A 54,876-nucleotide genomic window follows, 5' to 3' on the forward strand; every position below is an offset into this window, starting at 1 on the left:
AACTTGTGCAGGATGCGTGGCCCGTTATTGCTTTGCACCAGGCTCCAGAAGTCATCCAGGACCGTCTCGCTGGGGCGAGTATGGGAACCGAAGATCTGCCGGAAGCTTTTCGCCAGCCCCTGGCGGCTGAACGCGCGCCCGAGCATCCAGCCCAGAGGACTGAGCAACAGCTTCTGGGTCAGTACCGGGCGATGGGTTTCCGGAAACAGGCCACCATTGAGGAACACGCAACTGGCAATCTCGATCCGCTCCTCGTAGTGCCGGGCGAGCAGTTCCTGGGCGACACTGTCGCCATAGTCATGGGCCAACAGGTGCACGGGCTCGGCAATGCCCAGGTGGGCCAGCAGTGCCTGCTGCAAGTCTGCCTGCTCCAACAGGCTGTAGTCGTGCTCCAGGGGCTTGGCCGAGTCGCCGAAACCGAGCATGTCGCAGGCGATCACCTGATAACGCCGCGCCAGAGGTTGCCACAGGTAATGCCAGTCCCAACTGGCCGTGGGGAAACCGTGGATCAACAGCAGCGGTTCTCCCTGCCCCGCCACCCAGTAACGAATGGGCTGGCCGTGGAACACGAAATCCTGCCCGCGCTTGCGCCACACACTCAGAGGAATCTCGGCGATAGGCATCAGAGTTTATAACCCGGGTCGAGTTGATCGAGTTTGCGCAGCAGGGCCGGCCAAGCCAATACGCCGCCCATACCCTGGGCACTGCGGGTGACTCCGGCAATCATCGCCTTGGCCCCGGCCAGGATCGGCGTGGGAATGGCAATCAGCTCGGCACCGCCGTTCTGCGCCAGTACCTGGATCTCACAGGTGCGCTGGAAGATGAACATCATCAGAAAGGTATCGGCGATGCTCGCGCCACACGTGAGCAAGCCGTGGTTGTGCAACATCAGAAAGCTGTTGGCCCCCAGGTCGGCCTGTAGCCGCAGCTTTTCCTCGGGGTTCAGGGCCACGCCTTCATAGGGGTGATAGCCCAGGCTCGAAAGCACGAACAGCGACTGCTGACTGATGGGCAACACGCCTTGCTTCTGTGCCGATACCGCGACCCCGGCGGCGGTGTGGGTGTGCAGCACACAGGACACATCGTGACGCACCGCGTGCACGGCACTGTGAATCGTGTAGCCGGCCGGGTTGATCTCGTAGGGGCTGTCCATCAACTTGTTACCGGCCTGATCGACCTTCACCAGGCTGGAGGCGGTGATCTCGTGAAACATCATGCCGAACGGGTTGATCAGGAAATCTTCGGTGCCTGGCACCTTGGCGGAAATATGGGTGAAGATCAGATCGTCCCAGCCATGCATCGCCACCAGGCGATAACAGGCAGCCAGGTCCAGGCGGGTTTGCCACTCAGTGGCGCTGACCTGGTTTTTTAAACTCGGTGTCGGTTGAACGGGGGCTAGGCTCACGACAAAGACCTCGGTGATGGTTCTTATTGGCTAAGAGGACCTTCAGAGTCTAGACAGACTGCGCCCCGGGTGACGTTGCATTGGCAGCCAGCTTGATGACCGAACGGGTCAGCCCGGAACCGGGCTCTGGCGCGCGGGTTTACGTCAAAGTACCGACGCCAGCAAAGGCGCGGCAAACAGGTTCAGGAGCCCGGTGAGGACCATCACCAGGCCCGCCACCGAGCCTTCTTCACCGCCCACTTCATGGGCCCGGCTGACCCCGGCGCCATGGGCACCGACGCCGAACAACGCCCCCCGCGCCAGGGCACTGCGCAAAGGCAGCCAGCGCAGCAGCACGCCACCGAGCATCGCGCCGAACACCCCGGTGAACATCACGAACACCGCAGTCAACTCGGGAACACCCCCCAGGTCATGGGCCAGCGGCATGGCGAAAGGCGTGGTGATGGAGCGCGGCACCAGCGACAGGGCCACCGAGCTGTCCAGGGCCAGGGCCTTGGCCAGGCCGAAGGAGCTGCCGATGGACGCTGCGCTACCCGCCAGCATGCCCAGCAACAATGCCGACCAGTGGCGCATCAACAACTGCCGCTGCTGCCAGATGGGAATGGCGAAGGCCACGGTTACCGGCCCCAGAACCAGCATTAGCCAGTGGGTATTGGCGGCGTACTCGGCATAGGCGGTGTGCAACGGCACGGCAATCGCCAACAACAGGGCCGGCACCAGGATCAGCGGCGATAGCAGGTAACGTCCGGTGCGCCGGTAGATCCAGCGGCTGAACAGGTACGCAGCCAGGGTCAGGGCCAGCCAGAACATCGGCATCAGTTCAAGCTTCATGGCGCATCCTCCAGCGGCACACCCACTCCACGGTCAGCGCGGTCACCAGCATCACCAACAAGGTGCTGATACCGATCACCAGCAAAATCCGCCCGCCTTCCTGGCGTAACAAGCCGCCGTAGTCCAGCAGGCTCATCAACGCCGGGATGAAGAACAGCAGCATCTCCGCCATCAGCAGGCCGGCGCCCAGTTGCAGCGCCGCCGGCTTGACCCAGCCCAGGGCAAAGGCCAGCAGCAACAGCGCCAGGCCGACGACCCCACCGGGAATCGGCCAGGGCAACCAGGCGGCCAGTTGGCAGCCGAGAAAATAGATCGCCAGCAGTACCGCCAGTTCAAGGATCAGGCGGCCCAGGCGTTTGCAGGTGGCAATGTTCATGATGATTCAGTCCTCTCAGGGACCTATTTTATGAAAAGCCCCATCATCACCAAAGCGAATTGTTAGACTTGGAACCATTCCAATCTGGAATTCCAATCATGGATTTCAAACAACTGCGCAGCTTCGTCGAGGTGATCCGCCAGGGCGGCTTCACCCAGGCGGCCAAAACCCTGCACATCAGCCAGTCGGCAGTCAGCAAACAGATCGCCCAGCTGGAACAGAGCCTCGGCACGCCCCTGCTGGAGCGCCAGGGCTCGCACATCCACCTCACTGCCACCGGCAGCGTGGTGCTGCAACGGGCCGAGGGCATGCTGCGCCTGCGCAACGAACTGCTCAGCGAACTGGATGACTTGAGCCAATTGGCCCGGGGTGAGCTGCGCCTGGGCCTGCCGCTGCTGGGCAGTGACGCGCTGTTCGCCAGCCGCTTTGCCGAATACCGACGACGCTATCCGAACATCCAGGTGCAATTGCTCGAAGGCGGTAGCCTGAATATCGAGCAGGCGGTACGTAGTGGCGAACTGGAACTGGGGGGCAGCCTGACCCCCAAGGACCCGGCGTTTGCCTATCAGTCTTTCTGTGATGAACCGCTGGATGCCTTGCTGCCCGCCGATCATCCCCTGGCGATGAACGCCCAGGTGCGCCTGGAGGAACTGGCGGATACGCCCTTCCTCTTGTATCAACGCAGTTTTGTGCTCAATGACCGTCTGCTCCAGGCCTGCCAGCAGGCGGGCTTTACCCCCAAGGAAAGCGGACGCAGCGGTCAGGCGGACTTTCTCGCGGCACTGGTGGCCGCCGGCCAGGGCGTGGTGTTGCTGCCCAGTGTGGTGGCCCGCGGCCTGGTGCGGCCAGGGGTGGTGCGCCTGACGCTGAAGGCGCCGGACTACCTGCGCTGGGACATCGCCTTCATCTGGCGCCAGGGCGCCTATCTGTCCAAGGCAGCGCAAGCCTGGCTCGCGCTGCTACGGGAACAGCCGGTCAGCCCCGCAGGGCGCTGATCAGCTCGGCCAGCCAAGGCTCGGCGTCGGTTTCCGGGGTCACGCTTTCGCTGGCGTCCAGGCGCAGCATCGGCAGCACTTCCTGCACCCCCAGCTCGGCGAACAGTTCACGCAGCTGCTCGCCACCGCCGCAGAAGGTATCGCCGTAACTGGAATCCCCAAGACCGATCACTGCCCCCGGCAAACCGCGCCAGGCGGCCGGCAATTGATCGCGAATGGTCGAATACAAAGGCAGCAGGTTATCCGGAAGCTCGCCCATGCCGGTGGTCGAGGTCACCGCCAGCAGCGCCTGCGGAGCAAAGTCCTGGACGTCGACCAGGGTTGCCCGCGGGTTGTGCCAGGCCTCGAAACCTGCGGCGTTGAGGAGCTTGGCGGCGTGCCGGGCGACGTCTTCAGCCGTGCCGTATACCGAGCCGGAAAGGATGGCGACTTTCATCAATCTGTTCCTGAAGCTGACTAAAAGACTGGGATATTAACAGCTACGGAGTAAAATCCCGTTTCTGCTGCTGCGGGCCCTGAAAAGCGCCGGTGGACAGCGTGCCAACATGCCTTAGAATCCAGCACTTGCTGATCGATAGCGGAACTTCAGGATGATCAACGCTCATCTGCTGCAACGGATGATCAACGCCTCCAACGACGGGATTGTGGTCGCCGAACAGGAAGGCGAAGACAACATCGTGATTTACGTCAACCCGGCTTTCGAGCGATTGACCGGCTACAGCGCCGACGACGTGCTGTACCAGGACTGCCGCTTCCTGCAGTCCGGGGACCGTGACCAGCCGGGGCTGGAAAGAATTCGCCTGGCCCTGAGCCAAGGCCAGCCGTGCCGTGAAGTGCTGCGCAACTACCGCAAGGATGGCAGCCACTTCTGGAACGAGCTGTCGATCACCCCAGTGTTCAACGACAGTGATCAACTGACCTATTTCATTGGTGTGCAAAAAGACGTCAGCATCCAGATCAAGGCCCAGCAACGTCTGCTCCAGATCGAACAACAGCTGGCCGACGTGCAGGCCGAACTGGCCGCTCTCAAGGCGACCAACGGCTCTAACAAGTCACAGGTTTAATGGTCTGTAGGGATACTCCCCGCCGATTTGTCTTCCCACCCCTCGAGCAACATCATGCAGCGTGACTCCCTCCTCACTCAGGATGAACTGGACTTCATCCAGACCATGCAGCACAACCCGCAGCTCAATGTGCGCGATGCCACATCGAGCCTGCTGGTCAATGGCGGCTCGCAGATCCGTGATCTGTTGACCCGGCTGGCGGCCAGCGAGAAGGTCACGCTCCAGGCGCATTTCGACAATCAGCAGATGACGTTCCCGCTGCAGCTGGTGGAAGATGAGTTCCATGCCCTGCATCTGCGCCTGGGGGTGCCGAGCATCTTCGAGGACGGGCCCATGGTCCGGCCCTGGCGCCTGGCGCTGGAGGAACCAGTGGCGCTGGAGAACGTCAAGGGCCAGCCCGGGCGCCTGTGGGTACGTGAAGTATCGTTCAAAGGGGTGTTGCTGGAGATCCGCAACCGTACCCGGCCACCGAAGCAGTTCGGCCTCTGGTTCAGCCCTTCGGGGTATGAGCGGATTGCCCTGCATGGGCGCTTCGAACGTCAGACCGAAGCGGGTTTCTACGCCTATCGCCTGGATCAGAGTGATGAGGAGGAAACTGAGCGCCTGCGCCAGTTCATCCTCCAGCAGCACCGCCACACGCACCCCGCCTTGCACACTTGAAGCCACGTTCCAGTGGCTTCAGGTATCCAGGCCACCGCTGAGAAACTGCCGCAGGCGTTGCTGCATCAAACGCCCCTCGTTACCCAGGCAGGCCACCGGCGAACCGACAAGACTGTCCTGAGCCAAATCCGCCGCACTGCCGGCGAGCATCAACGGACAATCCAGGGTCAGCGCCAGACGCTTGAGACGCTTGGGCAATTCAGCCGTCGGGGCGTGATTAGAAAACACCACGAGGGCGACCGGCTTGAGCTTTTCACAGACCAGGGTCAGCTCATCCAGCGGCGCTCCCGGCCCCAGCAGGCGCACACCGAGTTGGTCATGCCCGAGCATCAGCGCCGTCACCAGCAATTCCAGCTCGCGACACTGCTGGTTGAGCGCCGTCAGCAGTAACTGCCGGCTCTGGGTGGTCCGCTGCAACAACAGCCGCTGGGTGATCCGCGCCCTTAGAAAACTGTCCAGGAACAACCATTCGCTGGTCTGGCCAAAGGCGTTCTGATCCTGCAGCAGTTGCCTCCAGAACGGCAGGAAGATGTCCTGGAACACCACAGGCAAGGCATAGCTGGAAAAGATCTGCCCATAGAGGCGCTCCAGCTGCTGCTCATCGAAAGCGCTCACCGCCAGTTTCAACTGATCACGCCACTGGCCGTATTCACCTTGCAGGCCATCATCCACCGGGGCCCTGGCCTGAGCCTGGGCGGCCCGACTCTTGGCCATGATCTTGCCGACCTTGCTCACCGCCACACCGCGCTCGATCCAGCCGAGGATCTCCCGCACTGCCTCAACATCGTGCATGGAGTACAGGCGATGCCCGCTTTCGGTGCGTGTCGGTTGAATCAGACCATAGCGTCGTTCCCAGGCCCGCAGGGTCACTGGGTTGATACCGGTCAGGCGCGCCACCTCACGGATCGGAAACAACTCATCCTGACGGGCGGGGTCAGGGGCCTGAGCGACAGGGGCAAGTTCAGTAATGACGGGCATCTGGGGAGAAAACACCGAGAAACAAAGTGGCGACCATTCTACTCCCCCCAGGTGCCGATGCTTCAAGCGCGAGAAAAACCGACCGCTGTCATTGGTACGTACGCGCCAATCAGGAATAATCCTTGCTTGCATCAGACGCGGCGCCACTACCCCGGTGCCACGTCAAGCGACGGTCTTACCCAGGCCGCGCATTGGTTTTACGGAGATACATAATGTCTACCTCACCCGTCACCCTGATGGTTGCCCGGCGCGTTGCCGACGGCCGTTACCAGGACCTGATCGCCTGGCTGCGCGAAGGCGAACAACTGGCCACCGACTTTCCCGGCTACCTGGGTTCTGGTGTCCTTGCGCCACCGCCCGACGATGACGAATTCCAGATCATCTTCCGCTTCGCCGACGAACACACCCTGCACACCTGGGAACACTCCGCCTCGCGTACCGCCTGGCTGGCCCGGGGCAGCGACCTGTTTGCCCACCCGTCGGAACACCGGGTCAGTGGCATCGACGGCTGGTTCGGTGCCGCCGGACAGCGGCCACCGCGCTGGAAGCAGGCCGTGGCCATCTGGCTGGCATTCTTCCCGGTGTCGCTTCTGTTCAACTTCGTCCTCGGCCCTTTGCTCAGCGACCTGAGCCTGCTACCCAGGGTGTTCGTCAGCACCTTGGCGCTGACCCCACTGATGGTCTATCTCTTCATTCCACTGTCCACCCGGCTGCTGGCCAACTGGCTGAACAACACCCCGGCTCGCCCGCTACCCGCAGCGCCCTCGACGCAGAATCGGTGATTCTCCGGCAAGCCGGCTCCGGCACACCCCGTGCAGGAACTGACTTGCCAGCGAAGCCCTGACCAGCAGGCACAGGGCCTCACCCACTGGTATAGTTTTGCTCTATCCGCGACGCGAGCACTCCATGAACACCTCTACCGCCCCGATCCTGATCACGGGTGCCAGCCAGCGTATCGGCCTGCACTGCGCCCTGCGCCTGCTGGAAGACGGGCAGTCGGTGATCGTCACCTACCGCAGCGAACGCCCCGGCCTGCAAACCCTGCGTGACAAAGGCGCGACGCTGCTGTTCGCCGACCTCTCCAGCGAAGGTGCAATCCTGGCCCTGATCAACGAGGTGAAAAACCACACCGACTGTTTGCGGGCCATCGTCCACAACGCCTCGGAGTGGCTGGAGGAAAGCCCCGACCAGGAAAGCGCCGCCTTCACCCGGATGTTCAGCGTGCACATGCTCGCGCCCTACCTGATCAACCTGCACTGCGCCGAACTGCTGCAACGTTCGAGCCCGGCAGACATCATCCACATTAGCGACGACGTGACCCGCAAAGGCAGCAGCAAGCACATCGCCTACTGCGCCAGCAAAGCCGGGCTGGACAGCCTGACCTTGTCCTTCGCGGCAAAATACGCCCCGACAATCAAGGTCAACGGCATCGCTCCGGCCCTGCTATTGTTCAACCCCGACGACGACGCGGCATACCGCGCCAAGGCCCTGGCCAAATCCGCGCTGGGCATCGAACCCGGCAGCGAAGTGATCTACCAGAGCCTGCGCTATCTGCTGGACAACCCCTATGTCACCGGCACCACCCTGACCGTTAACGGCGGGCGGCACCTCAAGTAAGCCGCCCCCCGCGAGGACCCTGCATGAGCCTTTCCCTGCCCCAGCACTACCGCGAGATCCTCAAGGGCCTCGGCGAAGACCCCGAGCGCGAAGGTTTGCTCGACACGCCCAAGCGCGCGGCCAAGGCCATGCAGTACCTGTGTCATGGCTACAGCCAATCGGTGGAGGACATCGTCAACGGTGCACTGTTCGCCTCCGACAGCGATGAAATGGTGATCGTCGCCGACATCGAGCTGTATTCCCTGTGCGAACATCACCTGCTGCCCTTCATCGGCAAGGCCCATGTGGCTTATATTCCTACCGGCAAGGTGCTCGGGCTGTCGAAGATCGCGCGGATTGTCGATATGTTCGCCAGACGCCTGCAGATCCAGGAAAATCTCACCCGGGATATCGCCGACGCGGTACAGGCCGTAACCCAGGCCGCAGGCGTCGCGGTGGTGATCGAGGCCAAGCACATGTGCATGATGATGCGCGGCGTCGAGAAACAGAATTCCACCATGCATACCTCGGTGATGCTCGGCGCCTTTCGCGAGTCGAGCACCACACGCCAGGAATTCCTGCAATTGATTGGACGGAGCAAGTAGTAATGCCACAACTTCAGCCAGGAATGGCTCGCATCCGAGTCAAGGACCTGCTCCTGCGGACCTACATCGGAATCAACGAGGAAGAGATCCTCAACAAGCAGGATGTGCTGATCAACCTGACCATCCTGTATGCCGCCCAGGATGCGGTGCGCGACAACGACATAGATCACGCGCTGAACTACCGCACCATTACCAAGGCGATCATCGCCCACGTCGAAGGCAACCGCTTCGCCCTGCTGGAGCGCCTGACCCAGGAGCTGCTGGACCTGGTGATGAGCAACGCTTCGGTGCAATACGCCGAAGTCGAAGTCGATAAACCCCACGCCCTGCGCTTTGCCGAATCGGTGTCGATCACCCTAGCGGCCAGCCGGGATAAAGCATAAAGAACAGCCAAAAACAGCCAGCAACACGCTTCAAGCGCATCTTTTTGCGGCTTGCAGCTGGCCGCTGTCTCGGAGAGACCCCATGACCGAACAACAACGCCTGGAACTCGAAGCCGCGGCCTTTCGCCGCCTGGTGGCACATCTGGACAGCCGCAAGGACGTGCAGAACATCGACCTGATGAACCTTGCCGGGTTCTGCCGTAACTGCCTGTCCAAGTGGTACAAGGCCGAGGCCGATGAGCGTCAGATCGAAGTCACCCTCGATGACGCCCGTGAAGTGGTGTACGGCATGCCCTACGCCGAATGGAAAAATCTCTACCAGAAAGAAGCCAGCGCCGAGCAGCAAGCGGCGTTCGCCAAAGGAAAGCCTCATGATTAGGCGCTTGCTAAGTGTTAACTACAGGCTCGCTTTACAAACAAGGAGTTAAATAGCCTCAGACGCTATGGCTTACGCCTCTGACTCTGAGTCCTTTCGATAGGATTTTCGATTCATCAGAGTAGGGGCGAGTTGCGCGTGTCATGTTGGGTACTGGGCTGAAAAGCCCGACGACGCAGGACGGGCCTTTCTACGCTAAGTAATGTCGAAAGTCGTTGTCGTTTCGACTGACAGAACGCTCGCCGTGGGTTGATCGGAGCTTCCCTAGTTTGAAACATATCAATGATGCTGATTCAAAAGAGAAAGCATATTCATTACGTGATAGTGATTTTTAGGCATGTATGGCGGGTAGTCATCAGACTTCTTGTCTGATACGTCGCAAGCATTGCCAAACATGTCAACTTTTTTTCGTCCACCTGAGGTGCCGCAAACAAAATATATGCCTTCGAAGTTATTGGGTGGCATATCGATTTGATGACCAATAATTCTCCACTCGCCAGAGATTTTTTTGTCGAACAAACTATACGAATCCAACACTAAAGGAAAAGTGGCTTTGCTTGAGATAAATGGAAATATGTCGTGCAAGCATGGCCTGGGCGAAAAGCAATCAAATATTTCTGCGGAGTGACCGATGCTTACCTTCGATATGATTCGACCAAATCCAAATTTATCATTTGATATTTGAAAGCAAAATATATCACCTGGCTTAATGAATCTAAGCATTGTTCGTTTCTTACTATCCCAACCCCAATGTTTAAAATTGCTCAGCAACATCCTCTTACCCCTGCTTTTGAAATACCTTTTTTGCTATCGCAAGCGTCTTTAAACGCAGCGACTCTTGGCTCAGTTCGCCATCATCAAATAAAGCGTGCTTATCTCCTCGGTTTATTGGCGACACTTCCTTGCCAATAGATCCTGCTCTGGTCTTGAACTTATCCATAGAAATCTATTCACAACCTCTAGCCTGGCCATATTTGATACTTCCACCTAAGTGGATTAAGCCAGTACTGCCACCTAGCCGACCAGTTTCTAAGTGCTCCCCAGTTCTTCTAGGTACTGGGCCTCCGAAATAAGTTTCTAACCTGAGCCATGCTTCTATGGTCAGTCGCATAGACCTCATCCTCGAGCAATATCGTACCTTCAGCGTTGCAGTTGATGGCTTGTCCAATGTGCTGGTAGCCGCGTCTGGCTGGCCAGTTCCTCGGCGCTAGGTAAAAATATTCCATTAGATGCTTTATCACCATGAAACCCCTCCCCACCGCAGGGTCGTAGTACCGGAACGTGTTGTAGTACAGCCCGGTTTCGCGGTCGTGGTATTGCCCCTTGAACCGCAGGTTCTGTTCCACCACGTTCGGTGACAATGCCTCCAAACCGCCCCACGCTTTGTAGTACGCACGCGACACCACATGGCCGTCGGCGTCGGTCATTTCTTGGGGGGGTGCCGATCTGGTCAGTGTGGAAGTAGTAGTGGCGGGCTTCCTGTTCCGGTTGTTTGGGGTCGCTGTCAATACGGGCCATCGGAGCGTAGCTGCCGGGTTCGTAGAGGTACAGGCTGTGTAATCGCGGCTGCTGTTCCTGTAGCAGGCGCAATCCTTGCCAGGTTTCCGCTCTGATCAGGCGGTTTTCACTGTCGTAGTGAAAGCGTTGCATGCCCCCGGCAACACTGCTTTTTTCACTGAGATTGGCCCAGGTGTCGTAACCAGGATGCGGTTGTCCGGGCGGTTGTCGAACTGCCATTTGCCGCTGCCGCTGAGGTTGCCTTGGAGGCTCTCCTTGCTTACATAAATGAGGGTCGCCAATGGGCAAAATCACCCGGCGGGTGCTCTCACCGCACCCAGGAACCATGCCATGAGTGACTTAAGCTGTATGGGGTGGGGCTTTCAGGGCTGTTCTTCGAGGATTTGGCCATTTTACTCATCAGGAACCGGCGGAAAGTGCGCATAAAAGGCAAAAAGCCACGACCCGATCAAATCTCAAATCCGTGCGAAAAATTAAGAACGGTCAATCTCTCCCTACCAAACCTGCTTCGCAAGAGCGGTCAGTGAATCGAAATGCCCTTAAAAAAAGGTAAAAAAGTTACTATCTCTAAGTGCTTGAATAATTTTGTGAATATCACATGTAACTGTTAAGAAGGCCCCGTAACCCATGACTGATCTGAACACCCTGCGCGCCAGCCTGAAAAGTGGCGAACACGTCTTTGCCGATACCCTGGCCTTTATCGCCGCTGGTTACGATTACCAGCCCCAGGCGTTCAACAACGGGGGCGTGGAAAACGCTGCCGGGCAAAACGAAGGTTCGTGCCAGACCCTGGGCCTGGCCCTGCTGGAAGGCCTGAGCGACGAAGAGGCGCTGCTGGCCTTCGGCGAGCACTATCGCTCGGTGCTGGCCACCCCTGAAGGCACTGACCACGGCAACATCCGCGCGCTGATCGCCCACGGCCTCGCCGGGGTGACATTCGCCGCCCAGCCGCTGACCCGACGCTGATCGCGACTGGACGTTGTAGGAGCTGGCTTGCCAGCGAAGGCGTCAGCATAGGCGGCGCAAGGCTTGAGGGCCTCTTCGCCGGCAAGCCGGCTCCTACAGTGCAACACCCATAAAAAAACCGGCTTGCGCCGGTTTTTTATTGCCTGGGAATCAGTGTGCAGCGTTCTGCAGACCGTCCAGGTAACGCTCGGTGTCCAGTGCCGCCATGCAGCCGGCGCCGGCCGAGGTGATGGCCTGACGGTAAATGTGGTCGGCCACGTCACCGGCGGCAAAGATGCCCTCGACGCTGGTGGCAGTGGCGTTGCCGTCACGGCCGCCCTGCACCACCAGGTAACCGTCCTTGAGGGTCAACTGGCCTTCGAACAGCGAAGTGTTCGGGGTGTGGCCGATGGCTATGAACACGCCGTCGACTTTCAGCTCGTCGAAGCTGCCGTCGTTGTTCTTCAGGCGGGCACCGGTCACGCCCATGTTGTCGCCCAGGACTTCGTCCAGGTTGGCATTGAGCTTGAGGATGATCTTGCCTTCGGCCACGCGGGCATTGAGCTTGTCGATCAGGATCTTCTCGGCGCGGAAGGTTTCGCGACGGTGAATCAGGGTCACGGTGCTGGCGATGTTGGCCAGGTACAGGGCCTCTTCAACAGCAGTGTTACCGCCACCAACTACCGCCACTGGCTTGTTGCGATAGAAGAAGCCGTCGCAGGTCGCACAGGCCGATACGCCCTTGCCCATGAATGCTTCTTCCGAAGGCAGGCCCAGGTAACGGGCGCTGGCGCCGGTGGCGATGATCAGTGCGTCACAGGTGTAGGTCGCGCTGTCGCCGGTCAGGGTGTAAGGCTTGGCGGCGAAGTCCACGGCATTGATGTGATCGAAGACGATTTCGGTTTCGAAACGCTCGGCGTGTTCACGCATCCGCTCCATCAGCGCCGGACCGGTCAGGCCGTGCACGTCACCGGGCCAGTTGTCGACTTCGGTGGTGGTGGTCAGCTGGCCGCCGGCCTGCATGCCGGTGATCAGCAGCGGCTTCAGGTTGGCACGAGCGGCATACACCGCAGCGCTGTAACCGGCAGGGCCGGAACCGAGAATAATCACACGCGAATGACGTACATCAGACATGACTCACTCCTATCGACCGGCCCGGGTGACCTGGCGCGGAACGCCGGATTGCCGGCTGCAATAAAAAAGGACGGCGAAACCTTGGGGAAGGCTTGAACTCGCCCGTCCAAAAAATAATGGGTGAAGCGTATAGAGGGGGCGAAGATTAAGGAAATACGGTTTAACAATCCAGCTCATAGGCGGTCTCTATCCTCAGAAGGCCTATTTGAAAGGGTCTTTGTTACCGTTGATGTCGACCTGTTCGCCGTGCTTTCGCCCCCAGAGCAAAGCCGGTAAGGTCGGCGCGTTTTCCTTCTGCTCGGAGCGCTCTATGCCCGCCCCCGTCCTATCCGGCCCGCAATACCTGCGTGAAGGCCTGAAGCTGATCCTCAGTCCCGGCCTGCGCCTGTTCGTGCTCTTGCCCCTGGTCATCAACCTGGTGCTGTTCGTCGGATTGATCTATTTCGCCAGCCACCAGTTCAGTCTCTGGGTCGACGCCCTGATGCCGTCCCTGCCGGACTGGCTGAGTTTCCTCAGCTACATCCTCTGGCCGCTGTTCGTGATACTGGTCGGGTTGATGGTGTTTTTCACCTTCACCATGCTGGCCAATATCATCGCCGCACCGTTCAACGGGTTTCTATCGGAAAAAGTCGAAACCGTGGTCCGTGGCACCGATGATTTCCCGCCCTTCAGCTGGGGCGAACTGATTGCCATGATTCCGCGCACCCTGGCCCGGGAAATGCGCAAGCTCGGCTACTTCCTGCCCCGGGCCATTGGCCTGTTCATCCTGTCGCTGATCCCGATGGTCAACCTGGTGGCCGCACCGCTGTGGTTGCTGTTCGGGGTCTGGATGATGGCCATCCAGTACATCGACTACCCGGCTGACAACCACAAGATGAGCTGGCAGGACATGCTCGCCTGGCTGCGGCAGAAGCGCTGGCAGAGCCTGGGCTTTGGCGGCATCGTCTACCTGGCGCTGATGGTTCCGTTCGTCAACATCCTGATGATGCCGGCGGCCGTGGCTGGCGCGACGCTGTTCTGGGTGCGTGAGCGCGGAGTGGAAAACCTGCCGCGCCAGTAAGGCCGGAGCGTCATAAATCCATCACCCGACCGTCACAATGACGACATGGCCTCGGTCGACACTGAGGTCATGACGACAGCTCTGCATATCACCCTGATCACCGAAACCTACCCACCGGAAATCAATGGCGTGGCCAATACCCTTGGCCGCCTCTGCGATGGCCTGCGCGCCCGTGGGCATCAGGTAGAGCTGGTACGCCCGCGCCAGGGCTGTGATCAGAGCCGTATCAGCGACGAGGCTCTGCTGCTCTGCCGGGGCTGGCCGCTGCCGGGCTACCCCGGGCTGCAATGGGGCCAGTCGTCGATGCACAAACTGTTGCGGCGCTGGAAGCGCCAGCGCCCGGACGTGCTCTACATCGCCACCGAGGGGCCGCTGGGGCTGTCCGCACTGCGAGCGGCAAAGCGTCTGGGGATCTCGGTGGTCAGTGGTTTCCACACCAACTTCCAGCAGTACTCCAGCCAATACGGCCTGGGTTTGCTGACCCGCTTGCTGACCCACTACCTGCGCTGGTTCCACAACCGCTCGAAAGTGACCCTGGTGCCCAGCGCCAGCCAACGCCTGGAGCTGGAGCGCCGCCATTTCGAGCGCCTGGCCCTATTGTCCCGAGGCGTCGACAGCCAGTTGTTCCACCCGGCCAAGCGGCCCAACGAATTGCGCGCCAGCTGGGGCCTGGGCAATGAGGACCTGGCGGTGATTCATGTTGGACGCCTGGCGCCGGAGAAGAACCTTGGCCTGCTCAAGCGCTGCTTCGAGCAGCTCCAGGCCACTTATCCACAGCGCCGGATGAAGCTGATCGTGGTGGGTGACGGTCCGCAACGTGCAGCCCTGGAAAAAAGCCTGCCCGATGCCTTGTTCTGCGGCAGTCAGCGGGGCGAAGCCCTAGCGGCCCACTATGCCGCGGGGGATGTATTCGTATTTCCCAGCCTGACTGAAACCTTCGGCAACGTGGTGCTCGAAGCCTTGGCTTCTGGACTGGCGGTGGTGGCCTACGACCAGGCGGCGGCGGCTCAACATATCCGCCATGGCTACAACGGCGTGCTGGCGATGCCTGGAGATGAACGGGCTTTTTGCGACGCCGCCAGCTGGTTGCTGGAAGAAGCGGAAACCTTGCGCCGGGTACGCCTCAACGCTCGGCAACACGCCAGCCGTCAGGGCTGGGCCGCAGTGATCGAGCAGTTTGAAGATCAATTACGCAGCGCTTGCCAGCACTCGACCGCAGTGGATTACGAAGGACTCATCGAAGCGACGGTCGAACCACGGACCCGCGTGGAGACGCACGGCGCGGCGCGAGGGTTGCCCCCGTCACCGCCCGGTGCCGGGAGTTAAACCAGGCTCATCAGCGCTTCACGGCTGAATGGCAGGATGTCCTGCTCACGACCTTCACGGACCTTCTGCGCCCAGTCCGGATCAACCAGCAATGCACGGCCCACCGCCACCAGGTCGAACTCGTCATTGTTCAGACGCTGCAACAGGTTTTCCAGGCTGGCCGGCTGTGCCACCTTGTCGGTGTTGACCATGAACTGCAGGAACTCGCCGTCCAGGCCGACGCTGCCCACGGTGATGGTGGGCTTGCCGGTAAGCTTGCGGGTCCAGCCCGCCAGGTTAAGGTCGGAGCCTTCGAACTCCGGTTCCCAGAAACGTCGGGTCGAACAGTGGAAGATGTCCACACCAGCGTCCGCCAGCGGCTTGAGGAATGCCTCCAGCGCCTCCGGGGTCTGCACCAGCCGGGCGCTGTAGTCCTGCTGCTTCCACTGGGAAAAACGCAGGATGATCGGAAAACCCGGGCCAACGGCGGCACGTACGGCCTGGATCAGCTCGATGGCGAAACGCGAACGCTGGGCCAGGTCGCCGCCATATTCGTCAGTGCGCTGGTTGCTGCCTTCCCAGAAAAACTGGTCCACCAGATAACCGTGGGCGCCATGAATCTCCACGCCATCCATACCGATGCTCTGGGCATCCTTGGCGGCCTGGGCGAACGCCGCGATCACCTCCTGGATGTCCTGGTGGGTCATGCCATGCACCACCACTTGCCCGTCCTTGAGTTTCTCGCTCGGGCCATAGCCTGGCACGCTGGCATCTGGCTCGGTGCCCAGGCGCCGTACGTTGCCGACATGCCATAACTGCGGAACGATCTTGCCGCCCTCGGCATGTACCGCATCCACCACTTTCTTCCAGCCGGCCAGGGCCGCTTCGCCAAAGAACTGCGGCACATTGGGGTAACCATTGGCCGCCTTGTGCCCGACGGTGGTGCCTTCGGTGATGATCAGGCCGACACCTGCGGCAGCACGGCGACGGTAGTACTCGATAACCTTGGAGTTGGGCACGCCACCCGGGGAGAACGAACGGGTCATCGGCGCCATCACTACGCGGCTCGGCAGCTCCAGCGCGCCGAGTTGAAAAGGTTTGAACAAGGCTTGAACAGACATGCTGCACTCCGAGGGAAAGGGCTTGAAACGATGATCGAGGCACGGGACGGCGCCGCAAATCAGTCCCGGCGCGCCGATGATGGGGATAATATTCGCCCCCCATTGGACTGCACAGCATTATTGATTTAAGTGATTTAGATGCAAAAACGCCGCATCAGAGCGGCGTGAATCAGGCGGAAAAACACGCCGGGCCGTCGCGCCCGGCTAGCTGGCTCAGCTCAGGGCCTTTTCGATGGCCTGGACCACGGAAGGATCATCCGGCGCGGTGCGTGGCGAGAAACGCGCCAATACCCGACCGTCCTTGCCCAGCAGGAATTTTTCGAAATTCCAGGTGATGTCCCCAGGAAACTCGGCACCTTCGCCCGCCAGCAAGCGGTACAACTGATGACGCTCGGGACCGTTCACATCGAGCTTGCTGCTCAATGGAAAGCTCACTCCGTAGTTGAGGCTGCAGAACTCCTGGATCTCCTGCTCGCTCCCCGGCTCCTGCCCGGCGAATTGGTTGCAGGGCAGGCCCAGCACGCTGAAACCCTGGCCCTTGTATTGCTGATAGAGATTTTCCAACGCCGCATATTGTGGTGTCAGACCACATTTGGAGGCGACGTTGACCACCAGCACGACGTGCCCCTTGAAGGGCGCGAGCGGCAGCTCCTGACCATCCAGGGCTTTCAATTTAAGGTCGTGAAAAGCACTCATGACGAACTCCAAATTCCTGTGTTCTTACAGAAAACAGCCTCTCGACAGTACAGCCAAAAGCCGCGGACTAAAAAGGCGCCCTCGGGCGCCTCTCCTGCAAGCTTGAGCTTAGCGTAGAAATCAGTGCTGATGACCACCTTCGCCATGGACGTGACCATGAGCGACTTCTTCCTGGCTGGCGTCACGGATGGCAACGATCTTGACCTGGAAATTCAGGCGCTGGCCGGCCAGTGGGTGGTTGCCGTCGACGGTTACGTCGTCGCCGTCCAGATCACGGATGGTCACGATCTGCATCTGGCCGTCCGGAGCGGAGGCGTGGAACTGCATGCCCACTTCCAGCTCGTCAACGCCTTCGAACATGCTGCGGCTCAGGGTGCTGACCAGTTCGGCAGCGTATTCACCGTAGGCATCTTCAGGTTCTACGGAAACGTTCAGCTCGTCACCGACTTGCTTGCCTTCCAGGGCCTTTTCCAGACCAGGAATGATGTTACCTGCACCTTGCAGGTAAACCAGCGGGGCGCCGCCGGCAGAGCTGTCGATGACCTCACCAGCGTCGTTGGTGAGGGTATAGTCGATGGAGACAGCCTTATTGGCGGCGATCAGCATGGGGTGGGACCTTTTGCATAAGAATGAAGAACGTCCAAGTTTAGCGAAGCAATCGCTCGAAAGCGAACAGAACCCAGACAAACGGAACGTGAAAAAACACTCGACAATCCGCGGTTTTCATCAGGATGAAGAGGGTCATTGGGTGGCCGAACTGTCCTGTGGCCATACTCAGCACCTGCGCCACCTGCCACCCTGGCAATCCCGGGCCTGGGTCCTGGACCCGCAACAGCGGGCGGAAAAAATAGGCCAGCCCTTTGCCTGCGGCTGGTGTGCTCAAGACGCGGGAAACGATAACCTTAGCGTCTGACTATCAGGCAGACGGCTGCAGACCGTCGCCTTTGCCATGCACCTTCTGAGAATTCGCATGCAAACTTTTTTTATCGCACCCACCGATTTTGGTGTGGGTCTGACCTCCATCAGCCTCGGGCTGGTGCGTACCCTGGAACGGGCCGGCCTCAAGGTCGGTTTCTTCAAGCCCATTGCCCAGCCTCACCCAGGCGATACCGGCCCCGAGCGCTCCACCGAACTGGTGGCCCGCACCCACGGTCTGAAACCGCCACAACCCTTGGGCCTGGCCCATGTCGAGCGGATGCTCGGCGACGGCCAGCTGGATGAGTTGCTGGAAGAAATCATCACCCTTTATCAGCAGGCGGCCATCGGCAAGGATGTGCTGATCGTCGAAGGCATGGTGCCGACCCGCAGCGCCAGCTACGCCGCCCGGGTCAACCTGCACCTGGCGAAAAGCCTGGACGCCGAGGTGATCCTGGTCTCCGCGCCGGAAAACGAAGTGCTCACCGAGCTGTCCGGGCGGGTCGAGTTGCAGGCCCAACTGTTCGGCGGCCCACGGGACCCCAAAGTCCTGGGGGTGATCCTCAACAAGGTGCGCACCGATGAAAGCATGGAGGCGTTTTCCGCTCGTTTGAAGGAGCACTCGCCCCTGCTGCGCAGCGGCGACTTCCGTCTGCTGGGCTGCATTCCCTTCCAGCCGGAACTGAACGCCCCGCGCACTCGCGACGTAGCCGACCTGATGGGCGCCCAGGTGCTCAACGCCGGCGACTACGAAAGCCGACGCATGACCAAGATCATCATTTGCGCCCGCACCATGCGCAACACCGTGGAACTGCTCAAGCCCGGCGTGCTGGTGGTGACCCCGGGCGACCGCGACGACATCATCCTCGCGGTGAGCCTGGCGGCGATCAATGGCGTGCCCCTTGCCGGCCTGCTGCTGACCAGCGATACCCTGCCCGACCCACGGATCATGGAACTCTGCCGTGGCGCCTTGAATGCCGGCCTGCCGGTGCTCTCGGTGAGCAGCGGCTCCTACGACACCGCCAACCAGCTCAACGGCCTGAACAAGGAAATCCCTATCGACGACCGCGAGCGCGCGGAGATCATCACCGACTTCGTCGCCAGCCACCTGGACGCCAACTGGCTGCACCAGCGTTGCGGCACGCCACGGGAAATGCGCCTGTCGCCGGCGGTATTCCGCTACCAGTTGATCCAGCGGGCCCAGGAAGCCAACAAACGCATCGTCCTGCCCGAAGGCAGCGAACCCTTGACCGTGCAGGCCGCCGCCATTTGTCAGGCCCGCGGGATTGCCCGTTGCGTGCTGCTGGCCAAACCGGAAGACGTCCACGCCGTGGCGCGGGCCCAGGGCATCGAACTGCCCGAAGGCCTGGAGATTCTCGACCCGGACCTGATCCGCGAGCGTTACGTGGAGCCGATGGTGGCCCTGCGCAAGAGCAAAAGCCTCAACGCGCCCATGGCCGAGCAGCAACTGGAAGACCCGGTGGTAATCGGCACCGTGATGCTGGCCCTGGATGAAGTCGATGGCCTGGTTTCCGGGGTCATCCATTCCACCGCCAACACCATCCGCCCGGCCCTGCAGTTGATCAAGACGGCACCGGGCTGCACCCTGGTGTCCTCGGTGTTCTTCATGCTGTTCCCCGAGCAGGTGCTGATCTATGGCGACTGCGTGATGAACCCGCACCCCAGCGCCAGTGAGCTGGCAGAGATCGCCCTGCAGAGCGCCGACTCGGCAGCGGCCTTCGGCATCACCCCACGGGTAGCGATGATCAGCTACTCCAGCGGCGATTCGGCCAGCGGCGAAGAAGTGGAAAAGGTTCGCGAAGCGACCCTGCTGGCCCATGAAGCCCAACATTCGTTGCTGATCGACGGCCCGCTGCAATATGACGCCGCGGCCAACGAGAATGTGGCCCGGCAACTGGCCCCCAACAGTCTGGTAGCGGGCAAGGCCACGGTCTTCGTGTTCCCCGACCTGAACACCGGCAACACCACCCACAAGGCGGTGCAACGCAGCGCCGATTGCGTGAGTCTGGGGCCGATGCTGCAAGGCCTGCGCAAACCCGTGAACGACCTGCCCCGCGGCGCCCAGGTGGATGACATCGTCTACACCATCGCGCTGACCGCGATTCAAGCCGCCAACCGACCTATGGATCTCTAAATGCTGGAATTTCTACCTGCTGTCGTACGCGGCTTCATCGCCTCGCTCCTCCTGGCACTGAACACCATCCTGCTGTGCTCGTTCCTGTTCTGCGTGGCGATCTTCAAGGCCCTGCCCTTCGCCCTCACCCAGCGCTTCACCCACTGGCTGATGAACCACACCCACGAGGCCTGGATCAGCAACAACAAAGCCTGGATGAACCTGGTGTGCCGCACCCGCTGGCACCTCAAAGGCCTGGAGGGCCTGGACTACCAGCACTCCTATCTGGTCACCAGTAACCACCAGAGCTGGGTCGACATCATGGTCCTGCAGTACGTGCTCAACCGGCGCATTCGCCCGCTGAAGTTCTTCCTCAAGCAGGAACTGATCTGGGTTCCGGTGATCGGCCTCGCCTGGTGGGCCCTGGGCTTTCCCTTCATGAAGCGCTACTCCAAGGCCTACCTGGAAAAGCACCCGGAGAAGAAGGGCAAGGACCTGGAAACCACCCGCAAGACCTGTGCGAAGTTTCGCGACAACCCGGTGGGCATCTTCAACTTCGTCGAGGGCACGCGCTTCACCGAAGCCAAGCATGCCCAGCAGCAGTCGCCGTTCCGCTATCTGCTCAAGCCCAAGGCCGGCGGCATTGCCTTTGTCCTGGATGCCATGGGCGAGCAATTGCAATCGATCATTGATGTGACCATCCATTACCCCGCTGGCCGCCCCGGGTTCTGGGACCTGTTGTGCGGCCAGGTCAAGGATGTGGTGGTGCGTTTTGAAGAGGTGCGGATTCCAGCGCAGTTCATCGGCAAGAACTACGAGCAGGACACCGAGTACCGCCAGGAATTCCAGGGCTGGATCAACCAGCAGTGGTTGGACAAGGATGCGCTGCTGGAAGTGCTGCATCGGGAGTATCCGGCCAAACCCTGAGGGCCTCTTCGCTGGCAAGCCAGCTCCTACACAGAGGTCCGTAGGAGCCGGCTTGCCGGCGAACACTATCTGAAGCGCACAAAAAAGCCCGCAGCCGATCACTCGACTGCGGGCTTTTTGCTACGGCTTAAATCGCGCCGCGGCTACGCAACAGGTCCAGCACCTGCTTGACGCTCTCTTCCAACGACAGCGACTGGGTGTCGATCAGCAGATCGGCATTCAGCGGCACGTCGTACGGGAAGGATTCGCCCGGGATATTATCCCCGCCAGCAGCGTACAGGCCTTGCGGATCACGCTCGGCGCACACCGCAGGCGATGCCTGGACATAAACCGTCAGCAGACGCTCCTTGCCAATCAGGTCCTTGGCCTGTTCGCGCCCTTCGGCACTCGGGGCCACGAACGCCGCCAAGGTCAGCAGACCCGCTTCGTTGAACTGACGGGCCACGTGGGCCGCACGCCGCCAGTTCTCGGTACGCCCGGCACGGTCCTGTGGCAAGCCCTTGTTCAGGTCATGCCGCAGGTTCTGGCCATCGAGCACATACACCGCACGCCCCATGTCGAACAGCTTGCGCTCCACCGCGTAGGCCAGGGTGCTCTTGCCCGCGCCCGACAGGCCGCTGAACAGCACGGTTGCCGGTTGCTGGCCGAAGCGCTGGGCACGCTCTTCGGTGGCTACATGAGCCAGCTTGCCGTGGTGCGTGGCGCTGCCATGGGCCACCGGCTGGGCAATGATCATGCCCGCACCGACGGTGCCATTGGTCAGGCGATCGATAACGATGAATGCACCGGTGGTGCGGTTGCTTTCATAGCCATCCAGGGCGATAGGCGCGTCGAGGCTGATCTTGACCTTGCCGATCTCGTTCAGTTGCAGAGCGCTGGCCGCCCCCTCTTCCAGGGTATTCACATCAATCTTGTGGACGATGCTGGCAACCGAGCCCGGCACGTAGCTGGTGGCGCGCTTGATGTCGTATTTCTTGCCCGGCAGCATCGGCTCTTCGGCCATCCATACCAGCATGGCTTCAAAGCTGTCGGTCACCGGCGGTACGTTATCGGCATGTACCAGCAGGTCACCGCGGGAGATGTCGATTTCATCTTCCATGGTCAGGGTCACGGCCTGGCCCGGACCGGCCTGCTCCAACTCACCTTCGAAAGTGACGATGGATTTGACCCGGCTGCTCTTGCCCGAGGGCAATACCACGACTTCGTCGCCCTTGTGCACGATGCCACTGGCCAGGGTGCCGGCAAAACCACGGAAGTTCAGGTTCGGACGGTTGACGTACTGCACCGGGAAACGCAGGTCGGTGAAGTTGCGGTCACCGGCGACTTCCACGGTCTCGAGGATCTCCATCAGCGACTGACCGCTGTACCACGGCGAACGCTCGCTCTTGTTCACCACGTTGTCGCCCTTGAGGGCCGACATCGGCACGAAGTGCATGCTCGTAGGCTGCATCTTCAAGCCTTTGGCGAACTTCAGGTAATCAGCCTTGATCGACTCGAATACGCCCTGGTCGAAGTCCTTGAGGTCCATCTTGTTGATGGCCACGACGATGTGCTTGATCCCCAGCAGGGAGGCGATGAAGCTGTGGCGACGGGTCTGGGTCTGCACGCCGTAGCGGGCGTCCACCAGGATGATCGCCAGGTCACAGGTGGACGCACCGGTGGCCATGTTGCGGGTGTACTGCTCATGGCCGGGGGTGTCGGCAATGATGAATTTGCGCTTGGCGGTGGAGAAGTAGCGGTAGGCGACATCGATGGTGATGCCCTGCTCGCGCTCGGCCTGCAGGCCATCCACCAGCAGCGCCAGGTCGATGTCGTCACCGGTGGTGCCGACCTTCTTCGAATCCCGGGTGATGGCTTCCAGATGGTCTTCGTAGATCATCTTCGAGTCGTGCAGCAGGCGCCCGATCAGGGTGCTCTTGCCGTCGTCGACGTTACCGCAAGTGAGGAAGCGCAGCAGCTCTTTGCGTTCGTGCTGGCCCAGGTACGCGAGGATGTCCTCGCTGATCAAATCAGATTGATGCGACATGACAACCCCTTAGAAATAACCCTGACGTTTTTTATCTTCCATCGAGCCTGCGCCATCGTGGTCGATGACCCGGCCCTGGCGCTCGGAAGTTCGCGTCAGGAGCATTTCCTGGATGATGTCCGTCAGGCTTTCCGCCTCGGACTCCACCGCGCCCGTCAACGGGTAGCAGCCAAGGGTACGGAAACGCACTTTCTTTTTGACGATGCGGGCTTTCTCTTCATCGGAGAGATGCTCGAGGATGCGCTCGTCGTCGATCATGATCAGGGTGCCGTTCTTCTCGATCACTTCGCGCTCGGCGGCGAAGTACAGCGGCACGATCGGGATGCCTTCCAGGTAGATGTACTGCCAGATGTCCAGCTCGGTCCAGTTGGACAGCGGGAACACGCGGATCGACTCACCCTTGTTGACCTTACCGTTGTAGACGTTCCACAACTCCGGGCGCTGGTTCTTCGGGTCCCAACGGTGCTTGCTGTCGCGGAACGAGTAGACGCGCTCCTTGGCGCGGGACTTCTCTTCATCGCGACGGGCGCCACCGAAGGCGGCATCAAAACCGTACTTGTCCAAGGCCTGCTTGAGGCCTTCGGTCTTCATGATGTCGGTGTGCTTGGCACTGCCGTGGGTGAAGGGGTTGATCCCCTGCGCAACGCCATCCGGGTTGACGTGGGTGATCAGCTCCAGGCCCAGCTCTTCGACCATTTTGTCGCGGAAGCTGTACATCTCCTGGAATTTCCACTGGGTGTCGACGTGCATCACCGGAAACGGCAGCTTGCCGGGGAAGAACGCCTTGCGGGCCAGATGCAACATCACGGCGGAGTCTTTACCGATGGAATACAGCATCACCGGGTTGTCGAACTCGGCGGCCACCTCGCGGATGATGTGGATGCTTTCCGCCTCCAGCTGTTTCAGATGCGTCAGTTTGTCGACCATGGCTACTCACGAAAGCTTTCTTATGGACGGCCAGCGGGCCGTGTTCGAGCGGGGCATGCTAGCACAGCGACCTGCTTCTAATCAGGGCGCCAACTAGAACGAAACGATATATGAATATACCGCCCGGTTAGGCATCAAAACACCTGACCTGGCGGCCGGTGTAGGAGCTGGCTTGCCAGCGAAGGTGCTTTCAGACGCACCTCAAGACCACAGATCTTTTCGCCGGCAAGCCGGCTCCTACATGGGGTCAGATTGGGTTGGGGCAGTCGATGAACAGGTGCTCCAGGGCGAAACGCCGGGCCAGGTAGTCACCCAGGGCCTGGACGCCATAACGCTCGGTGGCGTGATGGCCGGCGGCGATGAAGCTGACGTCGTTTTCCCGAGCGCTGTGGAAGGTCTGCTCGGAGGCCTCGCCACTCAGGTACAGGTCGACACCGGCCTCGATCGCCTGGTCGATGTAGCCCTGGCCACCGCCGGTGCACCAGCCGACCCGCCGGATCATCTCGCTGCCCTCGATCAGCAGTGGCTCACGACCCATGACTTCCTGCACCCGACGAGCAAAGTCACGCGGGGTCATCGGCTCACTGAGGGAACCCACCAGCCCGACAATCTTGGGGTCCTGCGGATCCAGCGGACCTTCCACGGTGATATCCAGTTGCCGCGCCAGCTGCACGTTGTTGCCCACCTCCGGGTGCAAATCCAGGGGCAGGTGATAAGCCAGCAGGCTGATGTCGTGCTTGAGCAGGGTTTTCAACCTACGCTGCTTCATACCGGTAATGCAGGGGTTCTCGCCTTTCCAGAAGTAGCCGTGATGCACCAGCACCAGGTCGGCCTTGGCTTCCACTGCAGCGTCCAGTAACGCCTGGCTGGCCGTCACGCCACTGACGATACGCATGACTTGCGGACGCCCTTCGACCTGCAGGCCATTGGGGCAGTAGTCGGCGATGCGTGAACTGCCCAGGTAGCGGTCCGCTTCTTCCACCAGTGTGCTCAGGGCAACGGCCATAAAAGACTCCTAAATATCCCGTTCAGAGGCGCGCACGGCCTCGTATAATGCGCGACATTATGGGCCGTGCGCAGCCCTTCGTAACCACCCAGGACTTGCTCAATGCTCAAGGCTCTGCGTTTTTTTGGCTGGCCATTGCTGGCCGGCATACTTATCGCGTTGTTGATTATTCAGCGTTACCCACAATGGGTCGGCCTGCCCAGCCTGGACGTCAATCTGCAGCAAGCTCCGCAAACCACCAGCACCCAGCAGGGCCCCGTGTCCTATGCCGATGCGGTGGTCATTGCCGCGCCTGCAGTGGTCAATCTGTACACCACCAAGGTCATCAACAAACCTGCACATCCATTGTTTGAAGACCCACAGTTCCGACGTTTCTTCGGTGACAACCTGCCCAAGCAGCAGCGCATGGAGTCGAGCCTGGGCTCCGGGGTGATCATGAGTCCCGAAGGTTATCTGTTGACCAACAACCACGTGACGTCCGGCGCCGAGCAGATCGTGGTGGCCCTCAAGGACGGACGCGAAACCCTGGCCCGGGTGATCGGCAGCGATCCGGAAACCGACCTGGCAGTGCTCAAGATCGACCTGAAGAACCTGCCCTCGATCACCGTCGGCCGCTCGGAAAGCGTCCGCGTCGGCGACGTTGCTCTGGCCATCGGCAACCCGTTCGGGGTCGGCCAGACCGTGACCATGGGCATCATCAGCGCCACCGGGCGCAACCAGTTGGGCCTGAACAACTACGAAGACTTCATCCAGACCGACGCGGCAATCAATCCGGGCAACTCCGGTGGCGCACTGGTGGATGCCAACGGCAACCTGACCGGGATCAACACCGCGATCTTCTCCAAGTCCGGCGGCTCCCAGGGCATTGGTTTCGCCATCCCGATCAAACTGGCCATGGAAGTGATGAAGTCAATCATCGAGCACGGCCAGGTGATCCGTGGCTGGCTGGGGATCGAAGTGCAGCCGCTGACCCAGGAACTGGCGGAGTCCTTTGGCCTCGCCGGGCGCCCCGGCATCGTGGTCGCGGGTATCTTCCGCGATGGCCCGGCGCAGAAAGCCGGCATGCAACTGGGTGATGTGATCCTCAGCATCGACGGTGAGCCCGCCGGTGATGGTCGCCGCTCGATGAACCAGGTGGCACGGATCAAACCGATGGAAAAAGTCTCGATCCAGGTGATGCGCAACGGCAAGGAGCTCAAGCTGACGGCAGAAATCGGCCTGCGTCCGCCGCCCGCACCGGTCAAAGAAGAAGAGTGAATGTGCGCCCGGCCATGCCGGGCTAACAACATGCATTCTCATTAGTCATGTTATATTGTTTCAATATTGCTATTGGAACAGCCTGATGACGCCCCGAAAAATCCTCCCCCTGGCAGGCCTGACTCTCGGCCTGCTGGCAGACCCCCTGCTCGCCGAAGAACCGCAGTCGCTGGAGCTGGAAACCACCCGCATCACCACCGAATACGAATCTGCCACCGGCCCGGTCAAAGGTTATCGGGCCACTCGCTCAGCCAGTGCCACCAAGACCGACACAGCCATTCGCGACATCCCACAGTCCATCAGCGTGATCCCCGCCAGCGTGCTCAAGGACTTGGGCAGCAGCAACGTCGAGCGCGCCTTGGAGTTTGCCGGTGGGGTCTCCAAGCAGAACAACTTCGGCGGCCTGACTCTGTATGAATACAGCGTGCGCGGCTTCACCACCTCGGAGTTCTACAAGGACGGTTTCAGCGCCAACCGCGGTTATCCCAGTACTCCGGACGCCGCCAACATCGAGCGCATCGAGGTGCTCAAGGGGCCGGCCGCCAGCCTCTATGGCCGTGGCGACCCCGGTGGCACGGTGAACATCGTCACCAAGAAACCCCAGCCTGAAGCGTTCGCCACCCTGCAAACCAGCGCCGGCAGCTGGGACCGCTACCGCACGGCCCTGGACCTCAACACCCCGCTGGATGCCCAGGGCAACCTGTTGTCTCGGGTCAACCTGGCGGTGGAGGACAATCACAGCTTCCGTGACCACGTGGACAGTCACCGGGTATTCGTCGCGCCGTCCTTCAGTTGGCAGTTGAACCCGGACACCAGCCTGCTGCTGGAAAGCGAGTTCGTGCGCCACAGCTCGACCTTCGACCGCGGCATCGTCGCCCCCGACAATCGCTGGAGCGGAGTCTCGCGCTCGACCTTTCTCGGCGAGCCCAACGACGGCAACATCGACAACCACAACAACATGCTCCAGGCGACCCTCGAGCATCACCTCAACGACCGCTGGAAGCTGCGCCTGGCCAGCCACTACAAGGAAGGCAAACTGTGGGGCTTCGCCTCGGAAGCCCGCCCGTTGAATGCCGACCAGCACACAGTCAATCGGCGTTACCGTGAGCGCGACAACAACTGGCACGACAGCATCACCCAACTGGAACTGCGCGGCCTGTTCGACATCGGCAGCTGGCAGCACGAGCTGCTGATCGGCAGCGAATACGAGAACTACCGCAAGAACGAGCGGGTCACCACCCTCGCCGGCGGCGCCTATGCCATCGATATCTACGACCCGATCTACGGCCAGGCCAAGCCCAACGGCAAACGCTCCGGCACTGATTTTTTCGAGCATGTCGAAAGCCAGGCCCTGAACCTGCAGGACCAGATCATCTTCACTGACCGTCTGCGGGGCATGGTCGGCGCCCGCGTCGAACACTTCGAGCAAAAGATCGACGACCACACCACCAGCAAGCGCAGCCGCCAGCGCCACGACGCCCTGACCCAACGCGCCGGCCTGCTCTACCAACTGACCCCGCAAGTGGGGGTGTTCGCCAACGCCTCCACCTCGTTCAAGCCCAACAACGGGCTGGATGCAGCTGGCAAGACCTTCAAACCTGAGGAAGGCGTCGGTTATGAAGTGGGGATCAAGAGCGAGCTGCTCGACGAGCGCCTGAGCGCCACCCTCGCCGCCTTCCATATCGACAAGGAAAACGTCCTGGCCCTGGACCCCGGCACCGACTCCAGCCGCGCCGCGGGCAAGGCCCGCAGCCAAGGCTTCGACGTGCAGGTCAGCGGCCAACTGACCGATGCGCTCAGGGTCATCGGCGCCTATGCCTTGATCGATGCCAAGGTCACCAAGGGCGATCGGGCGATCCCCGCCGGCAGCCGCATGCTCGGCGTGGCCAGGCACAGCGGCAGCCTGCTGGGGGTGTATGAGTTCCAGGACGGCCACCTCAAAGGCTCGGACATCGGCGCCGCCCTGACCTATGTCGGCGATCGCTCGGGCGAGTCCGGCGGCAGCTTCGAACTGCCGGCCTATCGCACCCTGGATCTGCTGGCCCACTACAAAGCCAGCGACAAGCTCACCCTGGGCCTGAACCTGAACAACCTCTTCGACGAGAAGTACTACGAGCGCTCCTACAGCAACTACTGGGTCAACCCCGGCGAGCCGCGCAACTTCACCGTCAGCCTGACACTCAACCTGTAAAAGGGAATCACCATGCAACAGCGCAAATCAATCTTCCTGCTCGGCCTGCTCGCCGCACTGTGCACCACCCAGGCCTCGGCCCACGGCCTGTGGACCGAACAGCGACGGGGCAATATCGAAGTGATCTACGGCCACGGCGCCGAAGACGACGCCTTCAAGGCCAAGAAGGTCAGCGGTGCCTGGGCCTATGACGGCGCCGCCAGAATGATTCCGGTGAGCGTGCAACGCCTGGCCGACCACGCACGCCTGCAGCCACTCAAGCCCCCGGCGGTGCTGGCGGTGGCACTGGACAACGGTCCGTGGTCGCAGACAGCGGACAAACGCTGGGTTAACCAGGGGCGCAGCAAAGTCCCGGGGGCCATCGCCTCGACCCACACCTTCAAGTACAGCCTGGCGATCTATCAACCGGGAGCGAAGCTTCCCAAACTGGAACAGCTCAAGCTGGTGATCCTGCCCGAAGTCGACCCACTGACCGTAGGCCCGGGCAAGAACCTGCCAGTGCGGGTGCTGCTGGACGGACAGCCCGTGGCCGGGGTGAAGTTGATCGGTGATTACCGTAATGCGCCAAGCACCCTGAGCACCGAAACCGATGCCCAGGGACGCGCTCAAGTGCTGGTGAGGAATGAAGGTTTGAACGTGATTGCCACAGAGCTGGAGGTTCCGCTCAAGGACAACCCGGATGTGGCATCACGCGGTCTGTTCAGTTCCCTGACCTTCCTCGGCGAGCCGCACCACGAAGAGTGATGCGGCCGCATCAGGCTCCAGGCACCTGGACTACAGGTCGCCCAGCCCGTCGATCAGCGCCTGGTTCTGCTCCGGCGTACCGATGCTGATCCGCAGGAACTGGGCGATCCGCTCCTGCTTGAAGTGACGCACGATCACCCCCTGCTCCCGCAGCTTGGCGGCAAGACCCGCCGCGTCGTGCTGTGGATGCCGGGCAAAGATGAAGTTGGCCGCCGATGGCAGCACCTCGAAACCCTTGGCTTGCAACTGCGCCACGACCCACTCACGGCTGGCTATCACCTGCTGGCAGGTCTTGGTGAAGTACTCGCGATCCTCGAAGGCTGCCGCCGCGCCGACAATCGCCAGGCGATCCAGCGGATAGGAGTTGAAGCTGTTCTTGATCCGCTCCAGGGCTTCGATCAGGTCCGGGTGGCCCACCGCAAGGCCTACTCGCAGCCCGGCCAGGGAGCGGGATTTGGACAGGGTCTGGGTCACCAGCAGGTTCGGATAGCGATCCACCAGGCTGATAGCCGTCTCGCCGCCGAAATCGATATAGGCCTCGTCGACCACCACCACCGAATCCGGACTGGCCTTGAGGATCTGCTCCACGGCGTCCAGGGCCAGCAGGCAGCCCGTCGGCGCGTTCGGGTTGGGGAAGATGATCCCGCCATTGGGCTTGGCGTAGTCGGCTACACGAATCTGGAATTGCTCATCCAGCGGCACCGCTTCGAAATCGATGCCGTACAGGCCGCAATACACCGGGTAGAAGCTATAGCTGATATCCGGGAACAGCAGCGGCTGATCCTGTTGCAGCAAGCCATGGAAGATGTGCGCCAGGACTTCATCGGAACCGTTGCCGAGGAACACCTGGTTGCCCTGTACTCCGTAGTAGCTGGCCACCGCCTGCTTGAGCAGGTCGCTGTTGGGGTCGGGATAGAGACGCAGGTTGTCGTTGAGCTCCGCCTGCATCGCCGCCAGGGCTTTGGGCGAAGGACCGTAGGGGTTTTCGTTGGTGTTGAGCTTGACCAGCTTGGTCAGCTTCGGCTGTTCGCCCGGCACGTAAGGCACCAGGTTCTTGACGAATGGACTCCAGAATTTGCTCATGCTCATTGCCCCTGATCTTGATCGTCGACGATGCGGTATTCGGCGCTGCGGGCGTGGGCAGTCAGCGACTCGCCACGGGCCAGCACCGAAGCCGTCCGGCCTAGCTCGGACGCACCCTGCTCGGAGCAGAAGATGATCGACGAGCGCTTCTGGAAGTCGTACACCCCCAGCGGTGAAGAGAAACGCGCAGTGCCGGAGGTCGGCAGCACGTGGTTCGGACCGGCGCAGTAATCCCCAAGCGCCTCGGAGGTGTGGCGACCCATGAAGATCGCTCCGGCGTGACGAATCTGCGGCAGCCAGGCTTGCGGATCGGCAACGGACAACTCCAGGTGCTCGGGGGCAATACGGTTGGCCACTTCAATCGCCTGCTGCATGTCGCGGACCTTGATCAGCGCGCCGCGGCCGTTGATCGAGGTGTTGATGATTGCCGCACGTTCCATGGTCGGCAGTAGCTTGGCGATGCTGGCTGCCACCTTGTCGAGAAACTCGGCATCCGGGCTGACCAGGATCGCCTGGGCGTCTTCGTCGTGCTCGGCCTGGGAGAACAGGTCCATGGCAATCCAGTCCGGATCGGTCTGGCCGTCGCAGACCACGAGGATCTCCGAAGGACCGGCGATCATGTCGATTCCCACCTGGCCGAACACGTGGCGCTTGGCAGTCGCCACATAGATGTTGCCCGGGCCTACCACCTTGTCCACTTGCGGCACGCTTTCAGTGCCGTAGGCCAGCGCGGCCACGGCCTGGGCGCCGCCGATGGTGAACACTCGGTCGACCCCGGCGATGCAGGCCGCAGCCAGCACCAACTCGTTGATCTCACCGCGCGGGGTCGGCACCACCATCACCACTTCGGTGACACCTGCCACCTTGGCCGGGATTGCGTTCATCAGCACCGACGACGGATAGGAGGCCTTGCCTCCCGGTACGTACAGGCCGGCACGGTCCAGCGGCGTAACCTTCTGCCCCAGCACGGTGCCGTCGGCCTCGGTGTAGGTCCAGGAATCCTGCTTCTGCTTTTCGTGGTAGCTGCGCACCCGGGCGGCAGCCTTTTCCAGGGCTTCGCGCTGAACCACGGTGATCCGCGTCAGGGCCAGTTCCAAGCGCTCACGAGGCAGGATCAGGTCCGCCATGGAGGCCACCTCCAGGCCATCAAAACGCTGGGTGAACTCCACCAGCGCCGCGTCACCGCGCTCGCGCACCGCCTTGATGATGTCCAGCACCCGCTGATTAACCGAGTCATCAGAGACACTTTCCCAGCTCAGCAAATGATCCAGATGCTGGGCGAAATCCGGGTCGGCAGCGTTGAGTCGGCGAATTGCAGTGGGAGCGGTCATAGCGAAGGCCTCATTGATTGGCGAATGCACAAAAGGGCAAGCTTGGTTTTGCAAAACTCAGGCGCCGCAAGACTACCAAGCCATCCGCGTGGGCACCTGAGCATTCTGGCTATGACGCGGATAGATGGGCGCGACTCAAGGCCGCGCATGTGAGTCAGCCGCGGTGTCGCGATTCCACTGCCTTGCGCAGGGTGTCGATCAACGCCTGGATACGGGCGTGCTGCATCTTCATCGATGCCTTGTTGACCACCAGGCGAGAGCTGATGGTGGCAATCAGTTCCTGGGGCTCCAGACCGTTGGCCCGCAGGGTGTTGCCGGTATCGACCACGTCGATGATCTTGTCTGCCAGACCGATCAGCGGCGCCAGCTCCATCGAGCCGTAGAGCTTGATGATATCCACCTGACGGCCCTGCTCGGCATAGTAGCGCTTGGCTACATTGACGAACTTGGTGGCGACCCGCAGACGGCCCTTGGGCTCGACTGCACCAATGGCGCCAGCAGTCATCAGCTTGCACTGGGCAATCTGCAGGTCCAACGGCTCGTACAGGCCCTGGCCGGTGTACTCCATCAGGACGTCCTTGCCGGCCACCCCGAGGTCGGCGGCGCCATGCTCGACATAGGTCGGCACATCGGTGGCGCGCACGATCAACAGGCGAACATCGTCCTGGGTCGTGGGGATGATCAGTTTGCGGCTCTTGTCCGGATTCTCGGTTGGCACGATGCCCGCTTCAGCCAGAAGCGGCAACGTGTCGTCGAGGATACGGCCCTTGGACAGTGCGATGGTCAACATGAGTAACGTAAGTCCTTATGCGGCGACTGATGCCCGGACGCAAACGGCGCCAGACATGCGTCGAGCCTGAAGACAGGCTCGACGTGGAACTGATTCGGCTGTGGGCACCTCCCTGTGCCCCTGAAGCAATTAACCCGGTACGCGGCGGATCTTCGCGCCGAGCATCTGCAGCTTCTCTTCGATGCACTCGTAACCACGGTCGATGTGGTAGATGCGGTCGATCAGGGTATCGCCTTCGGCCATCAGGGCCGAGATCACCAGGCTGGCCGAAGCCCGCAGGTCGGTGGCCATGACTGGCGCGCCCTTGAGGATTTCGGTACCGGTGACGATCGCGGTGTTGCCTTCAACCTGGATCTTGGCGCCCATGCGGTGCAGTTCGTACACGTGCATGAAACGGTTTTCGAAGATGGTCTCGATGACTGCGCCAGTGCCTTCGGCAATCGCATTCAGGGAGATGAACTGCGCCTGCATGTCAGTCGGGAACGCCGGGTATGGCGCAGTACGCACGTTGACCGCCTTGGGGCGCTTGCCGTGCATGTTGAGCTCGATCCAGTCGCTGCCGGTGGTGACTTCAGCACCCGCTTCCTTGAGTTTTTCCAGCACTGCTTCAAGGATGGTCGGATCAGTGTCCTTGACCTTGACCCGACCGCCGGTGACCGCTGCGGCCACCAGGTAGGTGCCGGTTTCGATACGGTCAGGCATGACTTTGTAGATCGCCGGATGCAGGCGCTCGACACCATCGATGGTGATGGTGTCGGTACCGGCACCAGAAATCTTCGCACCCATGGCAATCAGGAAGTTCGCCAGGTCCACGACTTCAGGTTCGCGAGCGGCGTTCTGCAACACGCTGCGGCCCTTGGCCAAGGCAGCGGCCATCATGATGTTCTCGGTACCGGTCACACTCACGGTATCGAAGAAGAAGTTCGCGCCGCGCAGGCCACCCTCAGGCGCCTTGGCCTTGATGTAGCCGCCTTCGACGTCGATTACCGCACCCATGGCTTCCAGGCCGCGGATGTGCAGGTCCACCGGACGCGAGCCGATGGCGCAACCGCCAGGCAGGGCCACTTCAGCTTCGCCGAAACGGGCAACCATCGGTCCCAGTACCAGGATCGAGGCGCGCATGGTTTTCACCAGCTCGTACGGGGCCACCAGGGTCTTGATGGTGCGCGGGTCGATTTCGACGCTGAGTTTCTCGTCGATCACCGGCTCGATGCCCATGCGACCGAACAGCTCGATCATGGTGGTGATGTCGTGCAGGTGCGGCAGGTTGGCCACAGTGACCGGGCCATCGCACAGCAGGGTTGCCGCCAGAATCGGCAGCGCGGAGTTCTTGGCCCCGGAAATACGGATCTCGCCATCAAGGCGAACGCCGCCGGTAATAATCAATTTATCCATAACAGTCTCGACGCCCTTGGGCTCAGGTGCGCTCGGCCCAGGCCGCGCGGCTGAAAAATTTCATAGTGATCGCGTGGATGCTGCCATCGGCAATCCATGGATTCAAATGGGCATAGATGCTTTGCTGACGCTTCACCGGGCTCAAGGCCGACAGTTCGTCGCTAATCACGTTCAGCTGAAAGTTGCAGCCTTCGCCCTCAACTTCTACCTGAGCTTCGGGCAGCTTTCCTTCAAGAAAGCTCTTCACTTCGTTGGCCTGCATGCTCAACCTCAATCGGCGCCCTGTGCGCGCGGGTCGGACATCATACAAAAAAGCCCCGCGCCTGCGAACCCCGCATAGCAGGACTCTGACGGGGGGCTTCTATATAGATGTGGGTTACACGGTTCTGAAGCTAGGGATGGGCGAAGATCTCGGTCACCCCGGAAACCTCGGCGATCTCGCGCATGTCCTCGGGCAGAGCACGAATACTCACCGCCTTGCCGAGACCCTGGGCATCACGGATGAACGCCAGCAACAGGGCAAGACCGACGCTGCTGGACTTTTCCACCGCCGAGCAATCCAGTACCAGCGCCGACGCCGGGCTCGACTTGATCAGCGCCTGGCCCTGCTTGCGCAGGCCCGGGCCGCTGCGGTAGTCCAGCACGCCACTGATCAGCAACTCTCCAGCATCACCAAGGCGTACGGCGGAGTCACTCATTGCGCAGCCTTTTGTGCAGTGCCTTCGGTAGCTTCCTTGGCCTTGGCCACTTCGCCAGCCCAGCCGTCGATGGTCTTGTCCAGATTATTGCCGTTGCGCTGCATGGCATCGGCGAACTGATCACGGAACAGCTTGCCGATATTGATGCCGTTGATGATCACGTTACGCACTTTCCACTCGTCGTTGAGCTTTTCCAGGGTGTAGGACACCGGGTAGATCGCCCCGTTGTTGCCCTTGACCTGCATATCAACGCTGGTACGGGTGCCGCTTTCATCCTTGGCCGGAGAAACCGTGATGCCCTGGTTGTTGTACTCCAGCAAGGCGTTGCCATAGAACTGCATCAGGCTGCGCTTGAAGTTCTCCTGGAAACGCGCCATCTGCTCCGGCGTGGCCTTGCGCGAATACTTGACGGTCATGATGCTGCGGGAGATGCCATCGGCGTCCACCACAGGACCGACAATGCCGTTCAAGGCGTTGTAGAACTCGCTAGGGCTTTGCTTGTACTTCTCTTTATTGGCTGCCAGGTCGGCGAGCAGACGGTGGGTCGTGTCCTGCACCAGATCATGCGCGGAAGGCGTCCCCGCCGCGTTGGCCAACAGCGGCAAGGCCGCCAGCAGCACCAACAGACCACGTCGCAAGGTAGAGATCATCGAAAAACTCCTCATTTGGCGTCTTTGCTAACGGTATTGAGCAGGAATTTACCGATCAGGTCCTCCAGTACCAGCGACGACTGGGTGTCGTGGATGGTTCCACCATCCTTGAGCAAGGCTTCTTCCCCGCCCACGCTGATACCGATGTATTTCTCACCCAACAGGCCAGCAGTCAGGATAGATGCAGTAGAGTCAGTCGGCAGATTATCCACACGTTTTTCCAACTGCATCGTTACCCGGCCAGTGAAGCTGTCACGATCCAGATCGATCGCCGTGACCTTGCCGATGGTCACGCCGGCCATGGTCACTTTAGCCCTGACCGTCAAACCGGCAATATTGTCGAAGTAGGCATAAAGCTTATAAGTATCGGTGCTCGCTGTCGGAGACAAGCCACTGACCCGCAGGGCAAGCAACAGCAAAGCCAAGATGCCAGCCAGCAAGAATAGGCCGACACCGATTTCCAGGGTGCGGTTTTGCATCAGAAATCTCCAAACATCAAGGCGGTCAGAATAAAGTCCAAGCCGAGTACGGCCAACGAGGCATACACCACGGTCTTGGTAGTGGCACGGCTGATCCCCTCTGAGGTGGGCTCACAGTCGTAGCCTTGGAATACGGCGATCCAGGTCACTACAAAGGCAAAAACAATACTTTTGATCACACCGTTGAGCACATCACCGGTGAAGGTCACGCTGTTCTGCATATTCGCCCAGTAGGAGCCGTCATAGACCCCCAGCCAGTCGACAGCCACCCAGGAACCGCCCCAGATCCCCACGACACTGAAGATAATCGCCAGCAAGGGCAGGGAAATGAAACCGGCCCACAGACGTGGCGCAATGATGTACTTGAGCGGATCGACACCGATCATCTCCAGGCTGGAGAGTTGCTCGGTGGACTTCATGTTGCCGATTTCCGCGGTCAACGCCGAACCGGCACGCCCGGCGAACAGCAGCGCAGTGACCACCGGCCCCAACTCCCGCAGCAAGGTCAAGGCAACCATCTGCCCAACCGCCTGCTCCGAACCGTAGCTGGAGAGAATATTGAAGCCCTGCAGCGCCAGCACCATGCCGATGAAGATCCCGGACACGACAATGATCACCAGGGACATCACCCCCACCGAGTGCAACTGCTTGACCAGCAGGCCGAAACTGCCGCCGATGCCGCCACGCCCCAGCAGCGCATGAAACAGGAACAGCGTGGAACGCCCCAGTACCGCCAGGACATCGATGCCCGAGCGACCGAAGAGGCGAACCCTCTCGATTAGCGATATTTTGCGCATCAGCGCTTCCCCAGAAGATCTGCGCGGTAATCCGACGCTGGAAAGTGAAACGGTACCGGGCCGTCGGGATCGCCCTTCATGAACTGACGGATACGTGGATTATCGGAGTCCAGCAGTTCTTCGGGAGTTCCCTGGCCCAGTACCTGGCCATCACCCACTACATAGAGGTAGTCGGCAATGCTCGCGGTTTCTGCAAGATCGTGGGAAACCACAATGCTGGTAATACCCAGGGCATCGTTGAGCAGACGGATCAGGCGCACCAATACGCCCATGGCGATCGGATCCTGACCTACGAAAGGCTCGTCATACATGAGTATCTGCGGATCCAGGGCGATGGCCCGGGCCAGGGCGACCCGGCGCTTCATGCCGCCTGACAACTCGTCGGGCATCAGGTCGATGGCGCCGCGCAGGCCGACTGCCTGCAACTTGAGCAGGACGATGTCACGAATCATCTCGTCCGGCAGTTGGGTGTGCACCCGCAATGGAAAGGCCACGTTCTCGAAGACGTCGAGGTCGGTAAACAGCGCGCCACTCTGGAACAACACGCCCATTTGCTTGCGCGCGTCGAACAGATCGCTGCGCGAGAGGGTCGGCAGGTTCTGGCCGTTGACCCACACTTCACCGCCGCTGGGCCGCAGTTGCATGCCCATCAAGCGCAACAGGGTGGTTTTCCCGCAGCCGGAAGGCCCCATGATCCCGGTGACCTTGCCCCGCGGAATACGAATATCCACGTTATTGAAAATGCTGCGCGTACCGCGCTTGAAGGACAGTCCCTTCAGCTCGACCGCGTAAGCGTTATCGGCACTCATCTAAACTCCTTGCGATGCAGCCTATCACTCGGACGCTTGGCTCCCTGCCGGGAGTACATGCCTCTGGGCAGGCCGAACTGGCGGCGAACTATATCACTGCTGATACGGAGCCCCCAAGGCCGAAGCCGCCACCGTTCAGGTCGACGACAGGCAAAATAGGAGGATTCCTAGCAAGCAGTAGACAAAGGCTGACGAACTTGCGTGAGGGATTTGCTCATTACCGCTATAATCGCCGCCTTTTCATCGGGCTATACGATTTCAGACATGAGCCAATCCAGCGACCTGATTCAATCAGCACAACGCACCATCCGCCTCGAACTTCAGGCAGTAGAAGGCTTGCTGCCCCATATCGACGCAGATTTCGTACGCGCTTGCGAGATGATTCTGGCCAGCAAAGGCCGCGTAGTAGTGGTCGGCATGGGCAAATCCGGGCATGTCGGCAACAAGATCGCCGCCACCCTGGCGAGCACCGGCACCACGGCTTTCTTTGTCCATCCAGCCGAGGCCAGCCACGGCGATATGGGCATGATCACCCGTGACGACGTGATCCTGGCCCTCTCCAACTCCGGCTCCACCAACGAAATCGTCACCCTGCTGCCGCTGATCAAGCGCCTGGGCATCCAGTTGATCAGCCTTACCGGCAACCCAGAGTCCCCGCTGGCCAAGGCCGCCGATGTCAACCTCAACGTCCACGTCGAGCACGAAGCCTGCCCGCTGAACCTGGCGCCAACCTCTTCGACCACTGCCGCCCTGGTGATGGGCGACGCCCTGGCCGTGGCCCTGCTGGAAGCCCGCGGCTTCACCGCCGAAGACTTCGCGTTCTCCCACCCAGGCGGAGCCCTGGGCCGCCGCCTGCTGCTCAAGGTCGAGAATGTCATGCACGAAGGTTCCGACCTGCCACACGTGCAGCGGGGCACCCTGCTCAAGGACGCACTCATGGAGATGACCCGCAAGGGCTTGGGCATGACCGTCATTCTGGAAAACGATGGCCGCCTGGCCGGGATTTTCACCGACGGCGATCTGCGTCGCACCCTGGATCGCGCCATTGATATTCATCACGCCACCATCGACTCGGTCATGACCCCTCATGGCAAGACTGCACGTGCCGATATGCTGGCCGCTGAAGCCCTGAAAATCATGGAAGACCATAAAATCAGCGCCCTGGTGGTGGTGGACAAGGAAGACCGGCCGATCGGCGCCTTGAACATGCACGACCTGTTGCGCGCGGGAGTCATGTAATGAATACCGACCTGCTGCAACGCGGTAAAAACATCAAGCTGGCGATTTTTGACGTCGACGGCGTACTGACCGACGGTCGCCTGTACTTCCTCGAAGACGGCAGCGAGTTCAAGACCTTCAACACCCTAGACGGCCAGGGCATCAAGATGCTCATGGCGGCCGGGGTGCAGACCGCGATCATCAGCGGGCGCAAGACCCCGGTGGTGGAGCGTCGGGCCAAGAACCTGGGGATCCCCCACCTGTATCAGGGCCGCGAAGACAAACTGGTGGTACTGGACGAACTTCTTGCCCAACTCAACCTAAGCTATGAACAGGTCGCCTATCTGGGCGACGACCTGCCCGATCTGCCGGTGATCCGCCGTGTCGGCCTGGGCATGGCGGTCGCCAACGCAGCGGGTTTTGTTCGTGAACACGCCCACGGCACCACCGTGGCTCGCGGCGGCGAAGGAGCTGCCCGAGAGTTCTGCGAGCTGATCCTGCGCGCCCAGGATCGCCTTGAAGCAGCCAACGCCGCTTACCTATAGAGCCTTCCAATGCTGAGTAAAAAGATTCGCAACATACTGATCTTCGGGACTATCGCCCTGCTGTTTGCAGCGGTCGGTTACTGGAACATCAGCCCTGAACGTTTCCTCGACAAGCCCGTGGTACAGGTCGACGAAAACGCCATCGACTATTACGTGATCAACGCCCGCAGCGTGCAGTATTTGCCCGACGGCAAGCTGCAGTATGAAATGACCTCGGACAAGGTCGAGCACGTCAAGGCCAGCGAAGTGACCCTGCTGACCAAACCGGACCTGCAGATGTACCGCGGCACTACCTTCCCCTGGCATGTCCAGAGCGAGCGCGGCGAAGTCAACCCGGACGGCACTGAAGTCGAATTGATCGATTCGGTACGGGTTTCCCGCACCGACGAAAGAAATCGCAACCTGCTGATCACCACGACCCGCATGACAGTATTCCCGCAGAAGCAATATGCGCAGACCGAGCAAGCCGTTAGAATTGACGGCGCCGGCGGCGTGACTACGGCGAAGGGAATGAAAGCGTATTTGAAAGACGGCAGGATGAACCTGCTATCGAACGTAAGAGGACAGTATGAGGCTCGTTAAAACCCTCCCGATTTTGCTCAGTCTGGGCGCAGCACTGGGAAGCGTGAGCGCCTGGGCTCTGCCGAACGATAGCCAACAGCCAATCCGCATCCAGGCCGACGACGCCCAGCTCGATGACAAGAATGGCGTGGCCACCTACAAGGGCGATGTAATCATCACCCAGGGTTCGATGAAGATCACCGGCAACACCGTGACCATCACCCGGTCAAAAACCGGCGAAATCGACGTGGTGACCTCCGTGGGCAACCTGGCGTATTTCGAGCAACTGCAGAAACAGACCGACCCGAAACCGGTCCAGGCCTACGCCGTGACCATCCAGTACCATGCCCAGCAGAACCGCATCGTACTGATCGACAAGGCCAAGGTTATCAACGACGGCAACACCACCGAAGGCGAGAAAATCGTCTACGACACCGTCAAGCAAGTGGCTAACGCCGGTCGCGCCAATGGCACCTCGGTCACCGCGCCGCGTCCGCGGATCGACATGGTCATCCAGCCGAAAAAGAAAACCGACGAGCAAAAGGCCCAGTAATGGCAACTCTAAAAGCCCAGCACTTGGCCAAGAGCTACAAGAGCCGCCAGGTCGTGCGTGATGTCAGCCTGTCCATCGACAGCGGTCAGATCGTCGGCCTGCTCGGCCCCAACGGTGCCGGCAAGACTACCTGCTTCTACATGATCGTCGGCCTGGTCCAGGCCGATCAGGGCCGCGTCCTGATCGACGACCTGGATGTCAGCCACCAACCGATGCACGGCCGCGCCCGCGCGGGTATCGGCTATCTGCCCCAGGAAGCCTCGATCTTCCGCAAGCTGTCGGTGGCCGACAACATCATGGCCATCCTCGAGACCCGCAAGGAACTCGACAAGGCCGGTCGCCGTCAGGAACTGGAAAGCCTGCTGCAGGAATTCCACATCAATCACATCCGCGACAACCTCGGCATGAGCCTGTCCGGCGGTGAACGCCGCCGAGTGGAAATCGCCCGGGCCCTGGCCACCGCCCCCAAGTTCATCCTTCTGGACGAACCGTTCGCCGGCGTAGACCCGATCTCGGTTGGCGACATCAAGCAGATCATCCACCACCTGAAGGCCAAGGGCATTGGGGTACTGATCACCGACCACAACGTCCGGGAGACTCTGGACATCTGTGAGACCGCCTACATCGTCAACGACGGGCAACTGATCGCCGAAGGCGATGCCGAGACCATCCTGGCCAACGAACTGGTCAAGGAAGTCTACCTGGGCCATGAGTTCCGCCTGTAAGGGCTGAGGTGTTGGGCTGGACGCCAGAGCGCCGGGAACAATAATTCCCTACAAACTTTATTGTTACAGCGCTCTAGGCAAACACTTCAGTTTCAGGCATATAATTTGCTTATGTTTGGCGCTCCGGCGCCCTGTAGTGGATGGCGCATGTGCGCCGGCAAATAAGGTGTTAAGCCCCTGCCATGAAACCATCGCTAGTCCTGAGAATGGGCCAGCAGCTGACGATGACACCGCAGCTGCAACAGGCCATCCGCCTGCTCCAATTGTCGACCCTGGACCTGCAACAGGAAATCCAGGAAGCGCTGGAGTCCAACCCGATGCTCGAACGCCAGGAAGAAGGCGACGACTTCGACAACAGCGATCCTTTGGCCGACAACACCGAGTCCAAGCCCAACACCGAGATCCAGGAACCCTCCTACCAGGAAACCGCCCCTACGGTGGATAACCTCGAGGACGGTGAGTGGAGCGAACGCATCCCCAACGAACTGCCGGTGGATACCGCCTGGGAAGATGTCTACCAGACCAGCGCCAGCAGCCTGCCTAGCAGCGATGATGACGAGTGGGACTTCACTACCCGCACGTCGGCCGGTGAAAGCCTGCAAAGCCACCTGCTCTGGCAACTGAACCTGGCTCCGATGTCGGACACCGACCGCCTGATTGCCGTAACCCTGATCGATTGCATCAACAATCAGGGCTACCTGGACGAAACCCTCGAGGAAATTCTCGAGGCCTTCGATCCCGAACTGGACATTGAGCTGGACGAAATCGAAGCCGTCCTGCACCGCATCCAGCAATTCGAACCGGCCGGTATCGGCGCCCGCAACCTGGGCGAATGCCTGCTGCTGCAATTGCGCCAACTGTCGACGAAAACCCCTTGGCTGAGCGAAGCCCAACGCCTGGTCAGTGACTACATCGACCTGCTGGGCAGCCGCGACTACAGCCAACTGATGCGCCGCATGAAACTCAAGGAGGACGAGCTGCGCCAGGTCATCGAGCTGGTGCAGAGCCTCAACCCGCGTCCAGGCTCACAGATCGAATCCAGCGAAGCCGAATACGTGGTTCCGGACGTCATCGTGCGCAAGGACAACGAACGCTGGCTGGTGGAGCTGAATCAGGAGTCCGTGCCACGCCTGCGAGTCAATGCCCAGTACGCCGGTTTTGTGCGTCGGGCCGACACCAGCGCCGACAACACCTTCATGCGCAACCAACTGCAGGAAGCCCGCTGGTTCATCAAGAGCCTGCAGAGCCGCAACGAAACCCTGATGAAAGTGGCCACCCAGATCGTCGAGCACCAGCGCGGCTTTCTCGAGTACGGTGACGAGGCAATGAAGCCGTTGGTGCTGCATGACATCGCCGAAGCGGTGGGTATGCACGAATCGACGATTTCCCGGGTAACCACGCAAAAATTCATGCATACCCCACGGGGCATATATGAGCTGAAATACTTTTTCTCCAGCCACGTCAGCACCTCGGAAGGCGGTGAATGCTCGTCCACCGCGATCCGCGCGATCATCAAAAAACTGGTGGCTGCGGAAAATCAGAAAAAGCCGTTGAGTGACAGCAAGATCGCTGGTTTACTGGAGGCACAAGGCATTCAGGTAGCCCGCCGTACCGTCGCCAAGTATCGCGAATCCCTTGGGATTGCGCCTTCCAGCGAACGGAAGCGGTTGATTTGACCGCAGGGCTGGCCACAGCGTTTCAGGGGCAGGCAACCCAGCCTGCCGCTTTATGCACTGGCAACGAAGGAGAAGCTGTATGCAAGTCAACATCAGTGGACACCAACTCGAAGTGACTGAACCTCTGCGCGCTTACATCGGCGAAAAACTCGACCGGCTGGAGCGGCATTTCGACAAGATTACCAATGTGCAGGTCACCATGGCTGTCGAGAAGTTGAAGCAGAAAATCGAAGCCACCTTGCACATCCACGGTGGGGAGGTCGTCGCCAATGCAGAACATGACGATATGTATGCCGCAATCGACCTGCTCACGGACAAGCTTGACCGTCAACTGAAAAAGCATAAGGAAAAGCACCTCCACCTTCTCCAAGGCACGGGTCGCTAACACTCTCCCCCCATGATCCGACTTGAAAGTATCCTGACCCCCGGCCGTTCCTTGGTGAACGTGCCGGGCGGCAGTAAAAAACGCGCACTCGAACAAATTGCCAACCTGATCAGCCGTGAAGTGCCCGATCTGGAGATGCAGGATGTCTACGAGAGCCTGATCGCCCGTGAAAAACTCGGTTCTACCGGTTTTGGCAACGGCATCGCGATTCCCCACTGCCGCCTCAAAGGCTGCGAGTCCCCCATCAGTGCCCTGATGCACCTGGACGCACCGATCGATTTCGACGCCATCGACGGCGCCCCGGTCGATCTGCTGTTCGTCCTGCTAGTCCCGGAAGCTGCCACCGACGCACACCTGGAACTGCTCAGGCAGATCGCCAGCATGCTCGATCGCAAGGAAGTCCGTGACCGGCTGCGCAGTGCCACCAGCAACGAAGCCTTGTATCAGGTTGTTCTGGACGAGCAAAACGGTCAGTAATCATGCGCTTGATCATCGTCAGCGGCCGTTCCGGCTCAGGTAAAAGCACCGCCCTCGACGTTCTTGAGGATCACGGCTACTACTGCATCGACAACCTTCCAGCCGGCTTGCTGCCCGAGCTGGCCGAACGTGCGTTGATTCACACTGAACTGGCCCAACCGCTGGTGGCAGTATCCATTGACGCACGCAATCTGCCCAGCCACCTGTCGCGCTTCCCCGAGCTGTTGGAAGAAGTGCGCAGTCGGCATATCCAGTGCGATGTGCTCTATCTGGACGCCGATGAAGAAACCTTGCTCAAGCGCTTCTCGGAAACCCGCCGCCGGCATCCCCTGAGTAGCGCCAATCGCTCACTGGCGGAAGCCATCCACGACGAAACCCAGTTACTGGGACCGATCGTCGATCTGGCGGACCTCAAGGTCAACACCACCAATCTGAACCTCTACCAACTGCGGGATACCATCAAGCTGCGGTTGCTGAATCAGCCCGAGCCTGGCACCGCATTCCTGGTGGAGTCCTTCGGTTTCAAACGCGGCATGCCGGTAGACGCCGATCTAGTGTTCGATGTGCGCTGCCTGCCCAACCCGTACTGGAAGCCTGAACTGCGCGCCCAATCCGGATTGGACGCTCCCGTGGCCGAGTACCTGGCCGCCCAGCCTGATGTCGAAGAGATGTTCCAGGACATCTCCAGCTACCTGCTCAAGTGGTTGCCGCGCTTTGCCGCCAGCAACCGCGCCTATGTAACCATTGCCATTGGCTGCACTGGCGGGCACCACCGCTCCGTGTACCTGACTGAGCGTCTCGGCCAGGTCCTGCAAAAATCCCTGAAGAACGTCCAGGTTCGCCACCGCGACCTTAGCTGAAAGGATCTACCCCGCGATGCCAGCTCTGGAAATTGAGATCATCAACAAGCTGGGCCTGCATGCCCGTGCCTCTGCCAAATTTGTCGGTGTGGCCGGGCAGTTTCCCTGTCAGATTCGCGCCGGCAGAACCCCGGAAACCATGGTTGATGGCAAGAGCATCATGGCCATGATGATGCTCGCTGCCGGTAAGGGCACCAAAATCCACCTGAAAACCGAGGGTGAGCAAGAGCAAGAGGCACTGGATGCGCTGGTGAAACTGATCAACAACTACTTCGACGAAGGCGAGTAGCCCTCGCCGGACCACTCGCATGCGGCACTCAGGCGAGCGCCGTGTCCATCACCATCATCAGACAAAAGCCGATACACAAGCCGAGGCTGGCGAGCTTTTCGTGACCATTGCGCCGGGACTCGGGGATCACTTCATGAGTCACCACCAACAGCATGGCACCAGCCGCCAGGGCCAGCCCCAAAGGTAAAAGCACCTCTGCCAAACTGACCAGCCAGGCGCAGAGCAAGGCAAAGACCGGCTCTACCAAGCCTGAAGCCGCACCGATCAGGAACGCCTTGACCCGCGACATCCCCGCCCCCGCCAGCACCAGGGCAATTACCAGCCCTTCCGGCACGTCCTGCAGGGCAATCCCCATGGCCAGGCTGTCCGCATCGGGCATTCCCCCGCCCGCCGATACCCCGACCGCCATCCCTTCCGGAATGTTGTGAGCAATGATGGCAAACACAAATAGCCAGATTCTCGGGGCAATGACTGGATGCTCGGGAGTACCCACCAGCGTTTCCGGACTGCCTGCTGAGACCTTGCGGTCCACCAGGAACAGTCCGAAAGCACCGAGCATGATGCCGAGACTGATCAGGCCGCTGGAGCTCCAGGCCGACAAGCCCAGGCTCTGAGCGGCAGCGATACCCGGAACGATCAACGAAAACGCTGTCGCCGCCAACATCACGCCGGCCCCAAAGCCGAGCAAGGTGTCACTCACGGCCACCGGCATTCTGCGGATCACCAATACCGGGACAGCCCCCAACGCCGTGCCCAATGCGCAGATCGATCCTCCCTGCAATGCCCGCAATAATCGCGGTTCCAGATTAAGCCAGCTCAGCCCTTGAGCCACCAGCAATGCGGTACCCGCCAACAGCAACAGCGAACCGAAGGCATAACGAAACATCCGTCCGCTGCTGATCGCCAGTGTTTCAGTGCCCATAGTCGGCCTTAGTTCTTATTGGTAGAAAATCTCAAGCCATCGCGGCCTGATAGCGTTGAGCAACTTCCGGCCAGTTGATGACGTTGTAAAAGGCATTGATGTACTCGGGTCGCCGGTTCTGATAACGCAGGTAATAGGCGTGCTCCCAGACGTCCAAGCCCAAAATCGGCGTGTTGCCATTCATCAGTGGACTGTCCTGATTGCCGCTGCTCTCCACCACCAGCTTTTTCCCCGGTGTCACACTAAGCCAGGCCCAGCCACTGCCGAAGCGAGTCAACGCGGCCTTGGTGAAGGCGTCCTTGAAACTCTCGAAGCCACCCAACTGCTGCTCGATTGCCTGCCCCAGAGCGCCCTCTGGCTTGCCGCCGCCCGCAGGCGTCATCACCGCCCAGAACAGCGAGTGGTTGGCATGACCACCGCCCTGATTGATCACCGCAGCACGGAGTTTTTCCGGCAATTGTTGAATACTGGCCACCAGCTTTTCCACTTCCCACCCTGCCCACTCAGTGCCCTCCACAGCGGCATTGAGATTGTTGATGTAGGTCTGATGGTGCTTGGTGTAGTGAATTTCCATGGTCTGCGCATCGATGTGCGGTTCCAGGGCGTCGTAGGCGTAAGGCAAGGCAGGCAAGGTAAAGGACATATTCAGTGCACTCCAAAAGAGGGGCTGTCGGGTGTCGGGCCGTCGGAGGACAACCGCGCGACATTGCTGTCCAGCAAACGGTGATTACGGGGGTATTCACCGTGTTCACCAATGAAATTGAGCAACTCGACGTAGGTCTTGCTGCTTTGGCGCAGAGCCGCTTCCCGCAGGGCCGGTGCCAGGCGACCGTCCTGCATGGTCTGCAGCAGGCGCTGGTGGATAGCGCAGAGGTACTCCGCGCTCTCCTCCGGCTGGTTCAGGCGCAAATGCAGGTCCGCCAGGTTGTGATGGGAAATCACACAAGCCGCTACCGCTTCGTCGGGATTCGACCAGCGCTCGAACAACACCTGTGCCAGGGCCAACGCCTGCAGGTAGAACTCGCGGGCATCCACCAACTCCCCCTGCATGAACAAGCGATTAGCCCTTTCGATCGTGCGTTTCCAGTGCTCCATGGTGAGCCTCCAAAGCGGTGTCGAGGGTTACACGCCGCCAGCGGTGAGTTTTTCCGGATCCAGCAGGATCTCAAGCTGGCTACGCGACAGATCGGTGTGCTCAAGCGCTACGTCGATCACCGGACGCCCCTGCTTGTAAGCGGTCTTGGCGATTTCTGCGGCCTTCTGATAACCGATGATCGGGTTCAGGGCGGTGACCAGGATCGGGTTACGCGACAACGCCTCCTTGAGCTTGGGTTCATTGACCTTGAAGCTGGCGATGGCTTTGTCCGCCAACAACCGGCTGGAGTTGGCCAGTAACTCGATGCTGCTCAACAGGTTCTGGGCAATGATCGGCAGCATCACGTTGAGCTCGAAGTTGCCCGATTGCCCGGCCACGGTGATGGTGCAGTCATTCCCGATGACCTGGGCAGCAACCATCGCAGTGGCTTCCGGAATCACCGGATTGACCTTGCCGGGCATGATCGACGACCCCGGCTGCAGGGCTTCCAGCTCGATTTCGCCGAGCCCCGCCAGGGGGCCGGAGTTCATCCAGCGCAAGTCGTTGGCGATCTTCATCAATGACACCGCCGTGGCCTTGAGCTGGCCGGATACCGTTACCGCGGTGTCTTGGGAGCCGATCAGGGCGAACAGGTTCTTGCCCGGAGTGAATTGAACCTGAGTCAGCTTGCTCAACTGCTGGCTGAAGAGTGCCGCGAACTCGGGATGGGCGTTGATCCCAGTGCCCACCGCAGTGCCCCCCTGAGCCAGGGACTGCAGGCTCGGCAACAGATCCTGCAAGTGGGCGATGTTGGCTTTGAGCTGTTGCGCCCAGCCTTCCAGGACCTGGCTCATGCGCACCGGCATGGCGTCCATCAAGTGGGTGCGACCGGTCTTGATGAAGGGATGCACCTGCACCGCCTTGTGCTCGATGACCGCCACCAGATGCACCAGCGCCGGCAGCAATTGCTCGTGCAGAGTCAGGGCTGCGCTGACATGAATGGTGGTGGGAATGATGTCGTTGCTGCTCTGGCCGCAGTTGACGTGATCGTTGGGGTTGACCGCCTCGCCCAACAGGCGGCTGGCCAGGGTCGCCAGCACTTCGTTGGCGTTCATGTTGGAACTGGTGCCGGAACCGGTCTGGAAGATGTCCACCGGAAAGTGCTGCATGAAGTCGCCTTCCAGCAGGCCCTGGGCAGCATCGACAATGGCCTTGCCCTGGGACTCGCTGAGCTGTCCAAGCTCGACGTTGGCTTTGGCCGCAGCGGCCTTGGCCAGGATCAAGGCACGAATGAAGGCGGCCGGCATACGCTGGCCACTGATAGGAAAGTTATCCACCGCACGCTGGGTCTGCGCCCCATACAGGGCCTGCTCCGGGACCTGCAGCTCGCCCATGCTGTCGCGTTCGATACGGGTATTACTCATCGGGGAATCCTTGCACCAGTTCAATCAGAGGAATGGAAGGCAACAGCGAGCAGGTCGCCAGTTGCCAGGCATGGCTTTGCCAGCGTTTGAGCCGGCACTTGCACAAAGACAGCCGTTCCAGGTCGCGTAACGGCTTCCACGCCTGGTCCAGGCACAGGCTGCGCCAATGCCAAGGCAGCGCGGTATCGGTAGCGGTATCGATCAACAAACGGAAGGAGGTTTCAGCGACAGTCCAGGACGACATGGCGGTACAGCAGGCCAGGTAGCGCCCCTCGGCAAGGTAGTGCTCGATCAGACGCGGCTCGTCCGGTTCCAGTGCGCAACGGATCTGGCGGCTCATCCAGCGCCAGCTTTCGAGATAAGGCTGCTCGTGCAAGGCAGAACTCATGACCTGGGCTCATTGAATAATGAGATTCATTATTAAATGATATTGAGAATCAAATCAATTGAGCTTGTGCAATTTTCATCCCCCCATGAACAATCACAGGCACAAAAAAACGCGCCACCCGTGAAGGTCGCGCGTTTCGTTGAAGCCTGCCTTGATCAGCTGCCGGCGACGGTCATGCGTTCGATCAGCACCGAACCGGTGCGGATGTTGCTGCGCAGTTCCAGATCACTGCCCACGGCGACGATCTGCTTGAACATGTCCCGTAGATTACCGGCAATGGTCACTTCCTGTACGGCGAACTGGATTTCACCGTTCTCCACCCAGAACCCCGCCGCGCCACGCGAGTAGTCCCCAGTGACCATGTTCAGGCCATGGCCCATCAGCTCGGTCACCAACAGACCGCGTCCCATGCGCCGCAATAGCGCCGTCTGGTCTTCATCGCCATGGGTGACGAACAGGTTGTGCACGCCACCGGCGTTGGCGGTGCTCGGCATGCCCAGCTTGCGCCCGGAGTAGGTGCCGAGCACATAGGACACCAGCTCACCGTCCTTGACGAAAGGTTTGGCGTAGGTCGCCAGGCCATCACCGTCGAACGACGAACTGCCCATGGCACGCATCAAGTGCGGCCGCTCATCGATGGTCAGCCATTCAGGAAACAGTTGCTGGCCCAGGGCACCTTCAAGGAATGAAGACTTGCGATACAGATTGCCGCCGGAAATCGCCCCGAGGAAACTGCCGAACAAACCGCCAGCCAGCTCTGCGGAAAACAGTACCGGCACTTCGCAGGTCGGTACCGGACGAGCACCCAGGCGGCTGGCGGCACGCTGGGCGGCGCGCTGGCCAATGCTCGCCGGATCCGCCAGCAACTGGCCCTGGCGATTGACGTCATACCAGTAATCGCGCTGCATCTGGCCATCGGCCTCGGCAATCATCACACAGCTCAGGCTGTGACGAGTGGACGCATAACCACCAATGAAACCATGGCTGTTGCCATAGACCCGGCAACCCTGGTGGGTGCTCAAGGTGGTGCCATCGGCATTCTTGATCCGGGCATCTGTGGCAAAGGCCGCTGCTTCACAAGCCAGAGCCTGCTCGATGGCTTGCTCAGGGGTGATGTCCCAGGCATGAAACAGATCGAAGTCCTGCAGGTCCTTGGCCATCAAGGAGGCATCTGCCAGGCCCGAGGCTTCGTCTTCGGAGGTGTGCTTGGCGATTGCCAAGGCCGCAGCCACGGTTTCACGAATAGCTTCGGGACCGCTGGCGGAAGTGCTGGCCGAACCCTTGCGCTGGCCCATGTAGAGGGTGATGCCAAAGCCCTGGTCGCGGTTGAATTCCACGGTCTCCACTTCCCGCTGGCGCACCGATGTCGACAGCCCCTGCTCCAGCGACACCGCCACTTCACAGGCACTGGCCCCCTGGCGCTTGGCCTCGGCGATGATCTGCTCGACTTGCTCCTGCAGGGCCGGCAAAGCTTGTGGGCCGACGCTTTGTGCTGCACTCATGGTGTTCTCCACTCAAATTCTGCTTTCGATTAAGGCCGGCGAGCGACCGGGCCGGACAAGCGGCCCTCGACTGGTTATCATGGCGGCGTTTCTTTGCGGACTGCCACCATGGTTGATTCTTACGACGCCTCCCTCGATGGGGAAAAAAGCAAAACCCAGGTCAAACGCGAGCTGCATGCTCTGGTTGATCTCGGCGAGCGCCTTACCACTCTCAAGCCCGACTTGCTGGCCAAACTGCCCCTGACCGACGCTATGCGCCGGGCCCTGGCGGATGCGCCCAAGCACGTCGCCCATATCGCCCGTAAACGCCACCTGCAATTCATCGGCAAGTTGATGCGGGACCAGGACACCGACGCGATTCTGCAATTGCTTGACCAACTCGATGCCTCCACCCGGCAATACAACGAACGCTTCCATAACCTGGAACGTTGGCGTGACCGCCTGATCGGCGGTGGCGATGACGTGCTGGAAAAGTTCGTCGGCGAATACCCGGACGCCGATCGCCAGCAGCTGCGCTCCCTGATCCGTCAGGCCCAGCATGAGGTGGCCCAGAACAAGGCGCCGGCCTCCAGCCGTAAAATTTTCAAGTACATCCGCGAACTGGACGAGACTCAACGCGGTCTGCGTTAAGCCTTTCACGGGTGAGTTGCCCAGCAACTCACCCGGCGCCCCTCCTCTCTTATGCCCCTGTACCGCCCACGGTGATCGCATCGATCTTCAGGGTCGGCTGGCCGACGCCCACCGGCACCGATTGCCCATCCTTGCCGCACGTACCGACGCCGCTGTCCAGGGACAGGTCATTGCCCACCATCGACACTCGGCTCATGGCTTCAGGGCCGTTGCCGATCAGGGTTGCGCCCTTGACCGGCGCGGTGATCTTGCCGTCTTCGATCAGGTACGCCTCGCTGGTGGAGAACACGAACTTGCCGCTGGTGATGTCGACTTGGCCACCACCGAGATTGGCGCAGTAGATACCCTTCTTCACCGAGGCGATGATTTCCGCCGGATCGCTTTCGCCACCCAGCATGTAGGTGTTGGTCATGCGCGGCATCGGCAGGTGCGCGTAGGACTCGCGGCGACCGTTGCCGGTACGTGCCACGCCCATCAGCCGGGCATTCAACTTGTCCTGCATGTAGCCCTTGAGCACGCCGTTCTCGATCAGCGTGGTGCACTCGGTCGGGGTGCCTTCATCGTCCACGCTCAGCGAGCCACGGCGTCCGGCCAAGGTGCCGTCGTCGACGATGGTGCAGAGTTTCGAGGCCACCATCTCACCCATGCGCCCGCTGTAGGCTGAACTGCCTTTACGGTTGAAGTCGCCTTCCAGGCCGTGGCCCACTGCCTCGTGCAGCAGCACCCCGGACCAGCCGGAGCCGAGCACCACTGGCAAGGTGCCAGCTGGCGCCGGAATCGCTTCGAGGTTGACCAGGGCTTGGCGCAGCGCCTCACGGGCATAACCCATGGCACGGTCTTCGCTGAGGAAATAACGGTAATCGGTACGTCCGCCGCCACCGTGGCCACCGCGTTCGCGGCGGCCGTTCTGCTCGACGATGACGCTGACATTGAAGCGCACCAGCGGCCGCACATCCGCCGCCAGGCCGCCGTCGGTGGAAGCCACCAGGATCCGTTCCCAGACCCCGGCCATGCTCACGCTGACCTGCTGGATACGCGGGTCCAGGGCACGGGTTGCCACGTCCACACGCTTGAGCAACTCGACTTTCTCGGCTCGGCTGAGGACTTCCAGGGGGTTGTCCGGCGCATAAAGCTGCGCCACATCCTGGGTGGTGAACGCCTGCACGGCGCCGTTCTGCCCGGCCCGGGAGATTGAGCGCGCCGCACGGGCGGCCAGGCCCAGGGCTTCCAGGGTGATGGCGTTGCTGTAGGCGAAGCCGGTCTTCTCACCGGATTGCGCACGCACCCCGACCCCTTGGTCGAGGTTGAAACTGCCTTCCTTGACGATCCCGTCTTCCAGGGACCAGGATTCGGAGATCTGTCCCTGGAAATACAGGTCGGCGGCATCGATGCCCGGGCCGGCCAGATCCCCCAGCACGCCCTGCAGGCTTTCGATGGTCACGCCGCCAGGGGCTAGTAGATGTTCACTGACTGAGGACAACAACCCACTCATATGCTTTGGCCTTAAATTCGTCGTACTTATGCAAGTCGTTGAACGCCTTGCGAGAAAATGCGCCGGTGACTGAACACCGGCATCCGCGCCCGAATGGACGCCTGTTCACTGCTGTCGCGCTCGGCCAGCAGCACACCCTCACCTTGATCCTGTTGCGCCAGCAGCCGTCCCCAGGGATCGACTATGGCCGCATGTCCGTAGGTTTCCCGCGGACCGGGATGAACGCCGCCCTGCGCCGCCGCCAGCAGGTAGCACTGGGTTTCAATGGCCCGGGCACGAATCAGCACGTCCCAATGCGCGGCACCGGTGACCGCGGTAAACGCCGAAGGCGCGGTAATCAACTCCGCCCCTGCAGCCCGCAACTCGCTGTACAGCTCGGGAAAGCGCAGGTCATAACAGACGGTCAGCCCCAATCGCCCCGCTGGCGTATCAGCCACCACCACGCGGTTTCCATGAGCATAGTCATCGGATTCGCGGTAGCGCCCTCGATTGTCCGCCACGTCGACGTCGAACAGATGCAGCTTGTCGTAACGCGCAGCGACCTGCCCCTGGTCATCCACCAGTAACGAACAGGCATTGGACTTGGCCTCGGGCTGATCCTCGGGCGGCAACGGCAAGGTACCGGCCACTATCCATAACTTGAGGTCGCGGGCGGCCTGTTTCAACCACGGCAGGATCGGACCTTCGCCCAAGGCTTCGGCACGCCCGATGACGGCCATGTCACGGCGCCCCATAGCGGCGAAATTCTCTGGCAGCACCGCCAGCCTTGCACCGCCGGCAGCTGCTTGTTCAAGCAGGCCACGAGCCTGCGCCAGATTGGCCAGGATATCGCTCTGGCTGACCATTTGAATCACCGCAAGAGACATGGCGTACTCCGTGTTGGGTAGGCCGCCATGCTACTCCATAGGGGCGAATCGAGGATTCTCAAAACGGCTTGTCGAGGGTGATTTTTGGCTCTTTCCACGGACCTTTGACGTTGTATTTGACGCTGGCAAAGCGCGCCACCCGATCACCGATCAGCTTGTCGATCAGGAACAACGCCCCACCCACCGCTGGCGCGCCGACGATCAGCGCGGCAATCGGCAGGTTGTTGGTCACCGGCAAGGTCACCAGCAGCTTGGCATCCACCTGGTCGGCCACCATGTCCAGGGTGCCATTGAGCTCCAGGTTGCTCGACGGTCCGGTGAGAGTGATCGGCTCACGGGTGACATAGACGCCGTTGCTCGCTGCCAGCACCCCCCTAACCCGGTCATAGCTCAGGCCCTTGCCGAACAGGTCGGAGAAGTCCAGGCGCAAGCGCCGACCAATGGAGTTGAAGTTGAGCAGGCCAAACACCCGCAACGCCTGGGCCCCGCCGTCGACTTCGACGAACTGGCCCTTGCGCAAGGTGGCGTCCAGGCTTCCGGAATAACGCTTCAGGCCGACCCAGGCCGGCGAGCCCGGCCAACGACCATCAACGTCCAAGTGAAAGTCTTCACTGGTAACCGTAGGCGCAAAACCCCAGCCCTTGAGCACGTCTGCGAGGTTCTTGCCGGCAATGCGACCACGATACCAACTGCTGCTGGCACCGGCCTGGCCTTCCCAGCCACCCTCGCCTTGCAACTGCATGCCCTTGAGTCCGAGGTCCAGGCTGTTGAAGCCCATGCCCTTGGCCGTTGGCCGCACCTTGAGTGCCCAACGGCCGATCAGGTCAGAGCCCTGAAACAGCTGCTCAATGGCAATATCCAGCGGCGGAACATTCTTGGGGTCCACCGACGCCAGCGGATCGGGGGCATTCTCATCGGCCTGCGCCGCAGGGTCAGCGGCCGGCAAGCGCACGTATTGCATGTTGATGGCCATTGGCGTGGTCTTGGCATCGGGCATGCCGACCTTGCCTTTGGCCTGCTGACTGTCGATCTGCAACTCCCAGGCAGCTGGCTTACGCATCAACAGCAGGTTGACCTGATCCAGGCGGGTGCCGAAGGCACTGAGCGTACCGACCTTGAAATCGGCACTGCTGAGCAACTGCTTGGCGCTGCCGCCCGGGTCCTGCCCAGCATAGCGATCCACCAGGGCTTTCCAGGGTTCTACATCCAGCTCGGACAAAATCCCGCGGACCCGCAGCCCTTTGACAGTGGGCAGCAAAGCCGCGCCATCACCAAGGAACAGCTCGCCGCGCCCCTCGGCGAGCTTGCCGCTGGGTGCGGCAAAGGTGAAATCGGCCAACTCGCCGTAATTGAACCAGTAACGTCGCTCGGGCCCTTGCAAGGTCATGCGGAACACACTGTTGCGCCCAGTGCTGGCTGCCATACCGAACGGGGCCGGCAGATCCACCGCCACACCCTTGAGGCTTGAACTGACCATCAACTGGCTGTCAGCGCCGTCGAGGTTCAATTGCAGCTGATACGGCACCTCGCCAGACACCGGCAGCGGCTGGCTGACTTGCAGCCAGTCGGTGAGTTTCTTCACCGCCACCTGCCCCTTGGCAACCACTCGGGTATTGGGCTTGCCAGGTTTGCCATCAGCGAAAATCTGCGCGCTCACCGGTCGGTCGAAGGCCTGGGCACTGATGCCTTCGCCACTGAGGCCCTTGGCGCTGTCGAAACGGAAATTGCCCTTGAGCTGGGTCAATTCCAGTTCCGGCTCACTGAGCTTGAGTCGCGCATTGTCGGTCTTGAAGTTCACCACGATCTTCGGCTCTTCACCTTTGACCAGGGGAATGTCCAAATCCAGATTGCCTTGCAGGTCACCCTCACCTTGCCAGCCGGCAAAGGTCGAGGCGGTTCCGATCGGTGCCTCCTGGAGAATCTTTACCCCGTCCCCCAGGCCACCGGCAAAACCACCGTCGATGAACATATGGGCACTCTTCCCGCTGGCGGCATGGGGAATGTTGACGAACACATCCCGTACCTTGGTGTCCAGCAACTGCCCTTTGCTGGCGACGATGCGCACCCCGCTGTCCTCGACG

Annotated in this window: 62 protein-coding genes and 1 pseudogene (2 of these 63 running past the window's edge); 28 read left to right on the top strand and 35 right to left on the bottom strand. The window is 60.7% G+C overall.

The window, feature by feature from the left end; genetic code table 11:
• From GV819_RS08590 to GV819_RS08605, 4 genes are all read right to left on the bottom strand, one after another.
• Positions 1-623, bottom strand: the 5' portion of a protein-coding gene (locus tag GV819_RS08590) for an alpha/beta fold hydrolase (RefSeq protein ID WP_161755508.1). 280 nt of this gene lie to the left of the window's left edge; the window shows 623 of its 903 coding nt (coding positions 1-623); its start codon is at positions 621-623; its stop codon lies off the left edge, out of view.
• Complete coding sequence (locus tag GV819_RS08595) at positions 623-1,405, bottom strand: class II aldolase/adducin family protein (RefSeq protein WP_161755510.1); 783 nt, start codon at positions 1,403-1,405, stop codon at positions 623-625. Before GV819_RS08595 ends, GV819_RS08590 begins: the two co-directional genes overlap by 1 nt.
• Before the next feature lie 144 nt (positions 1,406-1,549).
• Positions 1,550-2,236, bottom strand: a complete 687-nt coding sequence (locus GV819_RS08600) for an LrgB family protein (protein ID WP_161755512.1) — start codon at positions 2,234-2,236, stop codon at positions 1,550-1,552.
• Complete coding sequence (locus GV819_RS08605) at positions 2,226-2,612, bottom strand: CidA/LrgA family protein (RefSeq protein ID WP_161755514.1); 387 nt, start codon at positions 2,610-2,612, stop codon at positions 2,226-2,228. Before GV819_RS08605 ends, GV819_RS08600 begins: the two co-directional genes overlap by 11 nt.
• Positions 2,613-2,710: 98 nt before the next feature.
• On the opposite strand from GV819_RS08605, the gene GV819_RS08610 reads away from it, so the two are divergent.
• Positions 2,711-3,607, top strand: a complete 897-nt coding sequence (locus GV819_RS08610) for a LysR family transcriptional regulator (RefSeq protein WP_161755516.1) — start codon at positions 2,711-2,713, stop codon at positions 3,605-3,607.
• On the opposite strand, the gene GV819_RS08615 is transcribed toward GV819_RS08610, so the two are convergent.
• Entirely contained in the window at positions 3,588-4,043 is a 456-nt protein-coding gene (locus GV819_RS08615; protein WP_161755518.1) for a flavodoxin, read from the bottom strand. The genes GV819_RS08610 and GV819_RS08615 overlap by 20 nt on opposite strands.
• Positions 4,044-4,197: 154 nt before the next feature.
• Between GV819_RS08615 and GV819_RS08620 the strand changes: the two genes are divergently transcribed.
• Together GV819_RS08620 and GV819_RS08625 are read left to right on the top strand one after the other, a co-directional pair.
• Positions 4,198-4,671 (top strand): PAS domain-containing protein, encoded by a 474-nt coding sequence (locus GV819_RS08620; RefSeq protein ID WP_161755520.1) that lies wholly within the window; start codon positions 4,198-4,200, stop codon positions 4,669-4,671.
• 54 nt (positions 4,672-4,725) lie between these two features.
• The gene (locus GV819_RS08625) at positions 4,726-5,331 is read left to right on the top strand and encodes a hypothetical protein (RefSeq protein WP_161755522.1); all 606 of its coding nucleotides are present in this window, start codon (positions 4,726-4,728) and stop codon (positions 5,329-5,331) included.
• An 18-nt stretch (positions 5,332-5,349) separates the two neighbouring features.
• Here the strand turns inward: GV819_RS08625 and GV819_RS08630 are convergent, their stop codons facing one another.
• Positions 5,350-6,309 (bottom strand): MerR family transcriptional regulator, encoded by a 960-nt coding sequence (locus GV819_RS08630; protein ID WP_161755524.1) that lies wholly within the window; start codon positions 6,307-6,309, stop codon positions 5,350-5,352.
• Between the two features lie 212 nt (positions 6,310-6,521).
• Here GV819_RS08630 and GV819_RS08635 point away from each other — a divergent pair, with 212 nt between their 5' ends.
• The 5 genes from GV819_RS08635 to GV819_RS08655 all read left to right on the top strand — a co-directional run bounded on the left by GV819_RS08635 (position 6,522) and on the right by GV819_RS08655 (position 9,272).
• On the top strand, positions 6,522-7,091 hold the full coding sequence (locus tag GV819_RS08635; RefSeq protein ID WP_161755526.1) for an antibiotic biosynthesis monooxygenase: 570 nt from the start codon (positions 6,522-6,524) through the stop codon (positions 7,089-7,091).
• Between the two features lie 124 nt (positions 7,092-7,215).
• Positions 7,216-7,926, top strand: a complete 711-nt coding sequence (gene folM / locus GV819_RS08640; protein ID WP_161755528.1) for a dihydromonapterin reductase — start codon at positions 7,216-7,218, stop codon at positions 7,924-7,926.
• A gap of 23 nt (positions 7,927-7,949) precedes the next feature.
• The gene (gene folE / locus GV819_RS08645; protein ID WP_161755530.1) at positions 7,950-8,510 is read left to right on the top strand and encodes a GTP cyclohydrolase I FolE; all 561 of its coding nucleotides are present in this window, start codon (positions 7,950-7,952) and stop codon (positions 8,508-8,510) included.
• Positions 8,511-8,512: 2 nt separating this feature from the next.
• Complete coding sequence (gene folX / locus GV819_RS08650; protein ID WP_161755532.1) at positions 8,513-8,893, top strand: dihydroneopterin triphosphate 2'-epimerase; 381 nt, start codon at positions 8,513-8,515, stop codon at positions 8,891-8,893.
• An 82-nt stretch (positions 8,894-8,975) separates the two neighbouring features.
• A complete protein-coding gene (locus tag GV819_RS08655; protein ID WP_161755534.1) occupies positions 8,976-9,272 on the top strand; it encodes a DUF1244 domain-containing protein in 297 nt (98 codons plus the stop codon).
• Positions 9,273-9,548: 276 nt separating this feature from the next.
• On the opposite strand, the gene GV819_RS08660 is transcribed toward GV819_RS08655, so the two are convergent.
• The 3 genes and pseudogenes from GV819_RS08660 to GV819_RS33140 form a co-directional block, all read right to left on the bottom strand.
• Complete coding sequence (locus GV819_RS08660; RefSeq protein ID WP_178125108.1) at positions 9,549-10,043, bottom strand: Imm26 family immunity protein; 495 nt, start codon at positions 10,041-10,043, stop codon at positions 9,549-9,551.
• A 4-nt stretch (positions 10,044-10,047) separates the two neighbouring features.
• Positions 10,048-10,209, bottom strand: coding sequence for a hypothetical protein (locus GV819_RS08665; RefSeq protein ID WP_161755536.1), 162 nt, complete (start codon positions 10,207-10,209; stop codon positions 10,048-10,050).
• Between the two features lie 310 nt (positions 10,210-10,519).
• A pseudogene (locus GV819_RS33140) lies at positions 10,520-10,967 on the bottom strand (RHS repeat domain-containing protein); the annotation flags it as partial.
• A gap of 447 nt (positions 10,968-11,414) precedes the next feature.
• Between GV819_RS33140 and GV819_RS08675 the strand changes: the two are divergent.
• On the top strand, positions 11,415-11,753 hold the full coding sequence (locus GV819_RS08675) for a HopJ type III effector protein (RefSeq protein ID WP_161755538.1): 339 nt from the start codon (positions 11,415-11,417) through the stop codon (positions 11,751-11,753).
• Between the two features lie 150 nt (positions 11,754-11,903).
• Here GV819_RS08675 and trxB read toward each other — a convergent pair whose 3' ends face one another.
• Entirely contained in the window at positions 11,904-12,866 is a 963-nt protein-coding gene (gene trxB / locus GV819_RS08680) for a thioredoxin-disulfide reductase (protein WP_161755540.1), read from the bottom strand.
• A 310-nt stretch (positions 12,867-13,176) separates the two neighbouring features.
• On the opposite strand from trxB, the gene cysZ reads away from it, so the two are divergent.
• Complete coding sequence (cysZ, locus tag GV819_RS08685) at positions 13,177-13,926, top strand: sulfate transporter CysZ (protein WP_161755542.1); 750 nt, start codon at positions 13,177-13,179, stop codon at positions 13,924-13,926.
• Between the two features lie 45 nt (positions 13,927-13,971).
• Positions 13,972-15,252, top strand: coding sequence for a glycosyltransferase family 4 protein (locus GV819_RS08690; protein WP_161755544.1), 1,281 nt, complete (start codon positions 13,972-13,974; stop codon positions 15,250-15,252).
• Here GV819_RS08690 and GV819_RS08695 read toward each other — a convergent pair.
• The 3 genes from GV819_RS08695 to GV819_RS08705 all read right to left on the bottom strand — a co-directional run bounded on the left by GV819_RS08695 (position 15,249) and on the right by GV819_RS08705 (position 17,654).
• A complete protein-coding gene (locus tag GV819_RS08695) occupies positions 15,249-16,352 on the bottom strand; it encodes an NADH:flavin oxidoreductase (protein ID WP_161755545.1) in 1,104 nt (367 codons plus the stop codon). The two genes, GV819_RS08690 and GV819_RS08695, sit on opposite strands and share 4 nt — an antisense overlap.
• A 213-nt stretch (positions 16,353-16,565) precedes the next feature.
• Positions 16,566-17,048, bottom strand: a complete 483-nt coding sequence (locus GV819_RS08700) for a glutathione peroxidase (RefSeq protein ID WP_161755546.1) — start codon at positions 17,046-17,048, stop codon at positions 16,566-16,568.
• 120 nt (positions 17,049-17,168) lie between these two features.
• Entirely contained in the window at positions 17,169-17,654 is a 486-nt protein-coding gene (locus GV819_RS08705; protein ID WP_161755547.1) for an FKBP-type peptidyl-prolyl cis-trans isomerase, read from the bottom strand.
• On the opposite strand from GV819_RS08705, the gene GV819_RS08710 reads away from it, so the two are divergent.
• The 3 genes from GV819_RS08710 to GV819_RS08720 are packed head-to-tail and all read left to right on the top strand — an operon-like array spanning position 17,623 to position 21,024.
• Positions 17,623-17,961, top strand: coding sequence for a DUF3565 domain-containing protein (locus GV819_RS08710; RefSeq protein ID WP_161755549.1), 339 nt, complete (start codon positions 17,623-17,625; stop codon positions 17,959-17,961). The two genes, GV819_RS08705 and GV819_RS08710, sit on opposite strands and share 32 nt — an antisense overlap.
• A 57-nt stretch (positions 17,962-18,018) precedes the next feature.
• Positions 18,019-20,118: a phosphate acetyltransferase gene (gene pta, locus GV819_RS08715; protein ID WP_161755551.1), complete on the top strand. Its 2,100-nt coding sequence runs from the start codon at positions 18,019-18,021 to the stop codon at positions 20,116-20,118.
• The gene (locus GV819_RS08720; RefSeq protein WP_161755554.1) at positions 20,119-21,024 is read left to right on the top strand and encodes an acyltransferase; all 906 of its coding nucleotides are present in this window, start codon (positions 20,119-20,121) and stop codon (positions 21,022-21,024) included. It abuts the gene before it with no gap.
• A gap of 127 nt (positions 21,025-21,151) precedes the next feature.
• Here the strand turns inward: GV819_RS08720 and cysN are convergent, their stop codons facing one another.
• From cysN to GV819_RS08735, 3 genes are all read right to left on the bottom strand, one after another.
• The gene (cysN, locus tag GV819_RS08725) at positions 21,152-23,050 is read right to left on the bottom strand and encodes a sulfate adenylyltransferase subunit CysN (protein ID WP_161755556.1); all 1,899 of its coding nucleotides are present in this window, start codon (positions 23,048-23,050) and stop codon (positions 21,152-21,154) included.
• Between the two features lie 9 nt (positions 23,051-23,059).
• Positions 23,060-23,977, bottom strand: coding sequence for a sulfate adenylyltransferase subunit CysD (gene cysD, locus GV819_RS08730; RefSeq protein WP_161755557.1), 918 nt, complete (start codon positions 23,975-23,977; stop codon positions 23,060-23,062).
• A 247-nt stretch (positions 23,978-24,224) separates the two neighbouring features.
• Complete coding sequence (locus GV819_RS08735; RefSeq protein WP_161755559.1) at positions 24,225-24,983, bottom strand: Nif3-like dinuclear metal center hexameric protein; 759 nt, start codon at positions 24,981-24,983, stop codon at positions 24,225-24,227.
• Positions 24,984-25,085: 102 nt separating this feature from the next.
• Between GV819_RS08735 and algW the strand changes: the two genes are divergently transcribed.
• The 3 genes from algW to GV819_RS08750 all read left to right on the top strand — a co-directional run bounded on the left by algW (position 25,086) and on the right by GV819_RS08750 (position 29,175).
• Entirely contained in the window at positions 25,086-26,240 is a 1,155-nt protein-coding gene (gene algW / locus GV819_RS08740; protein ID WP_161755561.1) for a Do family serine endopeptidase AlgW, read from the top strand.
• Positions 26,241-26,325: 85 nt separating this feature from the next.
• Positions 26,326-28,431, top strand: a complete 2,106-nt coding sequence (locus GV819_RS08745; RefSeq protein ID WP_161755563.1) for a TonB-dependent siderophore receptor — start codon at positions 26,326-26,328, stop codon at positions 28,429-28,431.
• Positions 28,432-28,443: 12 nt separating this feature from the next.
• Positions 28,444-29,175, top strand: coding sequence for a DUF4198 domain-containing protein (locus GV819_RS08750; protein WP_161755565.1), 732 nt, complete (start codon positions 28,444-28,446; stop codon positions 29,173-29,175).
• A 30-nt stretch (positions 29,176-29,205) separates the two neighbouring features.
• Here the strand turns inward: GV819_RS08750 and hisC are convergent, their stop codons facing one another.
• The 10 genes from hisC to GV819_RS08800 all read right to left on the bottom strand — a co-directional run bounded on the left by hisC (position 29,206) and on the right by GV819_RS08800 (position 37,207).
• Positions 29,206-30,258 (bottom strand): histidinol-phosphate transaminase, encoded by a 1,053-nt coding sequence (gene hisC / locus GV819_RS08755; RefSeq protein ID WP_161755567.1) that lies wholly within the window; start codon positions 30,256-30,258, stop codon positions 29,206-29,208.
• Positions 30,259-30,260: 2 nt separating this feature from the next.
• The gene (gene hisD, locus GV819_RS08760) at positions 30,261-31,589 is read right to left on the bottom strand and encodes a histidinol dehydrogenase (protein ID WP_161755570.1); all 1,329 of its coding nucleotides are present in this window, start codon (positions 31,587-31,589) and stop codon (positions 30,261-30,263) included.
• A 154-nt stretch (positions 31,590-31,743) separates the two neighbouring features.
• On the bottom strand, positions 31,744-32,379 hold the full coding sequence (gene hisG, locus GV819_RS08765) for an ATP phosphoribosyltransferase (RefSeq protein WP_159895716.1): 636 nt from the start codon (positions 32,377-32,379) through the stop codon (positions 31,744-31,746).
• A 129-nt stretch (positions 32,380-32,508) separates the two neighbouring features.
• Positions 32,509-33,774 carry a UDP-N-acetylglucosamine 1-carboxyvinyltransferase gene (gene murA, locus GV819_RS08770; RefSeq protein WP_161755572.1) on the bottom strand — a complete coding sequence of 422 codons (1,266 nt, stop codon included), beginning with the start codon at positions 33,772-33,774 and terminating at the stop codon, positions 32,509-32,511.
• A 22-nt stretch (positions 33,775-33,796) separates the two neighbouring features.
• A complete protein-coding gene (locus tag GV819_RS08775; RefSeq protein ID WP_161755574.1) occupies positions 33,797-34,036 on the bottom strand; it encodes a BolA family protein in 240 nt (79 codons plus the stop codon).
• A 130-nt stretch (positions 34,037-34,166) separates the two neighbouring features.
• Complete coding sequence (locus GV819_RS08780; RefSeq protein ID WP_161755576.1) at positions 34,167-34,472, bottom strand: STAS domain-containing protein; 306 nt, start codon at positions 34,470-34,472, stop codon at positions 34,167-34,169.
• Complete coding sequence (locus GV819_RS08785) at positions 34,469-35,122, bottom strand: MlaC/ttg2D family ABC transporter substrate-binding protein (protein ID WP_161755578.1); 654 nt, start codon at positions 35,120-35,122, stop codon at positions 34,469-34,471. Before GV819_RS08785 ends, GV819_RS08780 begins: the two co-directional genes overlap by 4 nt.
• An 11-nt stretch (positions 35,123-35,133) precedes the next feature.
• The gene (gene mlaD / locus GV819_RS08790; protein ID WP_011059277.1) at positions 35,134-35,601 is read right to left on the bottom strand and encodes an outer membrane lipid asymmetry maintenance protein MlaD; all 468 of its coding nucleotides are present in this window, start codon (positions 35,599-35,601) and stop codon (positions 35,134-35,136) included.
• A complete protein-coding gene (gene mlaE, locus GV819_RS08795) occupies positions 35,601-36,398 on the bottom strand; it encodes a lipid asymmetry maintenance ABC transporter permease subunit MlaE (RefSeq protein ID WP_161755587.1) in 798 nt (265 codons plus the stop codon). Before mlaE ends, mlaD begins: the two co-directional genes overlap by 1 nt.
• On the bottom strand, positions 36,398-37,207 hold the full coding sequence (locus GV819_RS08800; RefSeq protein WP_161755589.1) for an ATP-binding cassette domain-containing protein: 810 nt from the start codon (positions 37,205-37,207) through the stop codon (positions 36,398-36,400). The genes mlaE and GV819_RS08800 overlap by 1 nt, the downstream gene beginning before the upstream one ends.
• Positions 37,208-37,471: 264 nt before the next feature.
• Between GV819_RS08800 and GV819_RS08805 the strand changes: the two genes are divergently transcribed.
• The 10 genes from GV819_RS08805 to GV819_RS08850 all read left to right on the top strand — a co-directional run bounded on the left by GV819_RS08805 (position 37,472) and on the right by GV819_RS08850 (position 44,496).
• The gene (locus GV819_RS08805; protein ID WP_161755591.1) at positions 37,472-38,446 is read left to right on the top strand and encodes a KpsF/GutQ family sugar-phosphate isomerase; all 975 of its coding nucleotides are present in this window, start codon (positions 37,472-37,474) and stop codon (positions 38,444-38,446) included.
• Positions 38,446-38,970, top strand: a complete 525-nt coding sequence (locus GV819_RS08810) for a KdsC family phosphatase (protein WP_161755593.1) — start codon at positions 38,446-38,448, stop codon at positions 38,968-38,970. The genes GV819_RS08805 and GV819_RS08810 overlap by 1 nt, the downstream gene beginning before the upstream one ends.
• A 9-nt stretch (positions 38,971-38,979) precedes the next feature.
• Entirely contained in the window at positions 38,980-39,552 is a 573-nt protein-coding gene (gene lptC / locus GV819_RS08815) for an LPS export ABC transporter periplasmic protein LptC (protein ID WP_161755595.1), read from the top strand.
• Positions 39,539-40,084, top strand: a complete 546-nt coding sequence (gene lptA / locus GV819_RS08820; protein ID WP_161755597.1) for a lipopolysaccharide transport periplasmic protein LptA — start codon at positions 39,539-39,541, stop codon at positions 40,082-40,084. Before lptC ends, lptA begins: the two co-directional genes overlap by 14 nt.
• Entirely contained in the window at positions 40,084-40,809 is a 726-nt protein-coding gene (lptB, locus tag GV819_RS08825; protein ID WP_161755599.1) for an LPS export ABC transporter ATP-binding protein, read from the top strand. Before lptA ends, lptB begins: the two co-directional genes overlap by 1 nt.
• A 182-nt stretch (positions 40,810-40,991) precedes the next feature.
• Positions 40,992-42,485, top strand: a complete 1,494-nt coding sequence (locus GV819_RS08830) for an RNA polymerase factor sigma-54 (RefSeq protein WP_161755601.1) — start codon at positions 40,992-40,994, stop codon at positions 42,483-42,485.
• A gap of 79 nt (positions 42,486-42,564) precedes the next feature.
• Positions 42,565-42,870, top strand: coding sequence for a ribosome hibernation-promoting factor, HPF/YfiA family (hpf, locus tag GV819_RS08835; protein ID WP_161755603.1), 306 nt, complete (start codon positions 42,565-42,567; stop codon positions 42,868-42,870).
• A gap of 12 nt (positions 42,871-42,882) precedes the next feature.
• Complete coding sequence (gene ptsN / locus GV819_RS08840; RefSeq protein ID WP_161755605.1) at positions 42,883-43,347, top strand: PTS IIA-like nitrogen regulatory protein PtsN; 465 nt, start codon at positions 42,883-42,885, stop codon at positions 43,345-43,347.
• A 2-nt stretch (positions 43,348-43,349) separates the two neighbouring features.
• Positions 43,350-44,207, top strand: coding sequence for an RNase adapter RapZ (rapZ, locus tag GV819_RS08845; RefSeq protein WP_011059266.1), 858 nt, complete (start codon positions 43,350-43,352; stop codon positions 44,205-44,207).
• A gap of 16 nt (positions 44,208-44,223) precedes the next feature.
• Entirely contained in the window at positions 44,224-44,496 is a 273-nt protein-coding gene (locus GV819_RS08850; protein ID WP_161755607.1) for an HPr family phosphocarrier protein, read from the top strand.
• 28 nt (positions 44,497-44,524) lie between these two features.
• Here GV819_RS08850 and GV819_RS08855 read toward each other — a convergent pair whose 3' ends face one another.
• From GV819_RS08855 to pmbA, 6 genes are all read right to left on the bottom strand, one after another.
• Positions 44,525-45,418 carry a ZIP family metal transporter gene (locus tag GV819_RS08855; protein ID WP_161755609.1) on the bottom strand — a complete coding sequence of 298 codons (894 nt, stop codon included), beginning with the start codon at positions 45,416-45,418 and terminating at the stop codon, positions 44,525-44,527.
• A gap of 31 nt (positions 45,419-45,449) precedes the next feature.
• Positions 45,450-46,061, bottom strand: coding sequence for a superoxide dismutase (locus tag GV819_RS08860; protein WP_161755611.1), 612 nt, complete (start codon positions 46,059-46,061; stop codon positions 45,450-45,452).
• Positions 46,062-46,063: 2 nt separating this feature from the next.
• Entirely contained in the window at positions 46,064-46,513 is a 450-nt protein-coding gene (locus tag GV819_RS08865; protein WP_161755613.1) for a tetratricopeptide repeat protein, read from the bottom strand.
• Between the two features lie 27 nt (positions 46,514-46,540).
• The gene (locus tag GV819_RS08870; RefSeq protein ID WP_161755615.1) at positions 46,541-47,917 is read right to left on the bottom strand and encodes a class II fumarate hydratase; all 1,377 of its coding nucleotides are present in this window, start codon (positions 47,915-47,917) and stop codon (positions 46,541-46,543) included.
• Positions 47,910-48,305 (bottom strand): FagA protein, encoded by a 396-nt coding sequence (locus GV819_RS08875; protein WP_161755617.1) that lies wholly within the window; start codon positions 48,303-48,305, stop codon positions 47,910-47,912. The genes GV819_RS08870 and GV819_RS08875 overlap by 8 nt, the downstream gene beginning before the upstream one ends.
• Before the next feature lie 155 nt (positions 48,306-48,460).
• Positions 48,461-49,807: a metalloprotease PmbA gene (gene pmbA / locus GV819_RS08880; RefSeq protein WP_161755619.1), complete on the bottom strand. Its 1,347-nt coding sequence runs from the start codon at positions 49,805-49,807 to the stop codon at positions 48,461-48,463.
• 108 nt (positions 49,808-49,915) lie between these two features.
• Here pmbA and yjgA point away from each other — a divergent pair, with 108 nt between their 5' ends.
• Positions 49,916-50,437: a ribosome biogenesis factor YjgA gene (gene yjgA / locus GV819_RS08885; protein ID WP_161755621.1), complete on the top strand. Its 522-nt coding sequence runs from the start codon at positions 49,916-49,918 to the stop codon at positions 50,435-50,437.
• A gap of 49 nt (positions 50,438-50,486) precedes the next feature.
• On the opposite strand, the gene tldD is transcribed toward yjgA, so the two are convergent.
• The 3 genes in view from tldD to GV819_RS08900 are tightly spaced (at most 58 nt apart) and all read right to left on the bottom strand, a layout consistent with a single transcriptional unit that may run on beyond the window.
• Complete coding sequence (gene tldD, locus GV819_RS08890) at positions 50,487-51,929, bottom strand: metalloprotease TldD (protein ID WP_161755623.1); 1,443 nt, start codon at positions 51,927-51,929, stop codon at positions 50,487-50,489.
• Between the two features lie 26 nt (positions 51,930-51,955).
• On the bottom strand, positions 51,956-52,795 hold the full coding sequence (locus GV819_RS08895) for a carbon-nitrogen hydrolase family protein (RefSeq protein ID WP_161755625.1): 840 nt from the start codon (positions 52,793-52,795) through the stop codon (positions 51,956-51,958).
• Between the two features lie 58 nt (positions 52,796-52,853).
• On the bottom strand, positions 52,854-54,876 hold the 3' portion of the coding sequence (locus tag GV819_RS08900) for a YhdP family protein (RefSeq protein ID WP_161755627.1). It continues 1,781 nt past the right edge of the window; 2,023 of the gene's 3,804 nt are visible here — the last part of the coding sequence; its start codon lies beyond the right edge, outside the window; it ends in the stop codon at positions 52,854-52,856.

It is taken from the genome of Pseudomonas sp. Fl5BN2 (assembly GCF_009908205.1).
In the GTDB taxonomy this organism is placed as follows: domain Bacteria; phylum Pseudomonadota; class Gammaproteobacteria; order Pseudomonadales; family Pseudomonadaceae; genus Aquipseudomonas.

Coding starts and splice junctions, on each gene's coding strand:
- GV819_RS08600 (WP_161755512.1), bottom strand. CDS start 2,236: ATGAAGCTTGAACTGATGCCGATGTTCTGGCTGGCCCTGACCCTGGCT.
- GV819_RS08605 (WP_161755514.1), bottom strand. CDS start 2,612: ATGAACATTGCCACCTGCAAACGCCTGGGCCGCCTGATCCTTGAACTG.
- GV819_RS08610 (WP_161755516.1), top strand. CDS start 2,711: ATGGATTTCAAACAACTGCGCAGCTTCGTCGAGGTGATCCGCCAGGGC.
- GV819_RS08615 (WP_161755518.1), bottom strand. CDS start 4,043: ATGAAAGTCGCCATCCTTTCCGGCTCGGTATACGGCACGGCTGAAGAC.
- GV819_RS08620 (WP_161755520.1), top strand. CDS start 4,198: ATGATCAACGCTCATCTGCTGCAACGGATGATCAACGCCTCCAACGAC.
- GV819_RS08625 (WP_161755522.1), top strand. CDS start 4,726: ATGCAGCGTGACTCCCTCCTCACTCAGGATGAACTGGACTTCATCCAG.
- GV819_RS08630 (WP_161755524.1), bottom strand. CDS start 6,309: ATGCCCGTCATTACTGAACTTGCCCCTGTCGCTCAGGCCCCTGACCCC.
- GV819_RS08635 (WP_161755526.1), top strand. CDS start 6,522: ATGTCTACCTCACCCGTCACCCTGATGGTTGCCCGGCGCGTTGCCGAC.
- folM (WP_161755528.1), top strand. CDS start 7,216: ATGAACACCTCTACCGCCCCGATCCTGATCACGGGTGCCAGCCAGCGT.
- folE (WP_161755530.1), top strand. CDS start 7,950: ATGAGCCTTTCCCTGCCCCAGCACTACCGCGAGATCCTCAAGGGCCTC.
- folX (WP_161755532.1), top strand. CDS start 8,513: ATGCCACAACTTCAGCCAGGAATGGCTCGCATCCGAGTCAAGGACCTG.
- GV819_RS08655 (WP_161755534.1), top strand. CDS start 8,976: ATGACCGAACAACAACGCCTGGAACTCGAAGCCGCGGCCTTTCGCCGC.
- GV819_RS08660 (WP_178125108.1), bottom strand. CDS start 10,043: ATGTTGCTGAGCAATTTTAAACATTGGGGTTGGGATAGTAAGAAACGA.
- GV819_RS08665 (WP_161755536.1), bottom strand. CDS start 10,209: ATGGATAAGTTCAAGACCAGAGCAGGATCTATTGGCAAGGAAGTGTCG.
- GV819_RS08675 (WP_161755538.1), top strand. CDS start 11,415: ATGACTGATCTGAACACCCTGCGCGCCAGCCTGAAAAGTGGCGAACAC.
- trxB (WP_161755540.1), bottom strand. CDS start 12,866: ATGTCTGATGTACGTCATTCGCGTGTGATTATTCTCGGTTCCGGCCCT.
- cysZ (WP_161755542.1), top strand. CDS start 13,177: ATGCCCGCCCCCGTCCTATCCGGCCCGCAATACCTGCGTGAAGGCCTG.
- GV819_RS08690 (WP_161755544.1), top strand. CDS start 13,972: ATGGCCTCGGTCGACACTGAGGTCATGACGACAGCTCTGCATATCACC.
- GV819_RS08695 (WP_161755545.1), bottom strand. CDS start 16,352: ATGTCTGTTCAAGCCTTGTTCAAACCTTTTCAACTCGGCGCGCTGGAG.
- GV819_RS08700 (WP_161755546.1), bottom strand. CDS start 17,048: ATGAGTGCTTTTCACGACCTTAAATTGAAAGCCCTGGATGGTCAGGAG.
- GV819_RS08710 (WP_161755549.1), top strand. CDS start 17,623: ATGGAGACAGCCTTATTGGCGGCGATCAGCATGGGGTGGGACCTTTTG.
- GV819_RS08705 (WP_161755547.1), bottom strand. CDS start 17,654: ATGCTGATCGCCGCCAATAAGGCTGTCTCCATCGACTATACCCTCACC.
- pta (WP_161755551.1), top strand. CDS start 18,019: ATGCAAACTTTTTTTATCGCACCCACCGATTTTGGTGTGGGTCTGACC.
- GV819_RS08720 (WP_161755554.1), top strand. CDS start 20,119: ATGCTGGAATTTCTACCTGCTGTCGTACGCGGCTTCATCGCCTCGCTC.
- cysN (WP_161755556.1), bottom strand. CDS start 23,050: ATGTCGCATCAATCTGATTTGATCAGCGAGGACATCCTCGCGTACCTG.
- cysD (WP_161755557.1), bottom strand. CDS start 23,977: ATGGTCGACAAACTGACGCATCTGAAACAGCTGGAGGCGGAAAGCATC.
- GV819_RS08735 (WP_161755559.1), bottom strand. CDS start 24,983: ATGGCCGTTGCCCTGAGCACACTGGTGGAAGAAGCGGACCGCTACCTG.
- algW (WP_161755561.1), top strand. CDS start 25,086: ATGCTCAAGGCTCTGCGTTTTTTTGGCTGGCCATTGCTGGCCGGCATA.
- GV819_RS08745 (WP_161755563.1), top strand. CDS start 26,326: ATGACGCCCCGAAAAATCCTCCCCCTGGCAGGCCTGACTCTCGGCCTG.
- GV819_RS08750 (WP_161755565.1), top strand. CDS start 28,444: ATGCAACAGCGCAAATCAATCTTCCTGCTCGGCCTGCTCGCCGCACTG.
- hisC (WP_161755567.1), bottom strand. CDS start 30,258: ATGAGCAAATTCTGGAGTCCATTCGTCAAGAACCTGGTGCCTTACGTG.
- hisD (WP_161755570.1), bottom strand. CDS start 31,589: ATGACCGCTCCCACTGCAATTCGCCGACTCAACGCTGCCGACCCGGAT.
- hisG (WP_159895716.1), bottom strand. CDS start 32,379: ATGTTGACCATCGCACTGTCCAAGGGCCGTATCCTCGACGACACGTTG.
- murA (WP_161755572.1), bottom strand. CDS start 33,774: ATGGATAAATTGATTATTACCGGCGGCGTTCGCCTTGATGGCGAGATC.
- GV819_RS08775 (WP_161755574.1), bottom strand. CDS start 34,036: ATGCAGGCCAACGAAGTGAAGAGCTTTCTTGAAGGAAAGCTGCCCGAA.
- GV819_RS08780 (WP_161755576.1), bottom strand. CDS start 34,472: ATGAGTGACTCCGCCGTACGCCTTGGTGATGCTGGAGAGTTGCTGATC.
- GV819_RS08785 (WP_161755578.1), bottom strand. CDS start 35,122: ATGATCTCTACCTTGCGACGTGGTCTGTTGGTGCTGCTGGCGGCCTTG.
- mlaD (WP_011059277.1), bottom strand. CDS start 35,601: ATGCAAAACCGCACCCTGGAAATCGGTGTCGGCCTATTCTTGCTGGCT.
- mlaE (WP_161755587.1), bottom strand. CDS start 36,398: ATGCGCAAAATATCGCTAATCGAGAGGGTTCGCCTCTTCGGTCGCTCG.
- GV819_RS08800 (WP_161755589.1), bottom strand. CDS start 37,207: ATGAGTGCCGATAACGCTTACGCGGTCGAGCTGAAGGGACTGTCCTTC.
- GV819_RS08805 (WP_161755591.1), top strand. CDS start 37,472: ATGAGCCAATCCAGCGACCTGATTCAATCAGCACAACGCACCATCCGC.
- GV819_RS08810 (WP_161755593.1), top strand. CDS start 38,446: ATGAATACCGACCTGCTGCAACGCGGTAAAAACATCAAGCTGGCGATT.
- lptC (WP_161755595.1), top strand. CDS start 38,980: ATGCTGAGTAAAAAGATTCGCAACATACTGATCTTCGGGACTATCGCC.
- lptA (WP_161755597.1), top strand. CDS start 39,539: ATGAGGCTCGTTAAAACCCTCCCGATTTTGCTCAGTCTGGGCGCAGCA.
- lptB (WP_161755599.1), top strand. CDS start 40,084: ATGGCAACTCTAAAAGCCCAGCACTTGGCCAAGAGCTACAAGAGCCGC.
- GV819_RS08830 (WP_161755601.1), top strand. CDS start 40,992: ATGAAACCATCGCTAGTCCTGAGAATGGGCCAGCAGCTGACGATGACA.
- hpf (WP_161755603.1), top strand. CDS start 42,565: ATGCAAGTCAACATCAGTGGACACCAACTCGAAGTGACTGAACCTCTG.
- ptsN (WP_161755605.1), top strand. CDS start 42,883: ATGATCCGACTTGAAAGTATCCTGACCCCCGGCCGTTCCTTGGTGAAC.
- rapZ (WP_011059266.1), top strand. CDS start 43,350: ATGCGCTTGATCATCGTCAGCGGCCGTTCCGGCTCAGGTAAAAGCACC.
- GV819_RS08850 (WP_161755607.1), top strand. CDS start 44,224: ATGCCAGCTCTGGAAATTGAGATCATCAACAAGCTGGGCCTGCATGCC.
- GV819_RS08855 (WP_161755609.1), bottom strand. CDS start 45,418: ATGGGCACTGAAACACTGGCGATCAGCAGCGGACGGATGTTTCGTTAT.
- GV819_RS08860 (WP_161755611.1), bottom strand. CDS start 46,061: ATGTCCTTTACCTTGCCTGCCTTGCCTTACGCCTACGACGCCCTGGAA.
- GV819_RS08865 (WP_161755613.1), bottom strand. CDS start 46,513: ATGGAGCACTGGAAACGCACGATCGAAAGGGCTAATCGCTTGTTCATG.
- GV819_RS08870 (WP_161755615.1), bottom strand. CDS start 47,917: ATGAGTAATACCCGTATCGAACGCGACAGCATGGGCGAGCTGCAGGTC.
- GV819_RS08875 (WP_161755617.1), bottom strand. CDS start 48,305: ATGAGTTCTGCCTTGCACGAGCAGCCTTATCTCGAAAGCTGGCGCTGG.
- pmbA (WP_161755619.1), bottom strand. CDS start 49,807: ATGAGTGCAGCACAAAGCGTCGGCCCACAAGCTTTGCCGGCCCTGCAG.
- yjgA (WP_161755621.1), top strand. CDS start 49,916: ATGGTTGATTCTTACGACGCCTCCCTCGATGGGGAAAAAAGCAAAACC.
- tldD (WP_161755623.1), bottom strand. CDS start 51,929: ATGAGTGGGTTGTTGTCCTCAGTCAGTGAACATCTACTAGCCCCTGGC.
- GV819_RS08895 (WP_161755625.1), bottom strand. CDS start 52,795: ATGTCTCTTGCGGTGATTCAAATGGTCAGCCAGAGCGATATCCTGGCC.